Annotated in this window: 58 protein-coding genes and 1 tRNA gene (1 of these 59 running past the window's edge); 20 read left to right on the top strand and 39 right to left on the bottom strand. The window is 59.5% G+C overall.

Annotation, left to right across the window (positions count from 1 at the left end; translation table 11 throughout):
- Together I6E56_RS00870 and I6E56_RS00875 are read right to left on the bottom strand one after the other, a co-directional pair.
- Positions 1–349, bottom strand: partial view of a c-type cytochrome gene (locus I6E56_RS00870; RefSeq protein WP_197135457.1) — the beginning only. The gene continues 464 nt to the left of window position 1, outside the view; 349 of the gene's 813 nt are visible here — the first part of the coding sequence; the start codon lies at positions 347–349; the stop codon falls past the left edge of the window.
- Between the two features lie 16 nt (positions 350–365).
- Positions 366–1001, bottom strand: coding sequence for a heme-copper oxidase subunit III (locus I6E56_RS00875; protein ID WP_197135458.1), 636 nt, complete (start codon positions 999–1001; stop codon positions 366–368).
- Between the two features lie 78 nt (positions 1002–1079).
- Here I6E56_RS00875 and trpD point away from each other — a divergent pair, with 78 nt between their 5' ends.
- Positions 1080–2135, top strand: coding sequence for an anthranilate phosphoribosyltransferase (gene trpD / locus I6E56_RS00880; RefSeq protein ID WP_197135459.1), 1056 nt, complete (start codon positions 1080–1082; stop codon positions 2133–2135).
- A gap of 231 nt (positions 2136–2366) precedes the next feature.
- On the opposite strand, the gene I6E56_RS00885 is transcribed toward trpD, so the two are convergent.
- The 12 genes from I6E56_RS00885 to I6E56_RS00940 form a co-directional block, all read right to left on the bottom strand.
- On the bottom strand, positions 2367–2738 hold the full coding sequence (locus I6E56_RS00885; RefSeq protein WP_197135460.1) for a YchJ family protein: 372 nt from the start codon (positions 2736–2738) through the stop codon (positions 2367–2369).
- A gap of 130 nt (positions 2739–2868) precedes the next feature.
- On the bottom strand, positions 2869–3315 hold the full coding sequence (locus tag I6E56_RS00890) for a pyridoxamine 5'-phosphate oxidase family protein (RefSeq protein WP_197135461.1): 447 nt from the start codon (positions 3313–3315) through the stop codon (positions 2869–2871).
- Positions 3305–4378 carry a 2,3-butanediol dehydrogenase gene (locus tag I6E56_RS00895; RefSeq protein ID WP_197135462.1) on the bottom strand — a complete coding sequence of 358 codons (1074 nt, stop codon included), beginning with the start codon at positions 4376–4378 and terminating at the stop codon, positions 3305–3307. Before I6E56_RS00895 ends, I6E56_RS00890 begins: the two co-directional genes overlap by 11 nt.
- Positions 4379–4436: 58 nt before the next feature.
- Positions 4437–5021: a DoxX family protein gene (locus I6E56_RS00900; RefSeq protein ID WP_197135463.1), complete on the bottom strand. Its 585-nt coding sequence runs from the start codon at positions 5019–5021 to the stop codon at positions 4437–4439.
- Between the two features lie 54 nt (positions 5022–5075).
- Positions 5076–6497, bottom strand: coding sequence for an NAD(P)(+) transhydrogenase (Re/Si-specific) subunit beta (locus I6E56_RS00905; protein ID WP_197135464.1), 1422 nt, complete (start codon positions 6495–6497; stop codon positions 5076–5078).
- Positions 6494–6817 carry an NAD(P) transhydrogenase subunit alpha gene (locus I6E56_RS00910; protein ID WP_231595187.1) on the bottom strand — a complete coding sequence of 108 codons (324 nt, stop codon included), beginning with the start codon at positions 6815–6817 and terminating at the stop codon, positions 6494–6496. The genes I6E56_RS00905 and I6E56_RS00910 overlap by 4 nt, the downstream gene beginning before the upstream one ends.
- The gene (locus I6E56_RS00915) at positions 6817–8013 is read right to left on the bottom strand and encodes an NAD(P)(+) transhydrogenase (Re/Si-specific) subunit alpha (RefSeq protein WP_197135465.1); all 1197 of its coding nucleotides are present in this window, start codon (positions 8011–8013) and stop codon (positions 6817–6819) included. Before I6E56_RS00915 ends, I6E56_RS00910 begins: the two co-directional genes overlap by 1 nt.
- A gap of 107 nt (positions 8014–8120) precedes the next feature.
- Positions 8121–8861 (bottom strand): GAF and ANTAR domain-containing protein, encoded by a 741-nt coding sequence (locus I6E56_RS00920; protein ID WP_197135466.1) that lies wholly within the window; start codon positions 8859–8861, stop codon positions 8121–8123.
- A 29-nt stretch (positions 8862–8890) separates the two neighbouring features.
- Positions 8891–9598 (bottom strand): GAF and ANTAR domain-containing protein, encoded by a 708-nt coding sequence (locus tag I6E56_RS00925; protein ID WP_197135467.1) that lies wholly within the window; start codon positions 9596–9598, stop codon positions 8891–8893.
- 88 nt (positions 9599–9686) lie between these two features.
- A complete protein-coding gene (locus I6E56_RS00930; protein ID WP_197135468.1) occupies positions 9687–10322 on the bottom strand; it encodes a DUF305 domain-containing protein in 636 nt (211 codons plus the stop codon).
- Positions 10319–11227, bottom strand: coding sequence for a YHYH protein (locus I6E56_RS00935; protein ID WP_197135469.1), 909 nt, complete (start codon positions 11225–11227; stop codon positions 10319–10321). Before I6E56_RS00935 ends, I6E56_RS00930 begins: the two co-directional genes overlap by 4 nt.
- 74 nt (positions 11228–11301) lie before the next feature.
- A complete protein-coding gene (locus I6E56_RS00940) occupies positions 11302–11703 on the bottom strand; it encodes a DUF805 domain-containing protein (RefSeq protein ID WP_197135470.1) in 402 nt (133 codons plus the stop codon).
- Between the two features lie 224 nt (positions 11704–11927).
- Here I6E56_RS00940 and I6E56_RS00945 point away from each other — a divergent pair, with 224 nt between their 5' ends.
- Positions 11928–12332: a VOC family protein gene (locus tag I6E56_RS00945; protein WP_197135471.1), complete on the top strand. Its 405-nt coding sequence runs from the start codon at positions 11928–11930 to the stop codon at positions 12330–12332.
- Between the two features lie 37 nt (positions 12333–12369).
- On the opposite strand, the gene I6E56_RS00950 is transcribed toward I6E56_RS00945, so the two are convergent.
- The gene (locus I6E56_RS00950) at positions 12370–14760 is read right to left on the bottom strand and encodes an excinuclease ABC subunit UvrA (RefSeq protein ID WP_197135472.1); all 2391 of its coding nucleotides are present in this window, start codon (positions 14758–14760) and stop codon (positions 12370–12372) included.
- Between the two features lie 158 nt (positions 14761–14918).
- On the opposite strand from I6E56_RS00950, the gene I6E56_RS00955 reads away from it, so the two are divergent.
- Positions 14919–15827, top strand: a complete 909-nt coding sequence (locus tag I6E56_RS00955) for an ATP-binding cassette domain-containing protein (RefSeq protein ID WP_231606196.1) — start codon at positions 14919–14921, stop codon at positions 15825–15827.
- On the top strand, positions 15824–17575 hold the full coding sequence (locus I6E56_RS00960; protein ID WP_197135473.1) for a hypothetical protein: 1752 nt from the start codon (positions 15824–15826) through the stop codon (positions 17573–17575). Before I6E56_RS00955 ends, I6E56_RS00960 begins: the two co-directional genes overlap by 4 nt.
- Before the next feature lie 3 nt (positions 17576–17578).
- Here I6E56_RS00960 and I6E56_RS00965 read toward each other — a convergent pair whose 3' ends face one another.
- The 5 genes from I6E56_RS00965 to I6E56_RS00985 all read right to left on the bottom strand — a co-directional run bounded on the left by I6E56_RS00965 (position 17579) and on the right by I6E56_RS00985 (position 21340).
- Positions 17579–18238, bottom strand: a complete 660-nt coding sequence (locus I6E56_RS00965) for a DUF305 domain-containing protein (protein WP_197135474.1) — start codon at positions 18236–18238, stop codon at positions 17579–17581.
- A complete protein-coding gene (locus I6E56_RS00970; protein WP_197135475.1) occupies positions 18235–18924 on the bottom strand; it encodes a DUF3105 domain-containing protein in 690 nt (229 codons plus the stop codon). The genes I6E56_RS00965 and I6E56_RS00970 overlap by 4 nt, the downstream gene beginning before the upstream one ends.
- Before the next feature lie 163 nt (positions 18925–19087).
- On the bottom strand, positions 19088–19384 hold the full coding sequence (locus I6E56_RS00975) for a transcriptional regulator (RefSeq protein ID WP_197135476.1): 297 nt from the start codon (positions 19382–19384) through the stop codon (positions 19088–19090).
- A complete protein-coding gene (locus I6E56_RS00980) occupies positions 19381–20280 on the bottom strand; it encodes a hypothetical protein (protein ID WP_197135477.1) in 900 nt (299 codons plus the stop codon). The genes I6E56_RS00975 and I6E56_RS00980 overlap by 4 nt, the downstream gene beginning before the upstream one ends.
- 70 nt (positions 20281–20350) lie before the next feature.
- Complete coding sequence (locus I6E56_RS00985) at positions 20351–21340, bottom strand: YHYH protein (RefSeq protein ID WP_197135478.1); 990 nt, start codon at positions 21338–21340, stop codon at positions 20351–20353.
- Positions 21341–21564: 224 nt separating this feature from the next.
- Between I6E56_RS00985 and I6E56_RS00990 the strand changes: the two genes are divergently transcribed.
- The 6 genes from I6E56_RS00990 to I6E56_RS01015 all read left to right on the top strand — a co-directional run bounded on the left by I6E56_RS00990 (position 21565) and on the right by I6E56_RS01015 (position 28766).
- Entirely contained in the window at positions 21565–24636 is a 3072-nt protein-coding gene (locus I6E56_RS00990) for a lamin tail domain-containing protein (RefSeq protein WP_197135479.1), read from the top strand.
- Between the two features lie 188 nt (positions 24637–24824).
- Positions 24825–25040: a hypothetical protein gene (locus I6E56_RS00995; RefSeq protein ID WP_197135480.1), complete on the top strand. Its 216-nt coding sequence runs from the start codon at positions 24825–24827 to the stop codon at positions 25038–25040.
- Between the two features lie 230 nt (positions 25041–25270).
- Positions 25271–25462, top strand: a complete 192-nt coding sequence (locus tag I6E56_RS01000; protein WP_197135481.1) for a hypothetical protein — start codon at positions 25271–25273, stop codon at positions 25460–25462.
- Positions 25463–25514: 52 nt separating this feature from the next.
- On the top strand, positions 25515–26906 hold the full coding sequence (locus I6E56_RS01005) for an NAD-dependent succinate-semialdehyde dehydrogenase (protein WP_197135482.1): 1392 nt from the start codon (positions 25515–25517) through the stop codon (positions 26904–26906).
- A 116-nt stretch (positions 26907–27022) separates the two neighbouring features.
- A complete protein-coding gene (locus I6E56_RS01010) occupies positions 27023–28027 on the top strand; it encodes a zinc-dependent alcohol dehydrogenase family protein (RefSeq protein ID WP_197137958.1) in 1005 nt (334 codons plus the stop codon).
- 79 nt (positions 28028–28106) lie between these two features.
- Complete coding sequence (locus I6E56_RS01015) at positions 28107–28766, top strand: hypothetical protein (protein ID WP_197135483.1); 660 nt, start codon at positions 28107–28109, stop codon at positions 28764–28766.
- Positions 28767–28909: 143 nt separating this feature from the next.
- Here the strand turns inward: I6E56_RS01015 and I6E56_RS01020 are convergent, their stop codons facing one another.
- Both I6E56_RS01020 and I6E56_RS01025 read right to left on the bottom strand, forming a co-directional pair.
- Entirely contained in the window at positions 28910–29383 is a 474-nt protein-coding gene (locus I6E56_RS01020) for a hypothetical protein (RefSeq protein WP_197135484.1), read from the bottom strand.
- 1 nt (position 29384) lies between these two features.
- Positions 29385–29894 carry a heme-binding protein gene (locus I6E56_RS01025; protein ID WP_197135485.1) on the bottom strand — a complete coding sequence of 170 codons (510 nt, stop codon included), beginning with the start codon at positions 29892–29894 and terminating at the stop codon, positions 29385–29387.
- A gap of 263 nt (positions 29895–30157) precedes the next feature.
- On the opposite strand from I6E56_RS01025, the gene I6E56_RS01030 reads away from it, so the two are divergent.
- On the top strand, positions 30158–31150 hold the full coding sequence (locus I6E56_RS01030; RefSeq protein WP_197135486.1) for a D-glucuronyl C5-epimerase family protein: 993 nt from the start codon (positions 30158–30160) through the stop codon (positions 31148–31150).
- Between the two features lie 31 nt (positions 31151–31181).
- Here the strand turns inward: I6E56_RS01030 and I6E56_RS01035 are convergent, their stop codons facing one another.
- Both I6E56_RS01035 and I6E56_RS01040 read right to left on the bottom strand, forming a co-directional pair.
- Positions 31182–31622, bottom strand: a complete 441-nt coding sequence (locus I6E56_RS01035) for an NUDIX hydrolase (protein WP_197135487.1) — start codon at positions 31620–31622, stop codon at positions 31182–31184.
- A gap of 10 nt (positions 31623–31632) precedes the next feature.
- Positions 31633–32409 (bottom strand): SDR family oxidoreductase, encoded by a 777-nt coding sequence (locus I6E56_RS01040; protein ID WP_197135488.1) that lies wholly within the window; start codon positions 32407–32409, stop codon positions 31633–31635.
- A 102-nt stretch (positions 32410–32511) separates the two neighbouring features.
- Between I6E56_RS01040 and I6E56_RS01045 the strand changes: the two genes are divergently transcribed.
- From I6E56_RS01045 to I6E56_RS01060, 4 genes are all read left to right on the top strand, one after another.
- Positions 32512–33036: an NfeD family protein gene (locus tag I6E56_RS01045; protein ID WP_231606198.1), complete on the top strand. Its 525-nt coding sequence runs from the start codon at positions 32512–32514 to the stop codon at positions 33034–33036.
- Complete coding sequence (locus I6E56_RS01050) at positions 33033–33947, top strand: SPFH domain-containing protein (RefSeq protein ID WP_197135489.1); 915 nt, start codon at positions 33033–33035, stop codon at positions 33945–33947. Before I6E56_RS01045 ends, I6E56_RS01050 begins: the two co-directional genes overlap by 4 nt.
- Complete coding sequence (locus I6E56_RS01055; protein ID WP_197135490.1) at positions 33922–34704, top strand: glycerophosphodiester phosphodiesterase family protein; 783 nt, start codon at positions 33922–33924, stop codon at positions 34702–34704. The genes I6E56_RS01050 and I6E56_RS01055 overlap by 26 nt, the downstream gene beginning before the upstream one ends.
- A gap of 144 nt (positions 34705–34848) precedes the next feature.
- The gene (locus tag I6E56_RS01060) at positions 34849–35214 is read left to right on the top strand and encodes an RNA polymerase-binding protein RbpA (RefSeq protein ID WP_197105583.1); all 366 of its coding nucleotides are present in this window, start codon (positions 34849–34851) and stop codon (positions 35212–35214) included.
- On the opposite strand, the gene I6E56_RS01065 is transcribed toward I6E56_RS01060, so the two are convergent.
- The 12 genes from I6E56_RS01065 to I6E56_RS01120 all read right to left on the bottom strand — a co-directional run bounded on the left by I6E56_RS01065 (position 35215) and on the right by I6E56_RS01120 (position 46477).
- Complete coding sequence (locus I6E56_RS01065) at positions 35215–35940, bottom strand: polyprenol monophosphomannose synthase (RefSeq protein WP_197135491.1); 726 nt, start codon at positions 35938–35940, stop codon at positions 35215–35217.
- Positions 35933–37498: an apolipoprotein N-acyltransferase gene (gene lnt / locus I6E56_RS01070; RefSeq protein WP_197135492.1), complete on the bottom strand. Its 1566-nt coding sequence runs from the start codon at positions 37496–37498 to the stop codon at positions 35933–35935. The genes I6E56_RS01065 and lnt overlap by 8 nt, the downstream gene beginning before the upstream one ends.
- 13 nt (positions 37499–37511) lie before the next feature.
- Positions 37512–39944, bottom strand: a complete 2433-nt coding sequence (locus tag I6E56_RS01075) for an RNA helicase (RefSeq protein ID WP_197135493.1) — start codon at positions 39942–39944, stop codon at positions 37512–37514.
- A gap of 25 nt (positions 39945–39969) precedes the next feature.
- Complete coding sequence (gene tatC / locus I6E56_RS01080; RefSeq protein ID WP_197135494.1) at positions 39970–40728, bottom strand: twin-arginine translocase subunit TatC; 759 nt, start codon at positions 40726–40728, stop codon at positions 39970–39972.
- A 50-nt stretch (positions 40729–40778) separates the two neighbouring features.
- The gene (gene tatA, locus I6E56_RS01085; protein ID WP_197135495.1) at positions 40779–40997 is read right to left on the bottom strand and encodes a Sec-independent protein translocase subunit TatA; all 219 of its coding nucleotides are present in this window, start codon (positions 40995–40997) and stop codon (positions 40779–40781) included.
- 78 nt (positions 40998–41075) lie between these two features.
- Entirely contained in the window at positions 41076–41285 is a 210-nt protein-coding gene (locus tag I6E56_RS14940) for a hypothetical protein (protein ID WP_231606200.1), read from the bottom strand.
- 162 nt (positions 41286–41447) lie between these two features.
- Positions 41448–41795, bottom strand: a complete 348-nt coding sequence (locus tag I6E56_RS01095) for a hypothetical protein (RefSeq protein ID WP_197135497.1) — start codon at positions 41793–41795, stop codon at positions 41448–41450.
- Positions 41795–42787: a YafY family protein gene (locus tag I6E56_RS01100; protein ID WP_197135498.1), complete on the bottom strand. Its 993-nt coding sequence runs from the start codon at positions 42785–42787 to the stop codon at positions 41795–41797. Before I6E56_RS01100 ends, I6E56_RS01095 begins: the two co-directional genes overlap by 1 nt.
- A complete protein-coding gene (locus I6E56_RS01105) occupies positions 42780–43763 on the bottom strand; it encodes a YafY family protein (protein WP_197135499.1) in 984 nt (327 codons plus the stop codon). Before I6E56_RS01105 ends, I6E56_RS01100 begins: the two co-directional genes overlap by 8 nt.
- Before the next feature lie 47 nt (positions 43764–43810).
- The gene (locus I6E56_RS01110; RefSeq protein WP_231606201.1) at positions 43811–44800 is read right to left on the bottom strand and encodes an FKBP-type peptidyl-prolyl cis-trans isomerase; all 990 of its coding nucleotides are present in this window, start codon (positions 44798–44800) and stop codon (positions 43811–43813) included.
- Positions 44801–44822: 22 nt separating this feature from the next.
- Positions 44823–45809 (bottom strand): tRNA (adenine-N1)-methyltransferase, encoded by a 987-nt coding sequence (locus I6E56_RS01115; RefSeq protein WP_197135500.1) that lies wholly within the window; start codon positions 45807–45809, stop codon positions 44823–44825.
- Positions 45806–46477: an HAD family phosphatase gene (locus I6E56_RS01120; protein ID WP_307842712.1), complete on the bottom strand. Its 672-nt coding sequence runs from the start codon at positions 46475–46477 to the stop codon at positions 45806–45808. The genes I6E56_RS01115 and I6E56_RS01120 overlap by 4 nt, the downstream gene beginning before the upstream one ends.
- Before the next feature lie 64 nt (positions 46478–46541).
- On the opposite strand from I6E56_RS01120, the gene I6E56_RS01125 reads away from it, so the two are divergent.
- The gene (locus tag I6E56_RS01125) at positions 46542–47477 is read left to right on the top strand and encodes a proteasome assembly chaperone family protein (protein ID WP_197105594.1); all 936 of its coding nucleotides are present in this window, start codon (positions 46542–46544) and stop codon (positions 47475–47477) included.
- Between the two features lie 95 nt (positions 47478–47572).
- Here the strand turns inward: I6E56_RS01125 and I6E56_RS01130 are convergent, their stop codons facing one another.
- Together I6E56_RS01130 and I6E56_RS01135 are read right to left on the bottom strand one after the other, a co-directional pair.
- A complete protein-coding gene (locus I6E56_RS01130; RefSeq protein WP_197135501.1) occupies positions 47573–48424 on the bottom strand; it encodes an undecaprenyl-diphosphate phosphatase in 852 nt (283 codons plus the stop codon).
- 24 nt (positions 48425–48448) lie between these two features.
- Positions 48449–49780: a M20/M25/M40 family metallo-hydrolase gene (locus I6E56_RS01135; RefSeq protein WP_197135502.1), complete on the bottom strand. Its 1332-nt coding sequence runs from the start codon at positions 49778–49780 to the stop codon at positions 48449–48451.
- A gap of 152 nt (positions 49781–49932) precedes the next feature.
- On the opposite strand from I6E56_RS01135, the gene I6E56_RS01140 reads away from it, so the two are divergent.
- Positions 49933–50016, top strand: a tRNA-Leu gene (locus I6E56_RS01140).
- A 145-nt stretch (positions 50017–50161) separates the two neighbouring features.
- Here the strand turns inward: I6E56_RS01140 and I6E56_RS01145 are convergent.
- The gene (locus I6E56_RS01145) at positions 50162–51922 is read right to left on the bottom strand and encodes a pyruvate dehydrogenase (RefSeq protein ID WP_197135503.1); all 1761 of its coding nucleotides are present in this window, start codon (positions 51920–51922) and stop codon (positions 50162–50164) included.
- Positions 51923–52097: 175 nt separating this feature from the next.
- Here I6E56_RS01145 and I6E56_RS01150 point away from each other — a divergent pair, with 175 nt between their 5' ends.
- The 3 genes from I6E56_RS01150 (at position 52098) to I6E56_RS01160 (ending at position 56149) form a co-directional block, all read left to right on the top strand.
- A complete protein-coding gene (locus tag I6E56_RS01150) occupies positions 52098–52664 on the top strand; it encodes a PadR family transcriptional regulator (RefSeq protein WP_197135504.1) in 567 nt (188 codons plus the stop codon).
- A gap of 37 nt (positions 52665–52701) precedes the next feature.
- On the top strand, positions 52702–54402 hold the full coding sequence (locus tag I6E56_RS01155) for an AarF/ABC1/UbiB kinase family protein (RefSeq protein ID WP_197135505.1): 1701 nt from the start codon (positions 52702–52704) through the stop codon (positions 54400–54402).
- 283 nt (positions 54403–54685) lie between these two features.
- Entirely contained in the window at positions 54686–56149 is a 1464-nt protein-coding gene (locus tag I6E56_RS01160) for a SulP family inorganic anion transporter (protein WP_197135506.1), read from the top strand.
- The last annotated feature ends 1 nt before the right edge of the window (position 56150 follow it).

The following is a 56150-nucleotide window of genomic DNA, read 5'->3' on the forward strand; positions in this document are numbered from 1 at the left end:
GAACCGGCTTCTGCTCTGCTTGCGGGCCCGAAATGGCTAGTGGCATGCGCCCAGTACCCACTTGGAAGTCGGTCGCTGCGGCACCAACGCCGATCAGCGTCGGGGCTTGGGTGGTGCCCTCAAGGTCCAAACCGTGACACGTTGCACAGTTAGCGGCGAAAAGCTTTCCGCCTTCTTCGACAAGTGCTTCGGCGGATGCGCTGGTCTCTGCCGTTGCACTCGAGGTGAACAGCGCGTACGCGCCGCCCGTTCCCAGTAAACCAACGAGCAGGAGGGCTACAGTCGCAAGAGGATGGCGTCGACCGACAGGTTGTGACCTGCGTGACGCGCGAGCTGCCTTGGTGGCCATTACGTCTATTCCGTTCTTATTTGAGCACGTAGATGATGAGGAAGAGGCCGATCCACACTACGTCGACAAAGTGCCAGTAGTAGGAAACAACGATTGCGCTTGTTGCCTCTTTATGTCCGAAGTTCTTGACTGCGAATCCGCGACCGAGAACCAGCAAGAAAGCGATGAGGCCACCGGCGACGTGAAGTCCGTGGAACCCAGTGGTGATGTAGAACGCCGAGCCGTAGGAGTCGCTCGAAAGGCTCACGTGTTCAGAAACCAGCGTGGCGTACTCGAAGACCTGACCGGTGACGAAGACTGCGCCCATGGAGTAGGTAAGGAAGAACCATTCCGTCATGCCCCACTTGCGCAGGTCGAAGAGCTTGCCTGTGCGACGCACTTGCATGCGCTCAGCGGCGAAGACGCCAAACTGGCACGTGACCGATGAGAGCACGAGGATGATCGTGATCAGGGTCGCAAATGGCACATTGAGCTTGGCGGTCTGCTCCGCCCACAATTCGGGGGACGTCGACTTCAGAGTGAAGTAGATGGCGAAAAGGCCGGCGAAGAACATCACCTCGCTACCAAGCCAAACGATGGTACCGACCGCAACAGTGTTCGGTCGCTGGACAGACTGGGCTCCAAGAGAGCGGTTGAGGGCAGCTGTGGTCACGTATCTATTATGGCTGATAACTGGGCGTAAGTTTTTCAATCTCCGGCCTGTCGGTTCAGGATCGGTAGGATTTCACTCATGTCTGCATCCCCAACTTGGCCAGAAATCCTTACAACCCTTGTCTCCAACACCGATTTGTCGATTAGCCAAGCCGAGTGGGCAATGAAATCCGTCATGAACGGAGAAGCAACATCCGCTCAGTTAGCAGCGATGTTGATCGCCTTGCGGATCAAGGGCGAGACAGTCGACGAGATTGTTGGATTTCGGGATGCTGCGTTGGCTAGTGCGGTGCCGTTGCCCGTGGATCCCATGGCTTTGGACATCGTCGGCACGGGTGGAGACCCCTACGGCGCCGTTTTGAATATCTCGTCCGTCGCCTCGATCATTGCGGCAGCGGGGGACGTGCCCGTAATCAAGCATGGCAATCGTGCCGCGAGCAGCAAGAGCGGTGCATCCGATGTGCTGAGTGCTCTGGGGCTCAACCTCGACCTCACCCCGGAGCGGGTCGCTGAAGTGCTCAACGAAGTCGGCATTACCTTCGTCTACGCGGCGCTGTTTCACCCCGGTTTCGCGCACGCGGGGCCTACACGTCGCGAACTCGGAATCCCCACGCTGTTCAATATTCTTGGACCGCTCTGTAATCCCGCCCGTCCGCAGGCCTCGGCCGTTGGTGTCGGCAGCCGTGAACGCGTGAGTCTTCTCGTGGGCGTGTTCCAAACACGCGGTGCGACGGCGCTTGTCTACCGCGGCGACGACGGAATCGACAAACTAACGACCACCGGCCACAGCCACGTCTGGGAAGTCTCGCGGGGATTTGTGACCGAACACGATCTCGATCCACTGGAATTGGGCATCCCGCGGGCGCCGATCGAAGCGTTGTTGGGCAAGGATCCTGAGTACAACGCCCAGGTCATTCGCTCAATTTTGGCGGGGGAGAAGTCGCCGGCCCGCGACGTCGTGCTGTTGAACGCTGCGGCCGGCTTCGCCTCGTTTGAGCTGGCGAAAGATCCCGAACAAAGTCAGCGCCCATTGCTCGCACGGTTGAAAGAGCAGCTTGAGCGCGCCGAGCACGTCGTCGATTCAGGCTTGGCCGCAACGAAACTCGATGAGTGGGTCGCGGCCACTAACCGCTAGTCAGTATCGTCGTCGACCCAGTCAAGGGTCTTGGAGATGGCGTTTTCCAATTGCGGATGAGGCGCTCTCGCTCGGCGTGGTTCATCTGCAGTCCCCAGCGCTCGCCCGGCGATGTAAGGCGCGAGCCTAAGGCTGTCGTCTCTGCGACGTCGGGCCGAAGGAGGGCATGCTCAGGATGTCGGCTTGGAATTGCCTAGGCGCGGAACTGGCAACACGCAGAGACCGCGATGCCTAGACAGCGTCGACGTAGAGCCACGCACCATTTTCGCGCACGAAACTGCTGTTTTCGTGTTGCTGGTCGGCGCTGCCGTCGTTGCGATAGTGCGCACGAAATTCGACAGTGCCCTGCGAATCAAACATGCTGCCGCCGGTGCGCGCGACGATGTCGAGGCGAAACCAGCGCACATCCGCATCGAGTTCGAGCGTTGCCGGGCGAGTAGACGGATGCCACGTCTGCAGCAAATAGTCGGTCTCGCCACGGACGTAGGCGCTGTAGCGCGATCGCATCAGTCGTTCAGCGGTGGGAGCAAGTGCCTCGCCGCGGTGAAATCGGCCGCAGCAATCGTCGTAGGTTTCCAACGACTGGCAGGGGCATGCTTTCATCCCCCCAGAGTAACTAGTTATGGAGTGCCGTGCGTTTAGTCGTTCTCGTCGGTCTCACCGTCGCCGGATGTGGGAGTGGTGAGCTCACACGTGCCATTGTGGTCGACGCAAAAGAGCATTTCTGTTGCCATCAGCTCTGTCCTATCGCTAGGCGGCGCTCAAACAGGCGGCCGCGGATGGATTCTGGTTCAATCAGGATGTAGACGAAAGACTCGACGGGAACCCAATCGGGCAAAGTCTTGAGAGCCTGAGCCGTTACCTGCGAGGCGTCATCGAGTACTGTCGCCAGGCCTCGAACTACCACGCTCCACACGTCATCCGGAGTCTTCACATCAACTTCGAACGCAACATGCATGTTCTCGGTGAGTTCGTGAAGTTTTGAGCCCGATGCGGTGCGAAACAGAATTGTTTTCTTGTCGCAGTAGTAGTTGACCGGGAAGATGTCTGGGCGCCCCTCATTGCTGAGAGCGAGATGACCAAAGCTCTTGCTGGCAAGCAGATCGAGGCTTGCCTGATCAGATAACTCGACGACGGGTCCCTGCGGGGACCAGCCGGCTTCACTCATGTCATGAGACATTGCTGACCTCCGGTCGAACAATGATCTTGACGGCTGTTTCTTTGTGATCAATCAGCGTCATGAAACCTTCGTCGATGAGTTTGTCGAGGTGGATCCGACCCGTGATGAACGGCGCCAGATTGACCTTGCCTTCTTGAACGAGCTTGATGGTTGCAGGGTGGTCGTGGGCGTAGGCAATGGTTCCGCGCAGATCGATTTCCTTGAGCACTAGTTTTTGCATATCGAGCTGCGCCGGGTGGCCCCAGATAGAAACGTTGACGATCACGCCAGTCGGCTTCACCGCATCAAAAAGCTGGTCGAGCACGGCGTTGATGCTCGAGCATTCGAATGCGACGTCGGCGCCGACTCCGTTGGTTAATTCCATGACCTTGGCTACGGCATCCTCAACGCTGGGGTCGATCACGTGATCGGCGACCCCTGTCGAAAGCGCCATTTCGCGGCGCGCTGTGCCTGGCTCAGACATGATGACGGTGATTCCCTCGGCGGAGAGTACGGCTGCGAGCAGAAGACCGATAGGGCCACCGCCACCGATGAACGCGACATCTCCGGCTTTCGCACCACTGCGCACGAACGCGTGATGGCCGACAGCAAGCGGTTCAATGAGAGCGGCCTGATCGAGGGGGATGTCGCCGATGGGGTGGACCCAGCGACGTTCGACGACGATCTTTTCACTCAAACCGCCGCCTCCACCAGCCAGCCCGATGAAGCCCATTTTGGTGCAGAGGTTGTAGTTGCCGGCGCGACACGGGGCGCACTCGCCGCACACAAAGTACGGCTCCACGACTACGTTCTCGCCGACCGTGAGATCGGTGACTCCTTCACCAAGTGCAGTGATTGTTCCTGAGAATTCGTGACCCATAGTCACGGGAACTTCTTCGTGAGTCAGCGCGTGCGGATGCCCCGCTGCGGGGATGAAGATTGGGCCTTCGAGATATTCGTGAAGGTCTGTGCCGCAGATGCCGCACCACGCGACATCAATAGCGACTGCGCCGGGGCGAAGCTCTGGTTCCGGAATGTCATCGATGCGGATGTCTTTGCGTCCGTGGAAACGTGCTGCCTTCATGGTTTTCTTCTTTCTTCTGAGCGATTAAGGGTTGGTTGTCAGTTGCAAGGTCGAATTGCTAAACGAGCCATGGCATTTTCTGCACAATGCTGAGACGCTTCCATGCCCGGCCAACGCCCCAGGTATCCCCGGCTGACAGAAAGGCGATGGTGATGAGCGCGAGGGCGTAGATGATGTGGTAATCCACCAGCGGATTAGTGGAGCCGGCGTTCGCGGCGAACGGCCACTCCGCCAGATACATCAGGAGCATCATGATGGTTCCGGCGACGGCACTGATGCGTAGGCCGATGCCCAGCATCACTGCGACACCGATTCCGATCATCCCGAGCATGAAAAGGATGTCGGAGGCGGGGCTCGCGATGGCGGCAAACGCTGGCTTGAGGGGGCCGACGACCCCGTCACCGGTCAAGAAACCCTGACTCGGGCCGCCGCCGTTGATCCATGCTCGCTCGACCGGGGTAGAAAAGCCGAGCCCGAAGGTCTTATCCAAAAATGCCCACAGGAAGAGGAATCCTGTGGCAAGGCGCAACACTGCCAGAACACGACGACCGGTGGAAGTGACGACGAGATCGCTCTCTGCGGTCACCGCCTTCGGGGTCTCGTCGAGCGAGGTGGGCGGGGCGGTGGCTGTGCGTGTAGTCATCGTCGTGCTCCTTCAGGGGTGGGTGATAGCGAAGCCGGGCGGCTCCTGCTCGGTTTAGGCCGAGACATATTCTTTGACAGCGACGGTGATGTCCTTGAGCGCCTTTTTAGCGTCCGCAAAGAGCATTCCCGTCTTGGGATCGGTGAACAGCGGGTTCGTGATGCCCGCATAGCCAGGCCGCATTGACCGCTTGATAACGACAACGGCTTTGGCATGGTCGGCGTCGAGAATGGGCATCCCGGAAACGGCATTTCCGGGCTTTCGAGCATCCGGGTTGCAGACGTCGTTGGCGCCGATTACGAGAGCAACATCGCAGTTATCGAATGCTGCATTTGCCTCGTCGAGCTGGAGCATTTGTTCGTAGGGCACGTTGGCTTCGGCCAGCAGCACATTCATGTGGCCTGGCATACGGCCGGCAACCGGGTGAATCGCGTACTTGACGTCGATGTTGTGGGCCATGAGCAACGCGGCGAGTTCCGCGACTTCGTGTTGGGCTTGGGCTGCGGCGAGTCCGTAGCCGGGCACGATCAGCACGTGTTGCGCATAGGCGAGTTGAATGGCGACATCATCGGAGGTGAGGCTCCGCACATTGGTGAGATCCTCATCCGCGGGTCCTGCTGTCGCCGTAGTCTCGCCAGTGCCGAAGCCGCCGACGATGATCGAGAGCACGGAGCGATTCATCGCTTGCGCCATTTGCAGCGTCAGGATGGTGCCCGCTGCGCCGACCAAAGCACCCGCGATGATGAGCGCCTGATTGTCGATCGCAAAGCCAGCCATGGCCACGGCGAGGCCGGTCAGGGCGTTGAGGAGTGAAACGACGACGGGAGCATCGGCGCCACCAATCGCCAACACCATGAGAATGCCGAGGATGAGCGCGGTCACGAGCACCACCAAGAGCAACAGCGTGTTGTGGGGAAGCATCACTGCCGCAACACTCGCACCGAGCGCGATCGCTGCAACTAGCGCGTTGAGCAGGCGGGAGCCGGGAAACGTGACGGGATTGCCGGGGATGATGCCCTGCAGCTTTCCTGCCGCGATGAGCGAGCCGGAGAAGGTAATTGAGCCGATGAGGACATCGAGCACGACGGGGATAGAGACCGTCAATTCAAGGGGATCAGCACTCGTCGCAAGAATGAACGCGGCAAAGGCAATTGCGGCAGCCGCGCTGCCTCCGACGGCGTTGAACACGCTCACAAGCTGAGGGACATCGGTCATTTTCACGGTGCGCGCACGATAGACGCCGAACACTGCACCGAGGAGCACACCTGCAGCGAGGGCAACCCACGCAATCCATTCGCCGCCATCGACAACGAGGGCAAGCACGATCGTCGCGAGGACCGCAATAACCATGCCGACAGCGGAAATGCGGTTACCGTTTCGGGCAGTCGCGGGTGCCCGCATCATGTGGAGCCCCACGACGAAGAGCGATGCCGACAATAGATAGAGAATTCCGACGAGGAACTGGAAACCGGTCATGATGCGTCCTCCGTTGTGGTGGTGTCGACTGTTTTAGGAGGTGTGGGCCGCGTGAACATTTTCAGAATCCGGTCAGTGACGACATAGCCTCCGAATACGTTCGCGGCAGCAAAGGCACCCGCAATGAAGGTCAGGATGTAGCCGGTAGGGGAGTCAGCGAGTGATGCCGTGACAACGGCACCAGCGATTACGACCCCGTGGATGGCGTTAGATCCCGACATCATCGGGGTGTGCAGCGTCGAGGGAATCTTGCCGATCACTTCGACGCCCACGAGAAGCGCGAGAACGAAGATCGCGAGGTTGCTGTACAAGGTTTCCATCAGTTGGCCTGAGCTTTCACAGTGTCGGTGGGGTCGAGGGGATCGAGGGTCAGGGCTGTGCGTACCGCCGCATTTGTCACATCTCCCGCATGACAAACGACGATGGCTTTGTGTACCTCGTCGGCCGGATCAATCACGATGGCGCCAGCGGGGGCGAGCGCTTCGACGACCGCGGTGATGTTGCGGCCGTACATTAGCGAGGACGAGGCAGGGAGATCAGCGGCGAGATTACCGCCGCCGACCACGACGACACCGTTCGCCGTCGTGAAAGTCTCACCATCGACTGAGCCGAATACATTTCCACCCTTGTCGCTCGCGCCGAGGTCGACGCAGACGGTGCCGGGCTTCAACTCGGCGAGAGTGTCGTGCGATACCAGCAGCGGGGGAGTGCGGCCCGGCACTTTCGCGGTCGTGATGATGATGTCGAAGGCGACGAGAGCATCCGCAAGTTCTTTCTGTTGGATCGCTTGCTCTTCGGCGGTCATTGCGCGGGCGTAGCCGCCCTCACCAGCACCGGCCGCAACGGACGACGTGAGGAACTTGGCGCCGAGCGATTCGACTTCGGTGTGGGAAGCTGCACGCACGTCGTAGCCGGTAACCACGGCACCGAGGCGCTTGGTCGTGGCAATGGCCTGGAGCCCAGCAACACCAGTACCAATCACGATCGCCTTCGCGGGAGTCGCGGTTCCGGATGCCGTAATCATCATGGGCAAGTAGCGGCCGAATTTTTCGGCGGCCACGATGGCCGCGCGATACCCTGCCGCGCTCGACTGGGAACTGAGCGCATCCATTGATTGGGCACGACTCAGAGTTCGGGGAAGCAATTCGAGCGCCACGAGCGTGAGCCCTTGAGCCGCCAACGTAGAGACTCGGTCGAGGTTATTGAGAGGGTCAAGAAGTCCGATGACAGCGCTGCCGGTGGAGAGGCTGTCGGTCACGTCTGGCGCGGGAAGCGAGAGGGTTGCGAGCACATCGCACGTGGCGATGATTGCAGTTCGCTTTGCGAGAGTGGCCCCAGCGGAGAGGTAGCTCTCATCGGTAAAGCTCGCGTCTGAACCGCAGCCGGCTTCAACGAGCACCGAGAACCCTGCCTGAACGAGCTGTTTGGTTGCGCTCGGATCGAGAGCGACGCGGTGCTCACGCGAGGTTTTTTCGGAGAGAACCCCGATGGTGAGGCTTAAGTCTGAGTTGGCCATTGCCATCCTTGGTCGAAACGGAACAAATTCCGTTGCCAAGGTCTGGAGCAACTCTTTAAAGCGTACACCCGGGTTCGCCGCCCGAATCTGAATAGATGCTGAGAGGGTTAGCCTCTGGTCGCCGCGGCGACAATGTGCTGCACCGTGATCTCGCGTCGGCTCACCATCTCTGACGCCGCCCGTAGCGTGATATTGCAGTCGCGCGAGTATTTGCGGAGGAGAACGAACGCGTCATCCATGCTGAGCGATAGCCCATTCGCGATTACTCCCTTGGCCTGCTCAATGGTAATTCGGCTGTTCAAAGCGTTCTGCAATTGCTCTTCGACGAGCTGCGCTTTGTGAAGGGCTCGCTCGTGAGTGATTCCGATTGTCGCAACGTCGGCAAGGGCCTGAGCCACCGCCGCGTCGCGTGAACTGACCGCTTCACTCGCCGCGCGAAAGAGGTTCATCGTGCCGATAACCCTGCCGTGAACTTTCATTGGGATCGACAACAGCGAATTGAACCCCTGATTAACGGCAGTAGTACAAAATTCGGGCCACACCACTGACGTAGAAATATCGTTTATGGCGACCGCTTCTCCCGTGTGAAAACACTCGATGCATGGGCCTGCTGCGTCAGCGAGCTGCAGACTCTCTAGCATCACCGCTGCTTCGCTCGTCGACGTCATGAGCTGGAGATCGCCAGCATCATCGACCAGCACTAGGCCGCCGGCATCCATGCGCACAATCTCTGCGCACCGTTCCACAAATGTGTGGAGGACATCCACCATGTCGTGTTCGGCGGTGAGCGTTTCTGCAACAGTAACGAACGCTGCACTGATCTGGGCCTCGCGGGTTGTGCCGTCCATCTGATACTTCTTTCCTGCGCGGTAGATGGTTATTCGGTCAGAGGATCGAACTCGAGTACCTGCGTAACTATGTCACGCGCTACATCGTCAAGGGGGCGCCCAGTAGAGAATGCATGGGCTTGCAGCCGGGCAAAGGCATCCGGAGCGGAGAGACCCAACTGCGAAATGATCATTCCCGTGGCCTGGTGAACTTCGCGCCGAAGGGCTGGCGATTGTTCAGACTCTGGCGAGCTGTGTCCTTGAGCAGCGCGAAGTGCCCATTCAACGGCAGCGAGCGCTACATCGTTCGCCATGCTTTGAGCATTCGAAACGAAATCGGCGTCGGCCACGTGAGGCGTGGTTGTGCTCAAGTTGACTGCCCCGACGACGGCGTTGCCGAGCACGAGCGGAAAACTGAAAACTCCGCGGACACCGAGCTCGCGCGCGGCATTGTGAAAAACGGGCCATCCTGTCTCGGAGGCCTGATCGAGATCAGGCCACAACACGGGGGAACGGCTAGAGAGTGCTTGCCAGGCTGGTCCCTCTCCGAGCTCAAATTGAAGAGCATCCAATCGCGCGGCAAGGTGGCCGTTGACGCAGACGGTTGATTGGTTTCCGGATTCATCGATAACTGAAATGGCGACGCCGGTGACGTTGAGCGTCGTTGCGAAAGGCGAGCAGAGGCAGTCGTCAGCTGGTGCCGGTGTTGCTGAAACTTCTGGATTCGAAAGCATGATGGCCTTCAGCGAGATGGTCACTCAACCAAAACCCAGGCAGGGTGTGGACGAGTTCGGAAAGTGCTTGCCTTGCGGGTGAGAGTTTATCACCGTGAAAGTGAACGCCCGGCTAAAGATAAGTGGTCGAGAGCAGCTGATCGATGATGCCAATTTCATACGTTTGGATGACATCCATGCGTTCAGCGGTTGCGCGCACAGTGCTCACGGCGGCGTGTTCGTTCGCATAAGCGGCCATGTGGACACCGCCGACGTGGTGGGCGCGCATGAGGTTCAGAAACAGTCGGCCCTGCGCCATTCCGGTGGTGGTAGAAAGCGAGGTCATTTGTTCGTCGGTGGCGAGCCCGGTCATATCGGCGGCCGGCATTTCCATTCCCATCCATGCCATCACTGTCTCGGGAGGAGCAGTGCTCTCGCCCCACACGGTAAGCCACGTGTGCATGACTCCTCGCTCGAACGATTGATTTTGCAGGATGTCGGCGGCCAGTGCTTGAACAGAGTCGCCATTGTCGCGGCCGATCACGCGCTGGCACATGGCAAGGGCCTGCTCATGGTGCAAAGCCATGTCTTTGAAGAACCCGATATCAGTATCATTGGGCGTTTCTTCGGCGGCGCTTGCGTCCTCAGCGGTGGTCGAGGTCGTGCAGGCGGCGAGAGCTGAGCCGGCTGCGGCGAGTATTCCGAACGCGAGAAAGCTGCGGCGGGCGGGATTTATCGCACCTGCCGCACGCTCTGTCGCCGGGATCATGCCGGGCCACCACCGGGAGCGGCGGCGTTGTTGCCGCCCAGAGCGTCATCCGCAACTTCACCGTGGTAGCAGCCGAGGAAGTAAGGGAATGTAGTAGTGGCGTAGTAACGGTACTGTCCGTCGCTGTCAACACGTCCGTTGCATTCGTCGAGGTCGCCAGAGCCTTCTACATAGCTGTGGGCGGCCCAGGTGTCGGTGGCGAATTGTGATTCGTCGGTGAGTTCCCAACTGCTCGTGAGCTGAACCGTTTCGCTGCACTCGTCATCTGAGCACACCACTCCGGACATGATGGGGTAGCCGTCAGCGGCCCAGCCCACGACGAGTGATTCACCGGTTTCTACCTCGTCGGCGTCATAGAGGCAATCGACACCATCCGCGTAGCCAAACCAGTGGATGTGGAAGTCGGTCGGGCCGCTGTGGCTGCCGCAGACCGAAAGGGCACCCTCGAGGGATTGCACATCTCCGCCAGTACCTTCTGTTGGCCCGTAGATCGGTACTCCGTCGACCGCGACGCCGAGGGCGCCGAGATACGGCACAGCGCTTGGTTCATCCGCTTCGGTGGGGGTGACCGGAATCGTCATGGTCAGTTCGGAGACTTTGGGCGATCCTGGTGTGGTCGCAATGTAGAGATAGTCGGGGATGCTGTTGCTGCTGATCGTGAGGGTGTCACCATCGCAGACCGCGGTGAGTTCGGGATCCACGAGGTCAGCGTTCGCGCTCTCGACGTCTCGGAAGGTCGCGGCCATGGCGTCGCAATCACCCGTAGACGCCGCAAAGGTGGCAGTGGAGGTGGTCTCTGTGGCTGTGGCGGTCGCTTCGGGGGTCGCTTCAGCGGTTTCGGTCGTAGTGCTTGAGGCTGTAGTGCAGCCGGCGAGCGCCATAACCAGCACGCTAGCTGTGGCCATGGTTGTGACAAGTCGATTCATGGTCTCTCCTGATCGTGAGGAAAGCCATGCTGACCCACAAACCTATGGATTCGTTATGAAGTCTCTGCGACCTGCGGGGGAACTTGCCCGGGAGCGCTCTGCTGCGTCGCGCTCGGCTGAGTCAGGAAAACGATCAGAACGATGGCGCCAGCGATAGGTACGAGGAGCCAGAAAATATTGGTCCAATTGCGGCCAGTGTCGCGGAGGCGGCGCACAGTGACGGCAAGCTGCGGAATAAGGAGAGCGAGCGACCATGCTGTGCTGAGCCCCACCGAATACCCGAAGTTGGATCCCATGTGACCAAAATCGTTACCGCTGCTCGGGTCGAGCGACGCAGCGATTCCGGAGGTAATAAAGGAGAACAGTGCGAACCACCAATACTCGGGGCGACTGGCGACCCCGGTGAAATCCGCGTATTTGCGGAAGACGGTGGCGATGGACTCAAAGAATGTCACGATCTCTCCCCGGTTAGGTGGCGTGACTCAAGGGTACGGGTTCGCTGGTCATCGTGCGGTTAAACGGTGCAGAATCTGAGCGCTACCTGAGCAAAAGGTGAAGAATCAACTCGCTTGAGCATTGTGAGCGTACCTTGAATATCGAACGAGTTATTGGCGCTTACCAACCGCCAGAGCGAATCCGTCAACCGGCGAAGCTCACGATCGTTTAGCAAGGAGCTAGCGTGCATCTCACCTCCGCTGTCACATTCGTTTCTGACCTTGATCGATCAGTCGCGTTCTATTGCGATCTATTCGGGCTCACATGCGCGATTCTTGATGAGTCGGCAGCGCTGCTGGTCGGCCCCGAAAATTGTGAGCTGTACCTTCGTGGAAAGCACGCCCAACCGAGTCGCGTTCTCGGCTCTGTGGGCATCCAGTACCTCATGTGGAGCGCAGAAAGCGCGGAAGAATTTCAGCGCTGTGAAGAAGCCCTGCGCCGCGAGTCAATTCATGTGCGTCGGGAACGTCTCGATGACTTCGAGATCCTCGAAGGCCGTGACCCGGACAACCTACCCATCATGATCGCGTTCCCTGGTCCCGACGAGTCTGAACGGCACGCCATCATGCCGAGAATCTATAGCTGGTAGCGCCTCTGCTCTTTTTGAACAGGAATAAGAGGCTTCGCTAACTTCTGGCTCCCACGTACTCCGCGAGGTATTCGCCCGTGAGCGAAGACTTCGCGGTGATGAGATCTGCCGGCGTGCCTTCGAACACGATGTTTCCGCCGTCGTGGCCGGCACCGGGACCGAGATCGATGATCCAGTCGGCATGGGCCATTACTGCCTGATGGTGTTCGACGACAATCACGGACTTTCCCGAATCGACGAGGCGGTCGAGCAGGCCGAGGAGCCGCTCGACATCGGCGAGGTGCAGGCCTGTGGTTGGTTCATCCAGAACATAAACGTCGCCCTTGTCGGCCATCTGGGTCGCGAGCTTGAGGCGCTGCCGTTCGCCGCCCGAGAGAGTGGGTAGTGGCTGGCCGAGGCGCAGGTAGCCCAGCCCGACGTCGACGAGTCGATCGAGGATGGCGTGAGCCGCGGGAGTGCGCGCGTCGCTTTCGCCGAAGAAGGCTTCGGCCTCGGCAACGGACATCCCGAGCACTTCACTGATGTCCCGTCCGCCGAGCTTGTATTCCAGCACGGAGGCCATGAAGCGTTTGCCCTCGCAGACCTCGCAGGGCGTTGAGACGGTCGCCATGACGCCGAGGTCGGTGTAAATTACGCCGGCGCCGTTGCAATTGGGGCAGGCGCCTTCGGAATTGGCGCTAAACAGGGCAGGCTTGACACCATTGGCCTTGGCGAATGCTTTGCGAATGGGCTCGAGCATCCCGGTGTACGTGGCGGGATTGCTGCGGCGAGACCCCTTGATGGCGGCCTGATCGACGGACACAACGCCGTCTCGGGGCACCACTGATCCGTGAATCAGAGAGCTCTTGCCCGAACCCGCGACTCCCGTGACCACGACGAGGGTGCCCAGTGGGATGTCGAGATCCACGTTCTTGAGATTGTGGGAGTCGGCGCCGCGAACCTCCATAATGCCCGTGGGGGAGCGCACTTCATCTTTGACCGAGACTCGGTCGTCAATGTGGTGGCCGGTGACGGTGTCGCTTTGGCGCAGCTCGTCGAAACTGCCCTCGAAGCAAATCTGGCCGCCCTCAGTTCCGGCCCCTGGCCCGAGGTCGACGATGTGGTCGGCGATCGAAATTGTTTCGGGCTTGTGCTCAACCACGAGCACGGTGTTGCCCTTGTCGCGCAGGCGGAACAGGAGCTCGTTCATCCGCTGAATATCGTGCGGGTGGAGGCCGATGGTTGGCTCGTCGAAGACGTAGGTGATGTCAGTGAGCGACGAACTGAGGTGACGGATCATTTTGGTGCGCTGCGCTTCACCGCCGGAGAGCGTGCCGGCCGGGCGATCGAGGGAGAGATAGCCGAGGCCGATCTCCACGAAAGAGTCGAGAGTCTGTTGCAGCGCTTCAAGCAGCGGGGCGACGGATGGTTCATTCAGCCCGCGCACCCACTCGGCCAGGTCGCTGATCTGCATGCCACAGGCATCCGCAATATTGATTCCCGCGATTTTGGATGCTCGGGCGCCCTCGTTGAGTCGAGTGCCGCCGCAATCGGCGCAGGCCGTGAACGTGACCGCGCGATCGACAAAAGCCCGGATGTGCGGCTGCATCGCTTCGCGGTCTTTCGACAGCATCGACTTCTGAATCTTGGGGATCAACCCCTCGTAGGTCATGTTGATCGACTGCATCTTGACTTTGATTGGCTCTTTGTAGAGAAAATCGTGCAGCTCAGTCTTCGTGTACTTCTTGATGGGCTTGTTCGGGTCGAGGAAGCCTGACTCGGTGAAGATACGCACCATCCAGCCATCAGCGGTGTAGTTCGGGATGGTGAGGGCACCCTCGGCGAGCGACTTGCTGTCATCGTAGAGCTGGGTAAGGTCGATGTCGTTGACGGTGCCACGACCTTCGCAGGTGGGGCACATCCCGCCGGTGATGCTGAACTCGCGGCGCTCTTTGGTTGTGACGCCCGCTTTCTCGAAGGTCACAGCGCCGGCGCCCGAGATGGAGGCCACATTGAACGAGAACGCTTGCGGTGATCCGACATGGGGATCGCCGAGGCGGCTAAACACGATGCGCAGCATGGCGTTGGCATCGGTGGCGGTGCCGACCGTCGAGCGGGCGTTGGAACCCATGCGCTCTTGGTCGACGATGATCGCAGTCGTGAGGCCCTCCAGCACATCGACGTCGGGGCGTGCGAGCGACGGCATAAAGCCCTGAAGGAACGCGCTGTAGGTCTCGTTGATCATCCGCTGAGACTCGGCCGCGATGGTGCCAAAGACTAAGGAGCTCTTGCCTGAGCCCGAGACTCCTGTGAATACGGTCAGGCGACGCTTCGGGATGTCGACGCTCACGTCAGCGAGATTGTTCTCGCGAGCGCCCCGTACCCGAATGATGTCGTGGCTATCGGCCGCGTGAGAACCGGGGGAGTCGGGGGTGCTCGTGCTGGCCATGGTGGGTGCCTCTTTAGCGTACGGATGTCGCAGCTCTGCGGGTTCGCGGATGCTTGTGACCATTATTGCGATAACGCAGCGAATTGTCTGCGAAATCTGGTGCTCAGCGAAAGCGCGTGGGAACCTAACATGATGATCCATCAATATATGGAGTTGACTTGATCGAGTTTCGCCACCTCTCGAAGCAGTTCGGCGACAAGCGTGCGCTTGACGACCTGAACTTCACCGCACAGCCCGGACGCGTCACGGGTTTTCTAGGGCCGAATGGCTCGGGCAAAACCACGACGATGCGCATTCTGCTTGGCCTCGAAACGGCTGATTCAGGGGAGGCGCTCGTGGGTGGCGAACCGTATCGGAAGATGAAGAATCCGCTGTTTCATGTCGGTGCTCTGTTGGATGCTCGCAACGCGCATCCGGGGCGTTCGGGCTTCGACCATCTGCGGGCGCTCGCCCTCACCCATGGGATCTCGAACGATCGGGTCGAATGTGTGCTCGAAGAAGTCGGGCTCAGCGGCGTCGCTTCTCGCCGCATTGGGGGCTATTCGCTGGGGATGCGCCAGCGACTTGGGATCGCGGCGTCAATGTTGGGTGACCCTGAAGTCTTCGTGTTCGACGAGCCCGTCAACGGCTTAGATCCCGATGGGGTGATGTGGTTTCGGGAGCTGGTGCGCGACTTTGCGGCGGAGGGGCGCACAGTGTTGCTTTCCTCGCATTTGATCAGCGAGGTCGCGCTGACCGCCGACCATGTCGTGATCGTCGGGCGCGGGAAGGTGCTCGCGGATTCTGCGCTCTCAGACCTTGCGCGCCTGCAGGGCGCTGAACGCGTGGTACTGCGGAGCGCGCGAGCGCGCGATTTGATTGAGACGCTCGCTGCATCCGGGGCGCGGGTTGTTGAGGAGCGCGACACGCTGGTAATTGAAGGTTCGACTGCCGCAGAAGTCGGCTTGCTGGCGGCTCGATTGAGCATTCCGCTGATTGAGCTGCGCACCCAGGTCGAATCCCTCGAAGAGACATATCGACAGCTCACCGATTCGAGTGTTGAATACCGGCAAGGCTCCGAGAAGTGAGTTTCACGGTCGCACGCGGAGTCCACCCTAAGAGGCTTGCTCAGGCTTGGGGTGTTGTTCGTTCGGAGTCACTCAAGCTGTGGTCTCTTCGTCCACCGCGGCTCATCATGGTGTTGATCTTTATCCTGCCGGTGGTGCTGGCTACGGTGCGAGTGCTGTTTGTGCCGCTGATTGTGGGCACTGATCTGGATACCGATGGCACCGCGATACTGTTTGAATCGATCTCAGTGAGTTCGCTTCCGCTAGCGGTACTCTCTGCAACGCTCGGGCTCATCGCCACCTCTTCGGAGTACACGGACGACTCATTGGCAGCGTCATTGGTGGCGGTGCCATCCCGAGTGCTTCTTCTTCTAACGAAGAGCCTCCCGAGCATCGGCCTTTCCGTTGTTTCCGCGGCTGCGGGGTCGGCCGCTGGGGGATGGATTGCGTCCATCACAATGACATCGCGTGGGTATACGGTGCCCGGCGTTGATCGACTGGCCGAGTTGCTGCTGAGCGTCGTGGCGGGTGCTGCATGCTTCGCGGTTCTGGGCGTTGCATTTGGTGCACTTGCAAGATCAGCAGTGTCCGCCGCAATCGTTTTCGTCGGCGTCATCCTTTTGCTGCCGAGCACGCTCTTCTATCTCGGGGGAACCTGGGTGCCTCGGTTCGCAGAGCTGCTGCCGGCCAGCGCACTCCAAGCGCTCACTACGCGAGCACCCGCAGAACCTTTTGTATTGGAAGGGACGCCAGCGTCGACGCTCGAGCCATTCACGGGATTCGTTGTGCTCGCATCTGGAACAGCGCTCCTGCTCGTCGTCGCAGCCGCGGTATTCGCCCGACGGGCAGTGCATCTCGAAGTCTCGCGCACAGGCCAGCAGCTGCGAGTTTCACAGCCGAAGATGCGAGTCGAGAGCGCCGCCCACGGATTGCACTTCATCGGAGTAGTTCGATCCGAGGCTCTGAAGGCACTCACCTTGCCGTCTTCGCCATGGCTGCTGGCGTTGAGTGCGGGGGCGATGGTTTTCTTGGCGTGGCGCTGGGCAATAGCAAGAATCCCAGCTGACATCATTGTGGCGCCAATTACGGAGTGGGACCTAACGTCGCAGACCTTTGACGAGCAGGTGACAGCTATAACTGGTGGGTTGGCTCTGAGTCAGTTCTTCATCGCAGCCTTAGGCGCGACTATCGCAACCTCAGATTTTGCGACGGGAAACATCCGTCCGACGCTAGCAGCGGTACCGCTGCGCGGTTGGGTATTGGCGGCGAAAACCGGGATTGTGGTCAGCTCAGCGATGGCTGTAGGAGCAATCGCGTTACTGCTGGCGGCGATAGTGGCGACGCCCATTCAACAGGACCACGGATTCCCCGCGCTATTGTCAGCGAGCATCGTCTGGATATCCATCGGAAAAGGCACGATTGCGTTCGGGCTAGTCGCTGCCCTCGGGTGCGGGGTGGGCATGATCGCTCGTTCACCGTCTGGTGCACTATTCGCCTTGGCGGCGATCTTCGTTGTCGTGCCGACCCTGGCGGGCCAAATGGAATCCACCACCGTCGACACGCCCTTTGTCTGGCTCACTAACCTCGGCCGGGTTTTCCCCTCGGGGCTCGACGCAGCGGAAACGCTGGGCCCGAATACCTTCCAGCCCTGGTTTCAGCTAGGCAATATTCTGCAGCTTCCCCCCGGCGCGAGCATGCTGGCGCTGTTTCTGTGGGCGGCCGGCAGCATAACGATCGCGTGGATGCTGTTTCGTCGCCGTGGAGTCTGAGTCCTATTCCTCTAGACCTGCGAGCAACTCGTTCATGTAGTTGATCTCACTCATTTGCACAGCAACCATTCCCTCGGCCAGCGACGTCACGACGTCGTTCGTCGACCGCTCGAGTAGGCCCTCGGCCATGTCGACACCGCCCGCGTGGTGGGCAATCATGAGCTCAAGAAACATAGCGTCAGCGTCGGTGGTGCTTGCTCTGAGCGCTTCCATCTGGTCGTAGGTCGCAAGGCCGGGCATTGTCATCGCGGTCGTGGAGTCGGAATCCGAGGTGCCGTGCGAGTCGTGCTCGCCGTCATCCATCATCCATGTCATCGCGGGTTCACTGGAGGCCTGTGGCAGATTCCACATAATGAGCCACGCAAACATTTGTCCCGCTTGCTGTCCCTGCGCAGTCGCGATGTCATACGCCAAAGTGCGGATGGCTTGGTTGTCGCTCTTTTCCAGAATGATCATTGACATGTCAACAGCCTGCAAGTGGTGAGTCTGCATGTCGCGCGCGAAACCGGCTTCCGCGCTCGTCGTCACTGGATCCGAGGATTCGCCAGGGAGGAGCCTTTGGCCAGCGAGTACGCCGAAGCCAACGAGCAACAGCGCGACGACAGTGATTGCGCCGATGCGGAGCCACGGTCGAGGGCGCGTGACATCGCTAGCGTCGGTCATGCGATGCGTCCGCCGCCGTCGATTCCGCCGGAGCACGAGGCGCCGATCTCCGGTGCGTCGCCGCCCTGCCAGAACTTGTCGACGAAGTCCTGCATGCGGGGATCGTCGACTCCATCAAGCTCAACCTGGTTAGCCCAGGCCGAGATCACGACGGGCGACTGAAGGCCTTCGTACGGTGACAGTACCGAATAGGTTGACGGAACAGCATCCTGCAACGCTTCCAGTTCATCTCCGGAAACTTGCGCCGGGTCGTAGGTAACCCACACGGCACCATGCTCAAGAGCATGCACGGCGTTTTCGTTGGGCACCGCCTCGGTGTACACACCGCAATTCAGCCACACGGATGCGTGCTCACCGCCCACCGGCGGGCTTTGCTCGTAATCGACGGTGCCCTCAACATGACCGGCGACCAGATTCGGATAGTTTTGTACGCCGTCAATCTCGATAGCTTCGGGGCTCGTTCGGGGAGTTCCGTTCGCCACGACCATCACGATAACAAGAGCCAAGACGCCAGCGGCAGCGACACTGCTGATGACGATACCGATCATTCGGTGGCGCTTCTCCGCAGCGTGCTTCTTCTTCATCGCGGCGACTTTCTCCGCTCGGCGCGCATCGCGCTGCTGTTTTACCGTGAGGTCTTTGGCGGAGGGCTCGGTTGGAGAAGATTGCGAATCGCGGGATGGCATGCAGGTGGTCCTGTCGTCGGGTGCGTGGGCAGGGAACAGATGTGCAATCTGAGCCTATTCGGTCGACTTTGTGAAAGCCCTCCTAGGGAGCGCACTCGCGAGTATCGGAAGCCGAGTCTTTAGTTCTTGCCGAAGAGCTGGCCGACTTCAGCGCGACTAGTCCTTAGGCCTGCTCTGTGATTGCCCGGAGTGCCAGCAGGTGTTGCTGATACGCGCGATACCCGGATGCCGTCGAGGTTACCCACGTGCGCGGACGATTACCGACCGTGCCCTTGAGGGCTTTTGCGTAGCCGGCATCCACAAGATAGCTGATCGCTTTGCTGAGAGCAGAGTCTTCGACCTCGAGGAGTTTTTTTAGCGTCGCGAAGTCGATCTCATTTCTGGGGCCGAGCGCGGCCATGAGCGATAGCCGTATCGGAGTGAGAAACGCATCATCCAGCTGATGACGGGGATGCTTCATGAACGTGCGTCTCTGGGTGCTGGCAGCGCGGATGCCACGAGCATGACGAGAAAGACGGCTATTCCGGCCGCTAGTGCTGCCGCAAGGGATGGCGACTGTGGCAGCGCAGCGAGCATCGCAAATGCAAAGAGCGTGCTCGTGGTGATGCCGAACGCAGTCCACTGCATCCAGCCCCATTCGAAGCCGACGCGGGGTAGGACCCACGAAGATTCGTTCAGCGCATACGTGAACGCGATGCCCGCGAGCGCCGCGATCATCAGCAGCGACGAGACGATCGGAATAGTGCCGAAGGAGATGAGAAGGCCTGCTACCGCTCCCATGATCACCGTGTTCCACCGCACGGGTGTACTGAGCTGTTCGGAACTGCGGCGCGCCGGAGTGCGTGAACGCGGCACTCGGATCAGTTGAGCTATGGCGGGTGCAGCCAGAGGAACGAAGACGGCGAGAGCGACCAGCGGAATGAGCCAAGGGGAGTAGGGAACGTCAAACACGGAGAGACCTGACAGAACGGTCATTGCGAAAAACGCCAGGACCAACGGGATCCAAACCACACGTGGCAGCGCTCTTCGAATCCCGAACCGTTCACGAGTGCCCGTGGTCATCGTGGTGAAAGCCAGAAGTGGCACGACAAGTAACGATGTCTGGGAGAACTTGCCGGGGTCGCTATTGCCGGCGGTGCCGATGCCCGCGGAGAATGCAAGCAGAAATACGCCGATGTAGCTCGCCGCCATGAAAGCGCTCCAGAGGCTAAACCACGCAAAGCCGCGGGACGGCCCGAGCTGATTCGCGGAATCGCGCACCTCTTGGTGCTGTTGGAGCTGGCGAGAGGCCTCCGCCCCCGTGGGCTGTGGAGCGGAATCTGGGGTGGTGGGGGAGTTCGCGGAATCACTTTCCATCTGGAAAGTGTAACGTATCTGAGTTTTCTACACTATTTCCGTAGTCGCATCGACTGGGCGACGACGGCGCTCAGTGCTCGTGTGGCGGCACCGGTGCAGGGTCGCCAACGTAGCATCCGACCGTAAACGGAAACTCCATAGTGGCGCTGTAGTGATACATCTCTTGCTCGACACCGTCGAAGAGCACCGTGCTGGTGTGGCCGTGGCATTCGTCGAGATCGGCGTTGGTCGGGAGGTTTCCCGCAGAGTCGCGCTCTACATAAATCCCGAACCCATCAAGGGCATACCCGACAAGCGTTGACCCGGCCTCGGCGGTAGCGGCGAGCAGGCACGACGGCACATCGTGGTAGTGGTAGTAGTCGCCGCCATCCGGATGCCCGTCACAGAGGTCTTGGGTCTCGTGGGCGACCGCGTCCCCGCCCGAAGCATCCACCGCGTTATAGAGGTACACGCCGTACTTCAGCACCCCGACGGCACCCATCGCGACACAGCTCGGATCGTCCGCAACGGCGGGAGCGACAGTAAGAGTGAGTTCAACAAGCTTCTCGTCAATCTCATTGGGATTGCGGTCAAACTCTTTCGCCGGATCAGCGTCTGCAATCGGGAACGTGCCCGTCATCTGCTCGGTCGGCAAGTTCGCAGTGAGGATGGTGCGAGTGTCGTGACCGACTTCCTCGTCGTAGTAGGCCTGCGGCCACGAGACTTCGCCTTCAACGGTCGCCTTCGTCGTGGAATCCCACGTGCCGGCGTCGTAGTCGATCCACGGTCCGCCGTTTACTGGCCCGCGCCCGCTGAAGTCTGTCTTGCAGGAGTACAGGTAGTCGACAGCGGGGGACGTGGAGGTGCGGTCATCGCCGAGCGGGATGGCAGTGGCATCAATGACGCCAGACCAGGCATTCGGGATGTCGATCGCAGACGCTGCGGCGCTCGGCTCGGCACTTGACGTCGAAGTAGTCGACGCCGTGGAGTTGGCGGAGCCTGAGGCGCACGCCGAGAGAAGGAGAATTCCACCCAGCGACAGAGCGAGTGCTGTGCGTGAGGTTATCGAACGAGTAATCATGGCCGCTGTCTCCCAGAAGATCGAGGCATAGCGGCAGGTGTCCGCGAGCGCCGCTGATAATAGCGCACCGTTCTATGACGCTTTCGGAGGAACGCCTTCGGCAGCGCTGCGTGAGCGCTTTCCCTTCTACTCGCGTTCACCGGTGGTTCACATCACTGCCCAAGACTGCGCACGCCTGCTCTCCCGACTGGGTATCCCCAACGCAGCCTCGAAAGGGCATCCTCATGCGCAGACGGCCCCTCGCCGCCCTCCTCACCTCCTTAGCATTGGCCGTACCGCTAGTGGTCACTTCGGCTGCTGTCGTGAGTCCCACTGCCAATGCGGCTGAACTGCCGAGCATCCTCATCAATGAAGTTGAATCGAATGGCGATGACTTCGATTGGGTTGAGCTCATCAACACCGGAACCGAAACTGTGGATGTCTCGGGCTGGGTTATTAAGGACGACAACGACTCCCGCACTCTTTCACTGCCTAGCGGCTCAACGATTGCTGCTGGCGGCTACTACGTCGTTGACGTCAATGACGTCACTGTCGCTGGCAACTTTGGATTAGGGGGCGCCGACACCGCTCGTGTCTATTTGGCAGATGGCGTGACTCTCGTTGATTCCTACGCTTGGGATGGCCATGCTGCAGTCACCTTTGGGCGTTGTGCTGACGGCATCGGTGAGTTTCGCGACACCGTAGCTTCCACCAAGGGTGCTGCGAATGCGTGCGAGATCATCGCAGCGGCCGCAGTGCGCATCAACGAGGTCGAATCAAGTGCTGACGAAGACGACTGGATCGAACTCACTAACATTTCTGACTTCGTCGTCGACGTCGCTGGTCTGGTGCTCAAAGATGATGACGACAGCCGTACCGATGCAATTCCTGCCGGTACGACGATTGAGCCTGGTGCCTTCTACGCCTTCGAGCCGACGTTCGGATTAGGTGGGGCGGATTCGGCGCGCATCTTTGAATCTGACGGTGCGACGCTGATAGACAGCTACAGCTGGTCAGCGCACGCGAGCACGAGCTACGGCCGCTGCCCGGACGGCATTGGCGAGTTCGCGACGACGAACACCACTACGAAGGGTGCTGCGAACGATTGCGTCGCAGTTGATCTCCCCGAGGTTCGTATCAACGAGATCGAATCTAACGGTGATTCGTCAGACTGGGTCGAGCTCTTCAACAGCGGCGGTAGCGCCGTCGACATCTCTGGTTGGGTTGTTCAGGACAACGACGATAGCCACGCCGCGCTGATTCCCACCGGCGCCTCAATCGCGGCCGGCGGCTACTACGTATTCGACCAGCCCGCCTTGAGCTTCGGACTTGGTACGGATGACTCTGTGCGGGTCTTTGCTGCCGATGGCTTTACCCTGATTGATTCACGAAGCTGGAGTGGTCACTCGGCCACGACGCTTGGCGTCTGCGGATCCGGTTTTGGCGACACGACTAGTTCGACCAAAGGCTTTGCTAACGATTGCAGCGCCCCGATTCGTATCAACGAAGTTGAGTCCAGCGATGAGATGGGGGACTGGATCGAGCTAAAGAACAACAGCTCCGATGCAGTGGATGTCTCGGGCTTCGTCCTCAAAGACAACGATGACTCACACGCCCTCACGATCGATTCCGGCACGACGATTGCCGCCGGTGGCTACCTCGTCATCGAGACCGAGCCCTCGTTTGGGCTCGGCGGAGCGGACTCGGCTCGCCTCTTCGTCGCTGACGGTGTGACGCTGGTTGACGGCTACGAATGGACTGCGCACGCGGCAACAACCTACGCACGGTGCCCCGATGGAACCGGTGACTTCGAGACCTCGAAGGCCTCGACCAGGAGCGCAGCAAACAGCTGTGTCGGCGAACTCGAAACCTCTCCGTGGCCCGGTGGGTCTGCGATCTCCACAGTCAACGAGATGGACGAATTTAGTGACAACATGAGTGGCCTCGCGTTTGAGGCCGCCACCACGGGTGATGTGCTGTGGGCGGCCAAGAACGGGCCCGGAGCACTCTACAAGCTCGTCTTTGACGGAGCCAATTGGGTGCCTGAGACGTCGAACACCTGGAACGACGGAAAGCTGCTGCACTATGCCAGCGGCACCGGTGATGTGGATGCCGAAGGTGTGGCGTTGACGTCGACAGGAGCATCCGGAGGGGTCTTCATCGCGAGCGAACGGGACAACTCCACCAGTGGCGTCAGTCGTCCGACGATTCTTCGCTATGACGTGTCGGGCGCGGCATCCGAATTGACGGCAAGCCAGGAGTGGAATCTCACGGCTGACCTCCCGGTCATCGCTGCGAACTCGGGGCTTGAGGGCATCGCCTGGATTCCCGACAGCTACCTCGTGGCCGAAGGCTTCGTCGATGAGAACACAGGAACCCTCTACGACCCGAGCACTTATGCGGGCCACGGCGACGGACTCTTCTTCGTCGGTCTCGAAGCTAATGGAACGATCTACGCGTACGCGCTCGATCAGAATTCCGGCTCGTTCGACCGTGTAGCGACGATCGAGAGTGGCTTCGTCAGTGTCATGGAGCTCGAGTTCGACCCCGCGCTCGGTGCACTCTGGGCCATCTGCGACGACACCTGCGATGGTCGCAGTGCGCTTCTTGAGATCGCGCAGGATGGCGCTACCGACGGGTCCTTCGACGTTGCCACCATTTTCGAGCGCCCCACTGGGATGCCGAACCTCAACAACGAGGGCTTTACTGTTGTGCCGCAATCAGAGTGTGTCTCTGGCTCGAAAGCGGTGTACTGGTCGGACGACTCGAACACTGACGGATTCTCGTTGCGAGCAGGAACTATCGACTGCACGGTGACGACAGATCCGACGGACCCGACGGACCCCACGGACCCGACAGATCCCACCGATCCCACAGATCCAGCCACGCCGACTGTTCCTGTGGCTGTTCCTGAGGCCAGTCTCACGGCGGCGAACCGCGGCTCGGTGTCTGGCCCTCCGAGCGCAAGCCCGGGGGAGACCATCACGATCAACGTGGGCACGTCGCATGCGGGCAATATCGTGAACATCTGGATCTATTCCACGCCGACTCTGTTGGGATCGCCGACTGTCAGCGCCGCCGGAACTGTCTCAGCAACCATTCCTTCGACGCTCACACCAGGCGTTCACCGCTTGGTAGTCACCGCAGCGGATGGCTCAGTGATCGGTTGGGCGAACATCACGATCACCGCACTTGAGTCAGGTTCGCTCGCGTTTACTGGTTCAGGGTCAGCGTTGCCGATTCAGCTGTCGTTGATGCTGCTCGTCGCTGGCCTCTCGATGGTTATGATTCGTCGCCGCGAGAAGCTGCTTAGCTAGCCCCATCCCGCAGGAAGGAGGTGTCGCACACAGCGGCACCTCCTTTCATCGTTATGGAACAGCTGCCGCGAGGTCGGGGCTCGCCCCAGTACCGAACCGCGCTTGTACCGGGCGCTACTGCGGCGTTGAATAGACACAGACGCGTTAGGTCATTCACGCGCAATCGCTCAACCTAGGAAGGCTGCACCATGAAGTCAGATTCCACTACATCCGGATTCGAGTACCCGGATGACGCAATTGATGCCGATGAGGTCGTTACGAACGATGCCGTCGCGGGCGAGCCAGTAGTTCCTTTTGCCGAGAGCGGTGCGCCTGAAGGTTCCGAACTCCACGAGGTGTCTCCGGTTTATGACGAACACGAACTCAATTCGGAGGACGGTCCCGAGAACCTGGACGAAGAATAGTCCGACACCTCCCAGCTATGGGTGGGGCAGCGCCCGATGAATACGAAACCCGCCGTGATCCGCAACTCAGAATTCTGGGGCGGCACGGCGGGTTTTCTCGCACCGACCGCACAATTATCAGTCTCGTGAGAGCCCGACACTTGCACATCTCTCAGACATAAGGAGTAACGTTTATGTTGTTGCTCTAGTCCTCGGCAGCGAATATATTTCGCTCTCGTCTGAGGATTATCATGACCGCAACATTCACTCTTAAAGCCGCAGCGCTTCGCATCGTTACTCTCATCGAGTCTGCGAAGGCATCTTATGGACTGCTTCCCGTCGCGGCAGCGGCCACACTCGTGTTGCCAGCGCCAATCGGCCTTGTCGTGCTGAGTGACTCTTCCTCGCGCGCCCGGCCCGCCCTAGTTTCCGCGGCGCCGTAAACCGCAGTTCTCCCTCCCCGAAAAATATCAACCAACGAAAGGATCTCCCAGAATGGCCTACCAAACGATCAACCCGTATACGAATGAAGTGGTCGCAACGTTCCCCGATGCGACTGTGCAAGAGGTCGACGAGGCAATCGCTGCGGCCCACGAAACGTTTTTGTCCTGGCGTGAAACGGCGTACTCGACTCGGATGGAAGTGCTCGCCAAAGCAGCGAAACTGCTGCGCGCGGATAAGCGTCGCTACGCAGAACTGCTCACCCTAGAGATGGGAAAGGTGATCGCCGAGGCCGAAGCTGAGGTGGATCTTTCGGCAGACATCCTCGAGTACTACGCCGAGCGCGGGGGAGCGCTGCTCGAGACTGAAAAGGTTCCCGTGGAATACGCCGCCGAGGGCGAAGTTGAGATCGTCAACCAACCGCTCGGCGTTCTGCTCACGATCGAACCGTGGAACTTCCCTTACTACCAAGTCGTGCGGGTTGCGGCTCCCCAGCTCGTCGCAGGCAACACCATCCTGTTGAAGCACGCGAGCAACGTGCCGCAGTCGGCGGCCGTGTTCGACGACCTGTTTGCACGCGCCGGCCTCCCCGCCGGTGGGTTCAAGAACCTGTACCTTCCCCACGAGCTCACTCAGCACGTTATCGAAGACCCGCGCGTTCGCGGCGTGGCCCTCACCGGCAGCGAGGAAGCGGGCTCCATCATTGCTGCCTACGCAGCCAAAGCGGTAAAGAAGAGCACGCTTGAGCTCGGCGGTTCTGATGCGTTCGTGGTTCTCAAGGACGCTGATATGGATAAAACTGTCGAATGGGCGGTCTTTGGTCGCCACTGGAATGCTGGCCAGGTTTGCGTCTCGGCGAAGCGAATGATCGTCGTTGATGACGTGTACGACGAGTTCCTTGAGAAGTTCCGTGCCGGCGTCTCCGCGTTGAAGGCTGGCGACCCGATGGATCCCATGACGGCCCTTGCGCCGCTTTCGTCCCAGGCCGCCGCAGACAAGCTTGCGGGTCAAGTCAAGGACGCGATCGCTGGGGGAGCTAAGGCTGAAACTCTCGGCGACCCCGTGCCGTCGACCGGAGCTTTCTACCAGCCGACGATTCTCACCGAGATCGACTCGAAGAATCCTTCGTACTACCAAGAGTTCTTCGGCCCGGTTTCGATTGTCATCCGCGTCAAGGACGAAGCCGAAGCGATCGCGGTCGCCAACGACTCGCCGTTCGGCCTCGGTGGTTCTGTGTTCACGCGAGACACCGTCAACGGTGAAAAAGTGGCCAGGAAGATCGACACGGGGATGGTCTATGTGAACCACCCGACGATGGTGAAGGCAGATATTCCGTTTGGCGGTGTTAAGCACTCTGGTTACGGCCACGAGCTGACCAACCTCGGTATTCAAGAATTCGTCAACAAAAAGGTCATCGACGTCGTGGATATTAACGCGGCGTTCTGATCCTTACCTCGGATGGCCAGCCCCGGTCCGTGGGCTGGCCATCCGGTCAAGCGAGTGGGAACTGGTGAGCACCCCTCCCACTCTGAGTCGCGAAGTGGGAGCATCCAATGGAACAGATGAAGGCGTGGATCACAGGAGAGTCACCAGGGTCAATCAGTCTTGGTACTAAGCCAAAACCCATGCCAGACGCCGATGAAGTTGTCGTGCAAGTAATTGTGTGCGGGCTCTGCCGCACTGACCTTCATGTGGTCGATCAGGAACTTGAGACCCACACACCTCACGTCACGCCGGGCCACCAGGTCGTGGGAACGGTTGTCGCCCTTGGTGATCAGGTGAAGCAATTGAGCATCGGCGACACCGTGGGAGTCGCCTGGCTTCGACGTACGTGCGGCGTCTGCGAGTGGTGCCGGAGTGGGCGCGAGAACCTCTGCCCAAACTCCGAATACACCGGGTGGGATGCTGATGGTGGTTTCGCCGAATACGCCACTGTTCCCGAAGCGTTCGCCTATCTCCTTCCTGCCGATGTCAACGCGGTAGAGGTCGCACCCCTGCTCTGTGCGGGAATCATTGGTTACCGGGCGCTTTCCCGGGCGGCATTGCCGGATGGCGGAAAGCTCGGAATCTATGGCTATGGTTCCAGCGGCCATATCACCGCCCAGATCGCCCAGGCGGCCGGAGCGACGATCTACGCGATGACCCGTGGCGGCGCAAACCAAGACTTGGCGCGAAGTATCGGCTCGGCGTTTGTGGGCGACGAGACCGAAGAACCGCCAGAGAAACTGGATGCGGCAATTGTGTTTGCCCCGGTGGGGGAGTTCGTGCCGGTTGCGCTAGCCGCGACGAAACGCGGTGGAACGGTGGTGCTGGCGGGCATCCATATGACGGATATTCCCGCCATGAACTACCAAGCTGACCTCTTCAATGAACGAGATCTGCGCACTGTCACCGCCAATACCCGTGCCGACGGCGCAACCTTCCTTACGCTCGCGCACAACTTAGCGATTCGTCCGACGGTGACGACGTATCCCTTTGACGAGGTCGACGTCGCGATCTCAGATCTCCGCAGCGGCAATGCCTCGGGCTCCATCGTCATCACAATGCCTAACCCCTCGTCGGATTGAATAAAATACCCTAGGGGGTATATTGTGGAAGGAAGCCCAGCGAGCGTCGGGCGGACCGCGAGTGAAGAGAGGCAACCAAGTGTCGACTGGCGAGAGTTTTTCGACCACTAACGAGTCGCAGAAGCAGGCGCGGCCTTTTGACGTGTGGTCAATGCGCGCGAATCGACGTTTCTCTCTGCGTGATATTTACCAGATCACTCACGATGCCACTCTGACGTCTCGGTACTTCCGCAACTTTCGAAAGACTGTGGGGGAGAAGCGCACCTCCCGAATTATGCTCGCGGTAACCGAAGTCAACGGCTGCGCCATTTGTGCTTACGGACACGCCAAGTTTGCACTGGATGCCGGAATCGATTCGAACGAGGTTCGCAATCTTCTCGGTGGCGTCACGCAAGGAGCGCCTGACCGGGAGCTCGCGGGGATCGGGTTCGCTCAACACTATGCGGATACCGAGGGGCATCCTGATGAGGATGCCTGGGATCAGCTGGTGCAACTCTACGGCCGCGAGGAGGCGCTCGGCGTTCTCGGCGCTACCCGAATGATGATGTGGGGGAATGCCGTCGGAATCCCTCTGAGTTCCTTGCGTGCGCGCCTGAAAGGCAGTCCACATCCTGGAAGTAGCGTGGCGTACGAGATGGGGACAATTCTCGGAGCGTGGGTCGTCGTGCCCGTTGCGGTCATTCGTGCGCTGTTCTCGCTAGCGAGACATCAGCCGCCCATTACCTTTCACCGCGGCTAGAGGTCTGGCTGGGGCGACGCCGGCGGGGCGTCGTGGCGAGAGGGAGCCGCTCAAGCGTGCTGCTGCTCCGAATTCAGGCAAGCTGACATAATGTGCATTATCGGATACGGAATATGGATTCGAGAGGGGCCGCGTCGTGGGCGCTACTGCGGCAGCACGCTCACGACCGTAACCGTCCACAGCTGTTCGGCGTCGGTGTTTACGCTGATGGAATAGCTGCCGTTGGGGTCAATGTCCATCTCGTCGCGGTGTGCTGTCTTGTCTGAGCCCTGACGACACTCGTGTGTCGACTGTGCAACGTTGCTGATTGCGATTGTCATACTGCCGGTGCCGACGCAGTCTGAGTACACGGCGATACGCGCCGTCGTTGGCGTGAAAGGTGATGCGTCAATAAATTCGGCTGCATTCGTGGTGGTGGCCAGAATGTCTTCGTCTCGGGTGTCAAATTCCAACAGATCAGGTATTTCTGACATAACGGAGTCGTTTTCAGTCTGCACTGGCGTAGCTGCGCGCGACTCTCCAACAATGCTCGTCTGGGGGCTGCTGGTGCATCCGCTCAGAGCGATCAGCGTTGCAGCCGCCACGGCCAAGCTCGATCCACCGTGAATAATACTCATTTCACTCCCCTGGCGATCGCGTGTGGCCCGGGGCAGCTTCGCGGCCCCTGCTGAATCGCGCTAGAGCCTCGGCGGCGGCTTCATGGTCGAGAGCATCCGGCTCCCCCGACATCGTGATGGTGCCAACGACATCGTCACCGACGCGCAGTGGGATTGACCCGCCGTGCGCCTTGAACTTTCCGTGGTCGATATCTGCCCGGTTTTCAAACGGAGAGCCAGCTTCTAGGTGCCGCAGTTTGACGAGGAGCGAGGGCTCTTTGAAGCGCACCGCGACCGCGGATTTACCTGTTAACCAGAGATCGTTGTCCCGATTCGTATCCTTGAGCTTGGCTTTGAACAGCACGTCGTCGTTCACGACGATTTCGACCGCCAAATTGAGCTTCCACTCTTGGATAACCTCGATCGCGCAGAGGCCTAAGGCAACGGCATCATCGTTCGTGATGTTTGAGAATGTGACGGTATTCAAATACTCAAGGTCTGCTGCGGTGTAGCGAGGCAGGGAGCGCGTCATTGATCAATCTCTTCTCGTCAGGTGCGGACCAAGCGAGCGGGCCCAGAAAGAGCGCTGTGCAATCGACCGCCACTCCCCCATGCGCGCGCCTACCCCCAGTGTATGAGCGTATAAAGCCGTTCGCAAAGCAATAATGAAAAAAAATCAGACAGCATTGCAAGGTACGAAATCGGGCTTGCGCTGCATGACTCGAGTGCTGAGGTGGCGTGGCGCGAGTGCGCCCCAGGGCGAGTGGATTGTGAGGAATACTGTACTATTGAAGCATGATTCGTCGTCGAGCAACTCGAGCTCTTCTTGGTATTTCGCTCGCTCTCGTACTGAGTGTCGTGGCCGGTTGTTCGCCGCCCTCGACACCGGCCGTTCCATCGATACCGGCGCCGCCGACGGTCGACGAATGGTCGTGGACGACGACGGGATTCTCGCTATCGACGGATGCTGATGCCCCATATTCTGACAGGGCGCCCGCCGACGTTCATGGCCGCGATCTCGATGACACCGGGCTGGCTATCTACTACGAACGCAACTCCGCTGACGTACGGGCAGATCACCCGGTTGTGTACGCGCAGTACGGCATATCGGCGTTAATGGAGTACGAGAGCTCGGGAGATCCGCTGTGGCTCGACCGCGCTGCAAGGCAAGCCGAACAACTCGTCGCGATGCGAATGGAGCGAGGAGAGGGCTGGTGGTACCCCTACTCATTCGACTGGACCTACGAAGACAGGACACTCACGGCCCCGTGGTGGTCTGGAATGGCTCAGGGGCAAGCTCTGAGTTTGTTCACTCGTCTCGCACAAACGACGGGCGAGGAGCAGTGGGCAACCGCGGCCGACCACACGTGGGCAAGTTTTCAGCAAGAGCCGTCAGCCACCGAGCCCTGGTCGACGTTCATCGATGACGACCATCTCTGGTTCGAAGAGTACGCCGGCGACCAACATCCGCTCATGGTTCTCAACGGCCAAATCTTCGCCATCTTTGGCCTCTACGACTACTGGAATTTCACTCAAGATCAAGAGGTCGCCCGCTACATCGACGGTGGCGCAACAACGGTGCTCAACATCATGCAACAGATTCGCAAACCAGGAGAGATTTCGTATTACTGCGTGCAAGACGATTTCTGTGCGCGCGAACGGTGGCAAGACAAGAAGTATCACGTCATCCATTCGTGGCAGCTCAATACGCTCGCGCGCCTCACGGGCGATGCGGCGTTTGGCGAGTGGGCAGATCAGCTCGAAGCTGACTGGAAGCCCTCCGAGTAGTGCACCGGTTCTTTGTGCTGCTGCGCCGCGGCTAGCGCTGCGACCGGACGAGCTGTTCAAGCTCGGCCGGTTCATAGCGATCCGATGTCGCCATCAGCTCTTCGAGAGTCCACCAGCGGTGTTCGAGCACGTCAACGCGTTCGTCATCTGTCCAGAATTCTTGAGACGGCACGAAGGTGTCAACCACCACCCGATAGAAAACGGCGTGCCCGGTGTCGTGATCAGCGTCATCCCACTCCACGACGAAGTCGTGCGACCACACAGGCGCACCGAGATCTTCGATAACAAGCCCGGTTTCTTCTTCGAGCTCGCGCACGGCAGCCTCATGATGAGACTCCCCCGGGTCCACGCCGCCACCCGGCGTCAGCCAGCGCGCGACACCGCTGGTATCCGGCGCCTTCGTCAGAAAGAGCAAGAAGCGCTGTTCGCGGTCGAACAGCAGCACGCGACTGGTAGCTCGGTTCACCGGCATCCGCGGGTCGCTACTTGTTGAGAAAGTCTGAAACGTCGCCGACGTAGCGGGTGTTGTTTTCGGGAACTGGTTCTACTGCTGCAGAGGCAACCTCGGCGGCGAACTCGCTCACGTTGTACAACCGGCCAGCGGCCTCTTTGCGAGCTTCGATCGCTCCAGGGTTGGCGCGCTGTAGCAGCGTTGCCGTGATGGTTCCCTCGATCATGTCGCCGGAGACAACGACGAAGCCAATGCCCTTGGCTTCAAGCTCAGGAATCAATTCGCGAAGCGCATCTTCGCCGGCACGCTTGCTGAGAGCAACCGGAACATACTCGGGCATCGTCTCAACGGTGCGGATGAAGTGCGCCTGGTGGCTTGTCACGAAAACGACGCGTGATCCTTCGTGCAACAGCGGCATCATGGTCTTCAAGAAATTGACTTGAGCGTCGCGGTTGAGCTTCATGGCGTAGTCCTCAGCCATGCCGCCTTCCATGCCTCCGGATGCGTTGAGCACCAGAATCTCAAGGCCACCGAACTCGGCCTTCACCGTCTCGAACAGGGCAGAAACAGTCTCGGGGTCAGTGAGGTCGGCACCAATGGCGATAGCCGAACCGTCTGTCTCATTGAGCTGAGCGACGAGCTTGAGGGCGCGAGCCTCTTTATTGCGGTAGTTCACGGCGACACGGGCGCCGGCTTCGGCGAAATAGGCGGCGGTGTCGGCGCCAATCCCCCGCGAAGAACCAGTAATGAGCGCGCGAGCGCCATCGAGCGAGTGGGCTGCCAGAGGATTCGAAGTATCGCTATTCACCCTACGACTTTAGCGGTCAATGCCGTGCTGTGCAGTGAGGTAAGTGCTAGCGTCGACACTGAAGATTTGTCGAACTGCGCAACGATGAAGGGCGCCGGAACAATGCTTATTGATCTGACCCAGTACCTCTGGATTCTCTGGCTTGCCCTGGTCGTGTTGTTCATAGTGATCGAAGTCATGACTCTCGAATTCACGTTCCTCATGATCTCCGCGGGCTCCCTCATTGGTGGGCTCGGCTCCAATCTTCTGGGCTGGCCGTGGTACATCCAGATCGCTCTCGCTGCAGCGATCTCGGGTCTTCTTATTTTCACCATTAGGCCTGTTTTGCTGATGAATCTCGAAAAGGGAGCCGACCCTGCAAAGAGCAACGTCGACGCTCTCTTCGATCTCGGCGGACGCGTCACAGGTCCGTTCGCCAACGGCATCGGTGAGGTCAAGCTCGACAACGGTGAAACGTGGACTGCCCGCATCGGCGACAGTTCGCCACCCTCGGCGGTTCCCGTCGGCAAACGTGTTGCGGTCACCGACATTGAAGGTGCCATTGCCGTCGTAGTTCTTGAATCTGCCAAACTCGGCTCCACTCAACCTCGAGCGATCAAAAAATCGCCGAGAAAGGAAGAAAAGTGACTGATCCTGCTGGCTTCGTAGGCCAGATCTTTGTGATTATTCTGCTCGTCGTTCTTGCGATCTTCGTGATTGTCACGTTGTTCCGTGCGATCCGCATTGTTCCGCAGGCGCGTGCCGGAGTTGTTGAACGCCTAGGCAAGTACCGCAAGACCTTGCTGCCCGGCCTCAACATTCTCGTTCCCTTTATCGACCGGATGCTGCCCCTTATCGATTTGCGCGAACAGGTTGTCTCGTTCCCCCCGCAGCCGGTCATCACCGAAGACAACCTTGTCGTCTCTATCGACACCGTCGTCTTCTTCCAAGTGACGGATGCCCGTGCAGCCACCTACGAGATCGGCAACTATCTCGGGGCCGTCGAACAGCTGACGACCACGACGCTGCGAAACGTCGTGGGTGGCCTCAACCTTGAACAGGCGCTTACGAGCCGCGACAACATTAACTCGCAACTGCGCGTTGTTCTCGACGAAGCAACAGGCAAGTGGGGCATTCGCGTGGGTCGCGTTGAGCTGAAGGCTATTGACCCGCCCCTCTCGATCCAAGATTCGATGGAAAAGCAGATGCGTGCCGAGCGTGACCGCCGTGCGCAGATCTTGACCGCCGAGGGAACCAAGCAGGCCGCGATTCTCGAAGCGGAGGGTTCGCGCCAGGCAGCGATCCTTGAGGCTGAAGGTGAAGCTAAAGCTGCCGTGCTGCGTGCTGATGGTGAAGCTGCGGCTATCAAGACTGTGTTCGCTGCGATTCACGAGGGCGACCCTGACCCGAAGCTGCTGGCGTACGAGTACCTTCAGACGCTACCTAAGATTGCAGAAGGTGATTCCAACAAGATGTGGATTATCCCGTCTGAACTGACGGAAGCGCTCAAGGGCATTGGTGAAGGATTCTTTAGTGGCAAAGGACCAGTCGCGCGTTAGCGCCAACTCGTCGTTCCTCTCCCCCGCACGCCCCCGTGTGCTTGCGCACCGGGGGCTTGCGGTGGAAGCACCCGAGAACACGCTTCTCGCGTTCGCGAAAGCAGTCGCGGCGGGTGCGCAATACATCGAAACGGATGTTCATGTCAGTCTCGACGGTGTATCTGTCGTAGCTCACGACCCGAGTCTCACTCGCGTCGCTGGCCGCAAAATCATGGTCGACCAGCTCACCATGGCAGAGTTGCGACGGATCGATTTGGGCGAAGGCCAAGGGTTTTGCGCTTTGAGTGAGGCCCTCGACGCTTTCCCTGAGACGCGCTTCAATATTGACGTCAAGAACAAGGGTGCGGTGCTTCCGACCGCGCGCGCGATTCGCGATCTCAACGCGATCGATCGGGTTCTCGTGACGTCCTTTGACGAAGCGCGCCGCGCCGCGACCGTCGAACAATTGCCCGGCGTAGCGAGTTCAGCATCCGCTCGGCGCTTCATTCTGGCTCTGCTGAGTGCTAAGACGGGGATTTCGCCGGCCGTGCGCCGCGCCCTCAGTGGATTAGTTGCCATCCAAGTACCCGAGAAGGCACTAGGGTTGCGTGTGACCACTCAGCGGATGATCGACCGCGTGCACACTCTCGGACTCGAGATGCACGTCTGGACTATCAATGAACCGCAGCGAATGCGTCACCTGCTCGACCTCGGTGTGGATGGAATCGTCACCGATCGAGCAGACCTAGCCCTCGAAGTTGTGAAATCGCGCGCCTGATCCAGGCGGCGCACACTCCACTTTGGGGCAGCGAATATGTTGGCAAATGCTGACAAGTCGCTGTGAACAGTGCGCCCTTGGAAGCATACGTTCAGCAAGAGGGTTTATTACTTGTAGAAACCGCGAATTGAAGGAGGCCACACGATGGCAGATCGCAGCTTGCGCGGCATGAGACTTGGTACCCAGAGCTTACAGAGCGAAGAGGGTGTCGAGTTTTCCCCGCGGAAAAAGAGCGTATACAAGGCGGCGGACGGCACCACGTTTGAAGTGATGTTTTCGTCTGACGCCGAAGTTCCCCAGCAGTGGCTTGACGCCAAGACGGGTCACGAAGGAACACTCCTTGATGACAACGGCGAGCTGGTAGAGCTTGATGAGGTCGACGTGAAGGTTCCCCGTAGCCACTGGGACATGCTTCTCGAACGTCGCACCCGCCCCGAATTGGAAGAACTTCTCCAAGAGCGTCTCGACTTCTTGCGTGCCCGTCGCGGCCAGCAGAAGATCGGCGCCTAACTAACGATGTACTGTCTTCAGGGTCGCCGCTATCCCCCAGCCGGTGACCCTGAACAGTGCCTCTGCAACAATTCCTGCATGCATTTTTGATCGGCCTGTTGAGCGCTCAACGAATGTGATCGGATGCTCCGCCACTCGGTAGCCCGCACGTTCCAAGTTCCAGGCCATTTCTACTTGAAAGCAGTAGCCCTGCGACGAGACGCCGTCGAGACCTAGTTCTCTGAGCGCGCTCGCACGGAACACGCGGAATCCCGCTGTAATGTCCCGGATGTCGGAGTGCAGCACCATGCGAGCGTAGGAGTTGCCCATTCGCGAGATGCTGTGCCGGAACCATGGCCAGTTCTTAACGGAACCACCCGGAACCCAGCGTGACCCGATGACAAGATCGTTGCCTGCCTTGGCGAGAGCAATCATCGCGGGAAGCTCCGACGGGTCATGCGAACCATCGGCATCAATTTCTGCAATGTAGTCGTAGCCCCGCTCAAGCGCCAGCGCGAAGCCAGCGAGATAGGCCTTGCCTAGTCCCTCTTTCTGGTCGCGATGGAGCACCATGATGCCCGGATCGGCTGCAGCTAGCTCTTCAGCGCGCTCCCCGGTGCCATCGGGACTCGAATCATCCACCACGAGAACGTGCGCACGGGGCACCGCTTGCCTGAGCCGGCCGACTATCGAGGAAATGTTCTCAATCTCGTTATAGGTCGGCACGACCACGACGACGTTAGGCATTCTTTCTCCGACCGGCCACTGCTGCGACGATGAGTGCGCCGAGTCCAATTCCTGATACAAGCCACTCAAGCTCGCGGCCCCACCATACGGCGGGTGTGATGCTGGTGGAGAGCGGTACGTCCTCGACCATGGTGGCTGCGGTGTACCACGGCACTTCTGCAATCGTGGTGCCGTCGGGGGCGATGATCGCGCTCAACCCCACGGTTGAAATGTTCACAACGCTGCGCCCGAGCTCAAGAGCGCGAATGCGGGCCATCGCTAACTGTTGAGCACTCTCGTCGGTGAGTCCGAAATCGGCGTTGTTGGATGACGCGATGATGAGTTGTGCGCCCTGCTCGACGGATTCAGTAAGGATCTGATCGTCGACGATATCGAAACAAATGTTGACGCCGAGAGTGACACCGTTCACATCGAAGACCATATCGGTGGTGCCGATCGAATAGTCACGACCGATGAGACCGATGAGGTCGGGAGCAAACTGTTCCCAGATTTCACGGTTGGGCACATATTCGCCAAAGGGAACGGGATGGCGCTTGTCGTAGATATCGACGACGCCCTCCCCGGGCATCCACAGCAGTTGACTGTTGTAAATGTTGCCGTCGCGTTCGGTGATGTCACCCGAAATCAGCGGTGCGTTGGCGTTATCGACGACGTAATCGAAGGCTGCTGCCGCGTAACTATTGCTCAGCGGCGAGAGATCGGTGCCGCCCTCAGGCCACACCACGAGATCGAGGTCTTGGCCGTAGAGAGGCTCGGTGGCGGTGAGTTGCGCCTGAAGTAGGTCGCCGGTCTCACGCTCGTCGAAATAGGCGGCTTTTCCGTTGCCTTGGACGGCCCCGACGCGGAGTGTGCCATCGAGGGTCGCGTGCCACGAGGGCACGTTCACGAGGATCGCGAAAACAGCGACCGGCACGAAAGCAGTGCGCAGCGCTCGCGAGACATGCTGAGCGCGTGCATCCAAGGGAAGTTCGCGGTGGTGACGCCAGGTGTATTCGGCGGCGGCAAGCGAAAGCGCGACGACAAGAACCAGCACGAAGCTGACGCCCGAGACTCCGAGCCACGGGAAGAGGGCTGCCAGTGGGCTCTCCGACTGGGAAAGAGCAACGCGGCCCCACGAGAAGCCGCCATAGGGCCACACACTCATCCACGCTTCGCGCGCCGTCCAGAGGCCCGAAACGACGACGGCGAGGCCGAGCGTCGCGCCCCAGCCCGCTCCAAAGGCGCGCGGCAACCAGCGATAGGCCAGCGTGATTGCGAGCCCGCCGAGCGCGACGAACAGCGACTCGAGAAACGAGAGTGCCAGCATCGGCACAGGGCCCAGAAAGAGAGATGCCCAGGAAATGTGCGTCAGATAGAACGCGAAACCGCCGAGAAAGCCGACGAGAAACGCCCCACGGGAGCTCCGGCCGCGAAGGGCGATGAGCACGAGCGCGATGCCGACAAAGGTCATCGGCCAGACGCTCTTGTCTGGGAACCCGGCATCCAAAATAGGGCCGGATGCCACGGCCACCACAATCGCAGCCCAGAATGGCAGCACAACAACGGGTTTATCGGGCATCACGTGTTCGAGCCTAAGCGACAGAACTGTAGGCGACGATTCCGCGCCGGATAGCGTCGAGTGCCTTACGCGCGGTCGGGCCGACGTTGCCGTCAGCCACAACCGACAGCTGATCGAGAAGGTCGATGGTCTGCTTGGTGACGCGCACAAAGTCGCCAGCCGCCATATCCGCAAGGTCGAGCACGGAGTCAAGGTTGGCTCCATTCGCCCAGCGGTACATAGCGAGCGCGAGGCCGGCCGCGAGCGGTTGGCTGCCCGGGAGACGGTTGTCACGCTCGAGATCATCGAGTTCTGCCCAGAGCGTGGTCGTCTTGTCGAAGGCCTCACGGAAGGCACCGCGCGGCAGGTAGCGATCGCTGAGGTCACCTTCGTCACGACGGGGTTCGTACACCAACGTCGTGGCCATTGCGGCCAAGGAAGGAGCGTCGAGGTCGTTCCAGAACCCGTGTCGAAGAGATTCGGCGACGAGGAGATCGCGTTCTCCGTAGATGCGTCGCAGTGTTCGGCCGTAGGAGTTGATCGTCATCTCGCCGTTGGCCCCCGGCTCGATGTAGCCGAGCTTGGTCAACACATCGGTGACGCGGTCGAAGATCTTGGCGACCGCTCCCGTGCGGTTCTGTATTTGCTTTGTCAGCTGATCGGTCTCGCGCTTAAGTCGCCACCAACGTTCGGCCCAGCGTGCGTGAGATTCGCGCTCAGGACACGCATGACACTCGTGTTTGCGCATCTGGCGACGCAAGTCCGCGAGCTTGCGTTGGCGACGTTCACGCTCAGCGCGGTGCCCTGCATCGTTCTTGGGCTGCGACTTCTTTTCAAGATCGTTGAGTTCGCGACGGATGCGGGAGTACTCGCCAAAGTCGCCCAAGTGACATTCCATCGACTTGGCATAGCCCTCAAGGGATGTCTTCTGCGAACGAACCTTGCGGGCCAAATCAACAACAGCGCGGTCGGCTTGGAATTGCGCGAAACTCGATTCTAGAATCTCGCGGGTGTGCTCGCGACCGAACAGCTCGATGAGGTTCACGGCCATGTTGTAGGTCGGCTTGAAGCTCGAGTTCAAGGGGTAGGTGCGACGCGAGGCTAGCGATGCCACCGCCTGCGGGTCGAGCCCATCCACCCACTGGATGACCGAATGTCCCTCGATGTCGATGCCACGACGGCCAGCACGCCCCGTGAGTTGGGTGTACTCCCCCGGTGTAATGGGAACGCGTGCTTCACCGTTGAACTTTTCAAGTTTTTCGAGCACGACAGTGCGTGCGGGCATGTTGATGCCGAGAGCAAGAGTCTCTGTCGCAAAAACAGCCTTAACAAGCTTCTTCTGAAACAGCTCTTCGACAACCTCTTTGAAAGCAGGAAGGAGACCAGCGTGATGGGCTGCGACTCCCCGCTCGAGGCCACTGAGCCAATCCCAGTAGCCGAGAACGGCCAAGTCTTCATCGAGAAGGGTGCGGCACCGGGCCTCCACGATTTCGCGGATCTCGTCACGTTCCTCGGCCGTCGTCAGGCGAACGCCAGCGCGCAAGACCTGATTCACCGCCTGATCGCAGCCCATGCGACTGAAAATGAAGAAAATGGCTGGCACAAGGTTCTTCGACGACAGCATCGCGACGACATCCGCGCGATCCATGCGGGAACGTGCCGGGCGACTGCCGTAAGAGTTCTGGCGGCCGCTCTTTCGGCGGTTGCCGACAGACTGGCTGCGACCTCCGAAGCGGGCCATCTGTGCGAGCTCGGGGTTCACCCGGTTTGTAGCGGCTAGCCCAGAGGAGTCGAAAAGATCGATGAGCTTCGTGCCCACGAGCACGTGCTGCTCCAGAGGCACTGGACGCTCTTCTGAGACGATTACTTCGGTATCGCCCCGAACGGCCTGCAGCCAGTCACCAAACTCCTCAGCGTTCGACACAGTGGCGCTGAGCGAGACCATGCGAACATCCTCAGGCAAATGGATGATCACCTCTTCCCACACGGCGCCGCGGAAGCGATCGCCTAAGAAGTGCACCTCGTCCATTACGACAGTGCTGAGGTTCTTGAGCAAGTCTGATTTGGCGTACAGCATATTGCGGAGCACTTCGGTGGTCATGACCACGATGCGCGCGCTGGCGTTGACGTTCGTGTCACCCGTGAGCAGTCCCACATTCTCGGGACCGTATTCGGCGACGAGTTCTTGAAACTTCTGGTTGCTCAGCGCTTTCATGGGCGCGGTGTAAAACACCTTCGGGCCATCGAGCTGCATGGCCCGGTAGATAGCGAACTCAGCGATGATCGTCTTGCCGGCACCGGTGGGTGCCGCGACGAGGACGCTCTTGTCGTCTTCAACAACCTGGCAGGCAGAAATCTGGAACTCATCGAGATCAAAGCGCTGGCCGGCGCGAAAAGCTTCGAGCACCGGGTAGCCTCGGCGCTTCTTTGCCGCGGCGTACCGTTCGGCGGGAGACAGTTCAGTCATTGACTACAGCCTAAACGGTGATTGCTTAGCCTTCTGCTCGCAACTCGGCGTCAATCGCGGCAGCTTTCTTGGCTGCACGCCGGTCATGAAGCCAAGCGATCAACGCTGCTATGAAGTAGAGAATGATCATCGGGATCGCCAGCAGGAACATAGAGATCACGTCTGCAGCGGGGGTTGCTATGGCGGTGAAGACGCAGATAGTCAGGATGGCGACGCGCCAGCCCTTGAGAATCGCACTCGCCGACAGCACCCCCACCAAGTTGAGCAGCACCACGAAAACGGGAAGAACGAAAGCGATGCCGACGGAAAGCAAGAGCTTCACAATGAAGTCGTAGTAGTACTTCGCGTTCAGATTCGAGAGATCTTGATCGCCGGCGAAGCCCAACATGAGCGTGATGATGTTGGGCATGACATACCAACCGGCGGCACAGCCTGCGAGAAATAGCGGAATGGCCGTTGCCAAGAAGCCGATTGCATACTGCTTCTCTTTGCGCACGAGGCCGGGAACCAAAAATGCCCAGACTTGGTACAGCCAGACTGGGCTCGCGGCGACGATCGCCACGGTGAAGGCGATCTGCATGCGGATATCGAATGCTTGCGTGACGGCGTCGTAGTTCAGCGCAGCGCCACGCCCGGTTGCATCAGCGATATTGGTGATCGGGGCGCGCAACGCGTCAATAAAGAAGTTCGCAAAGATAAAGCCGGCAATGGCGGTCACAATGATCGCGATTGCGGAAATGAATAACCGCTTCTTGAGCTCTATGAGGTGCGCGCCGAGTGACATCCGTTCTTCACTCTTGGAACGCCACCTCTCGGCGCGAACTGCCATAGGGGCTAGGGCTTAGGAGGAGTGTCGCTGTTCGAGTCCGCCGAAGTGTCGGCAGGAGCGTCAGAGCTGTTCTCGTCCTTCATGGTCTTGACCTCGCTGCGGAAGATACGCATCGACTGGCCGAGACTGCGCGCAAGACCGGGAAGTTTCGGTGCACCGAAAAGCAAGAGGATGACAACCAAGAGAATAACGAGGTGCCAACCGCTGAGAGCGTTACCGAACATGAAAAACTTCCTTAAAGGTCAAAGGCTGTGTTGAGCAATCATACCTAGATTCGACTCTGTGCACCGAACGGCGAAGAGCTAGCTTGTGGAGGAATCTCGGCGGGCAAATTCGACAGGAAACCATCGCTGTGGTTGCTGCCCAAAACCGAGGAGCACATAGTCAGAGCGGCTGCGGTACTTCGGGTGATACAAGACAACCGCCGGCTTGGCGAGCAATTGGGCATCACCCGCGCTCACTAACGATTTCACGGCAACGCGTTCGATTCCGGCGTTGTCTGTGTAGCGCACCGCGATCCTGGGAGCGCGACGTGCGCGTCGATACTCGCTACTGATACCTGTTGTTTGGGAGCCGGCAGTGAGCAGATACGCGCGAATAGTTCTGCGGCGTAACCACGTCGCGAACCAGAGTAAAGAAATCAGAATCAGGCCCGCTGCAAAAACCCACCCCACCTACGACCACTCCTTGGGCCATTGCATTGCGGACGCGTCGCGAGTGGTGATCGACTTGGCGCGAGTGATGCGGCGTTCGTGTCGAGCGAGTTTCAGGTCAGCTCGATGGCGCTTTTGGGCTTCGTGGCGATCGCGAATCTCGGCCATGTCGGTGAGAATCGCGATTTGGGGTTTGCTGAGTTTCTCTGACTCGACATCCAGCATCGACGTCTTATCAACGACATCCGAAAGATCTTTCATGAGAACCATTGCCTTGCGGAACAGAACCCACGCAATTACGCCAAGCATGACGATCAAGATGAGCACGAGTCCTACCCAAATGAGCAGCCAACCCCACCATGCAATCATCACGACACCTGTCGCGGTTCTGCATAGAGGTCTGCCCCGGCCTGAGCCCAGCAGGCAACGGCACGGCGTGCTTCGTCGGGAGCCACGACCGTCACAACGCCGGGAAGGCCAGCGATGAGCCGCTTGAGGCCGTGAAAATGGGGAACACGAACCACCGTCTGCACGCGATTGCCCGCCGGTACGAGAACCGCATCTTCGCTGACGTAGTCACCAAGAAGGCCGATGGCGCTACGAGCCACCTCGACGGTGACTTCAATGTCTTCGGCGGAGGTATCAAAGAGTGTTTCTGGCAGGTTCACGTCACCGGCGGTGTGCGTAATGGCTTCGGTCGTCATTGCCGGATTCGAGATGCGGTCTAAGCGGAAGGTGCGCACATCTTCACGTGAGTGACACCAGCCGCGGACGTACCAGTCCGCGTCCACTGATTCGACCCGCAGCGGATCAATACGGCGTCGCTCAGATTCGCCGCGCGAGTTGCGGTAATCGAACTCGATCTGGGTTCCCGCCGCAACAGACTCGCGGATGAGGGCGAGCGTCTCATCGAGAGCATTCGACTCCACTGCGACAGCCGTTGGCTGCGCAGACGCGCCCCGTGACAGCTTCGAGGTGAGAGTCGCGATAGCTGCGCGATCGGCGTGCTCAGGCAGGCTAGAGAGGTATTGCAAGCCCGCGATGAGGGCAGAAGCTTCGCGCGCAGAAAAACGCGGTGTGTCATCGATAGCGACGAGATGGGTCAACACGATTTGATCGTTGTCTTCGAAGTCATCCCACGCGATATCGAAAAGATCGCCCGCCTGATACGTGGCGGTATCTCCAGGGATGCCCGAGACGGCGATGAGCCGCACAGCGTCGCGAATCTGTTGCTCGGGCACGCCAAAGTGATGGGCGGTCTCGGCGACGCTGACGCGGTCACGGTCCATGAGAAATGGCACGAGAGCGAGCAAGAAGACCAGCTTGTCTTGGGCGCGCAGCGGCGGAATTTTCTTAACCATGGTCTGCCACCGTTCTCGTGAGTCGCTCAATAACTGCGGATCGCAGAGTCGGCGGAGATAGCGCAACGACCTCGGGGCCGAAGCTGGCGAGTTCATCAGCCATGATGTTGATATCAGTGAAGTTGACTTCGAGCACGCAATCGGGATGCATAACTGCTCCACGTCGCTTACCCAGACGCGTTGCAGCGTCGGTGCCAGGTTCCACCCGCAACATGGCGACATTGGACTGCCAGACTTGCTCGAGCCCTGACAGCGCCTGAGCGGCAGCATCATCCGTGACGTAGTCAAACGTTTTCTTGCTGCGCTGGATATCGCTCACGATGCGCCGTAAGAGGAATGTTTTGAACTGATCCGTTTCAGGGTCTTTCGCGTAGAGATGCCAGCGGCCCTGATGCTGCACGAGCGCAAGCGGCGCTACCAATCGAGTGGTCGAGGACTGCTCCCCCGGCTTCAGGTATTCGAAGCTGACCAGCACCCGACGATCCATTGCCTCGCGCAGCGGCTCAAACGATTCGTCACGCACCCGCAATTGAGGTGCATAGCTCAAGACGGGTTCAGCGGTCTCAATGCCCAACGAACGCAGTTTCACCATGGCACGGCGCGAACCCTCTGACAGCGAGCCCTCTCGCCACACCATTGCTGCGAGGCCGAGAAGAGTGGATTCCTCCGCCGAAAACTTGATGTCCTCAGGAAGTTCGTAATCGACACGAGGGATGCGATACCGAAGATTTTGATTATTGCCCGCCTGTTCGGGAGGCTCAATCGTTTCTAGCGGAACACCGAGCTCACGAATATCGTCCTTATCGCGCTCAAACTGGCGTTCTAGGTTCGCGTTATCCCCCGAGTGCACGAAGCGTTGGCGATAACCCTGCACCGTCGACAAGATCTCACTCTTCGTGAGTCCATTTTCAGTAGAGAGCAACGCCAGAACGAGGCTAAAGAGCCGTTCTTCGTTGGGAACTTTTGGTGCTGGCACGAGTCAAATCCTATGTCTCTGACACCCGGCCGTGTCGTGGGTTGCGGTTACTGCTCTTGGATTCCGAGAATGTCGAAGACGAAGACGAGGGTGGCACCGCTCGTAACGCCCGTCGGTAGAGCATCGGCAGCGAAGCCGACATCCGCCGGCAGGACTATGAGCACCTGCGAGCCAACAGTTTGACCGATGAGCGCTTCTGTGAGTCCAGGCGGAAGTCCGGTATCGGAAGTTTCCGTGCTCTCGATGAGGAAGGTTCCGGGAACGCCCGAATCTTCCCAACTGTTAGTGAAAGTAGAGTCAGCACCCCACTCGATTCCGCTGACATGCATCACTGCGGCGTCGCCTTCGGCAAGAGTCTCGCCTGAACCGACCTTCAGCGCCGTCACCATGAGTTCAGTCGGAGCCTCGCTAGTGGAGAACGTGAAGCCAGGCTGACCGTTCGGGGCCAGTACTACAGACGGGAATCCGGCAGGTGCGAGCTTGCTCGCTCCATCAGCCTTGCCCGCGTAACGGCTTTCGACGTCGCTTACCATCACGATGGTGTCGTCATCAGCTAGCGGGAGCTGGTTCTGTTCAATATTCTCGGTGCCCAGAATGTCGCCTGCCGTGCCCGTGGTGATGATGCGCGAACCGACGGTGGAACACTGGGCAATGTCGCCGAAGTGCGGTGCACCCTCGGTGACGGACACGCGCAGCCCGGAGCTGTCGTGCCCGGTGGAGATGAGCTGTTCGCCGGTTTCGCCGCTGTAAATCGTGATCTGGAGGGTCGTGATGTCTCCCGCGCCGACCGTGTCGCCATCGCCCTCGATGAGGAGCTCATTTTCGACGTCAGTCGAGATGAGAGGAGTGGGGAACTCTGCTTCCGGGTCGGCGCTGAGATCGCCAGAAGCGGTCACCAACGCGGAATTGGAGCCAGAAGAATAGGCGGGAGTGCAGGCATCGATAATCGACGGACCATTGGCACAGCCGGCCAACGAGACAACAACTCCGGCGCTGAGGGCCACCACTGCAAACTTGCGCACAAACACTCTTTTCATCGTCACAGACATCGCCAACACTCTACCGGTCAGAAGACCCGGCCTGAGCCGCGGCCTTCGCTTCGCGTGCCGTCTTGCGGAGACGTTTAGCACTGGCGCTACGTTCACCGAGCGCTCCAGGAGTCCAGACTTCGACATCCTCGTCTTTGAAGTCCGTCTTCGACGCGCGGCGCTTGAGCTCGGGCAACACGGATCCCGGCGCAAGGCGGCGGGCCGTCATGAGGAAACCCGTGTGAGCGACCATGCGGTGATCAGGGCGAACGGCAAGCCCCTCGACGTGCCAGCCGCGCACCATTGTTTCGTTGGAATCTGGCTCCGTGAAGAGGCCTGTCGCGCGGATCGCCTCAGCCACACGAGAAAGCTGAGTGACCGTCGCTATGTAGCAGAGCAACACTCCGCCGGGAGTGAGGGCGTCGGCGCACTCTTCGATGCACTCCCACGGTGCGAGCATGTCAAGTACAACGCGGTCAACGGAACCAGCTTCAACGGATGCCGGCAATTGCTCCTGCAGGTCGCCAACTGTGACCGTCCAGTTTGTGGGTTTCGCACCCAAGAACGTCTCAACGTTCGATTGAGCGATCTCAGAGAACTCTTCACGGCGCTCGAAGGAGTTCAACTGCCCACTCGCGCCGATAGCGCGCAGCAACCACAGGGAGAGCGCACCGGAGCCGACACCGGCTTCTACAACGTGAGCGCCAGGGAAGATATCGGCTTGACCGATGATTTGGGCGGCGTCCTTGGGGTAAATAATTGCGGCACCGCGCGGCATCGACATAACGAAATCGGTGAGCAGTGGGCGCATCGCCAAATACTCGATGTCATTGGTGCTGACGACAACGCTGGCATCCGGCTGACCGATGATCACGTCGTGGCTGAGCACGCCACGGTGAGTGTGGAACGCTCCCCCGACTTCGAGCGTCACAGTGTTGAGACGGCCCTTGGGGCCCGTGAGTTGTACACGATCCCCTTCACGGAAGGGGCCGCTCTGTCGTCGGAATACGTCGCTCATCGCGTGGTCACCTTTGTGTGCAGTTCGGAGAGATGGTTCAGGGTGCGGCCGTCGAGTGTCGGCCAGAGTGCGTGGGTCTTGTCTTCGGGGATGTCGACCATAAACGGAACACCAATGACGGTAGCGCCGGATGCAAACGCCGAGGTGGCGCCGGGAGGTGAATCCTCGATAGCAACACAGTCGGTGATCGCAACGCCAAGTGCTGCCGCGCCCGCGAGGTAGGCCTCGGGGTGGGGTTTAGGATTCTCGACATCGTCACCAGAAATGACGGCATCAAAGCCGTGGAAACCCAGGTTCTCGACGACGTGATGCGCCATCCGCCCAATCGACATCGTGACGATCGCAGTGGGCACACCAGCCGTGCGTAGCTCGCGAAGAAGTTCGCGAGCTCCGGGGCGCCACGGAATTCCCGACTCCTTGAGTTGAGCCATCACGCTGTCAGTGAGACGGTCGACGATCGTGGCAGCATCGAGAGTTACGCCTCTGCTTTGCATCACGCGGGCGGACTCGAAAAGTCCATTGCCAACGCACTCCATCGCATCGTCATGCGTCCACGAACCGCCAAACGATTCGATAAGGATGGTTTCCGCAGAAATCCAGTACGGTTCGGAGTTGATGAGGGTGCCGTCCATGTCCCACAGGACGGCCGCCGGAGTGGAGTGAGTCACAACGCACCATCGTAGTTCTATCCTTGGGTGAAGAACATTCCTGCCACGCACCACAAGGAGACCAGTGACTAACACCCCATTTGCGAACGGACGACTCCTCGTCGTCGCCTTCGAGGGGTGGAACGACGCCGGTGAAGCAGCGAGCGGCGCAGTGCGATCGCTCAAAGAGCAGCTCGACGTGTATCCCATCTCAGAAGTCGATCCCGAAGAATACTTCGACTACCAGTTCAACCGTCCAGTGCTCTCACACGACGACGACGGCAACCGCGTCATGACGTGGCCATCAGTAACGATGTACGGCCCGTCTCGCCCCAACGCCGAGCGCCCCGAAAGCATCGCCGCTGATGCCGAACTGCAGTTGAGCGCCAACAATCAGTCGAATATCTACCTCTTGCTCGGCACAGAACCATCCCGCTCCTGGAAAGCATTCACCCGCGACATTCTGGAGACGGTGGTCGACAACGGCATCTCCTCGATCGTGTTCCTCGGAGCGATGTTGGCCGATGTGCCCCACACTCGCCCCATTTCGGTCTTCACGTCGAGCGAAAATTCTGCCGTTCGCACCGCACTAGACATCGAGCGCAGCAGCTACGAGGGCCCAGTGGGCATCCTGTCGGTACTCGGTCAGGCAGCGGAAGCTAGCGGGATCACGACAATGTCGATCTGGGCATCCGTTCCGCACTATGTGCACAACGCGCCATCGCCGAAAGCGACCCTCGCTCTCATCGACAAGCTCGAAGAAATCGTGGATGTTGTGATCCCCCGCGGCGATCTCGTGACTGAGGCAACCGACTGGGAGACCGGTATTGACGCTCTCGCCGGCGAAGATGACGACATGTCGTCGTACATCGAGCAGCTCGAACGAGCGCGAGACACGGTCGATTCTCCATCGGCCAGCGGTGAAGCAATCGCTCAAGAGTTCGAAAAGTACTTGCGGAGCGGCGACGACAAACCGGATCCGGGTGCCGCGGGCGACGAGCCTTGGCGTGGCAAGGACTAAGCACGCCACTGCTGGCGTGATCGCGATGTCGCTTTAGCAAGCGCGAACGTGTTAGCTAGCGCGAACGCTTGAAGCGTCTAAAACGCCAGAGACGGCTAGACCGGCTGAATCACGTCGAGCGACAGCAGAACGTAGAGCGTCACGCCCAGAACCACCCGGTAGATCACAAACGGCAGGAACGAACGCTTTTCGATGTAGCGCATGAGCGCTGCGATCACGACATAGCCGACGAAAAACGCAATCACTGTGGCGACAGCCGTCTCTGCGTACGTGAAGACCTGCTCGGGTTCGCCGAAACTGTGCACGAGCTCGTAGAGTCCGCTGCCGAAAACGGCAGGGATTGCCAGCAGAAAGCCAAATCGTGCCGCAGCAGGGCGCGTGTATCCGAGCGCAAGGCCGGCTGTCATTGTCGACCCCGACCGTGAGACGCCAGGTACCAAAGCGAGCATTTGGGCGAGACCGATCGTGATGCCGTGGCCGTAGCTCATGTCTTCGAGAGCGCGCGTGCGCTTGCCGAGGTAGTCAGCGATCCCCAAGATGATGCCGAACACGATCAAGACGGTTGCCACCAACCACAGCGAACGGAACGTCGAACGGATGTACTCCTGCGCGAAATAGCCCACGAGCACAATGGGGATCGTGCCGATGATAACGAGCCACCCGAGCCGGACATCCGGATGATTCCGATCGATCTTTTCGCCGTGGGAGCCATGAGGCTTGCGAAACTGCTGAAACCAACGCGTCAGAATGCGAGCGATATCTTTGCGGAAAAAGAGGATTACGGCGAGCTCGGTACCCAACTGGGTGATTGCCGTGAATGTGGCGCCCGGGTCGCTGGCAGAGGGCAAAAACTCGCCCATAATGCGCAAATGGGCACTCGAGGAGATCGGAAGAAACTCCGTGAGACCCTGAACAAGCCCGAGAATTATGGCCTCGATGAACCCCATGGAACGCTCCCGTTTAGGTAAGAACTAGTACTTGAGAAGCAGGTCTCCCAAGACCTGCCTGCCAAAGACTAGTGCGTCCAACGGCACCCGTTCGTCAACGCCGTGGAACATTCCCGGGAAGTCGATCTCGGGCGGCAATTGCAGCGGGGCGAAACCATAGCCGGTGATGTCGAGAAGCTTGAGGGCTTTGTTGTCGGTGCCGCCCGACATCAGGTACGGCAGAACAGGTGCCCCCGGATCGAAGACACCGAGGCTTTCGACCATCGCATCGACCAACGGGCCATCGAAACTCGTTTCGAGGCCGATGTCGCGGTGCATCATCTCGATCTCGATCTCATCGGGCAGAAGTGCACGCACTTGCGCGAGCACCGCATCCTCTTCACCGGGAAGAGTGCGGATGTCGACAAGTGCTTCAGCGACGTCAGGAATAACGTTGTGCTTGTAGCCGGCCTTCAGCAGCGTCGGGTTGCTCGTCGTACGCAACGTCGCCTGCAGGAACCCGGATGCGGTACCGGTAGCCAGGATCAACTGATCGGGACCGACCTCTTCTGGATCGATCTTGAGAATGCGAGAGAGCTCAGAGATGAGCAGCTTCGTGGTGTCGGTGAGATGCACTGGCCACTCTTGGCGGCCAAGGATCGCGATAGCTTCAGCGAGCTTCGTGACAGCGTTGTCGCTGATAACCCGTGAGCCGTGGGCGGCCATGCCGCGCGCGGTGAGCTTGATCCACATAAGAGCCTTTTCGCCCGTCTGCAGCAGGTAAGCGCGTTGGCCCTGGAGGTCCACCGAGTAGCCACCGACCTCACTGATGGCTTCGGTTGCTCCCGCAAAAATTTCGGGGTGCTTCTTGACCATGAAGTGCGAACCGTATTCGCCGCCATTTTCTTCGTCAGCGAAGAAGGCGATCGTGAGGTCGCGAGCGGGACGCTTGCCGGCCCCCAGAATGTCGCCGAGTGCCGTGATGATCATGGCATCCATGTTTTTCATGTCGACGGCTCCGCGGCCCCAGAGCAGGCCGTCGCGGATGATGCCTCCGAACGGATCTACTGACCAGTTCTTGGGATCAGCAGGCACGACATCCGTGTGGCCATGCAAAATCAGTGCGGGGCGCTCTTTCGCGTGCGGCGCAGAAGACGCGGTGTCGTAGCTGCCTTCCACCTTGGCAATGACTGTCGTGCGGCCGGTGGCAGCATCGAAGTATTGAGTGGTCAGGCCCATCTCTTCAAGCAACGCACCCAAATATTCGGCTGCATCAGTCTCGCCGTTCGATCGACCCTCCCCGTAGTTGGAAGTGTCGAAACGGATGAGATCTTGCGCAATGCGGGCTGTGCGCTCGAGTTCTGGCTCAGAAGTCATAACTCCACGCTAGCCGTCTCCCCAGTAAATATCTGCACGCCACGGCATACCCGAAACGGGACTCGCGCTGGTGGTTGTTCAGGGCGTCATTTGGTGCTCAAAAAGGATGCTATTCTCTTATCTCGGCGGTGCTCTTGTAGCGCCGCAGATGCGCGCGGATGGCGGAATTGGTAGACGCGCTAGCTTGAGGTGCTAGTGCCCGAAAGGGCGTGGGGGTTCAAGTCCCCCTTCGCGCACAGCGAGGTGTCGTAAGACATCGAAATAGCTCGGATCCATGTTTATGGGTCCGAGCTATTTTTTTGCCCTCGGCCGATTGAACGGCGAGAACGCTCGCCTGCAGGAGTCCCTGTGAACTCCGGCAGGCGTCGCTTGGGCTGGGTGCTACAGGGCGCCCGGGAGTAACCGAATGTTGCTTTTTGCGAGTTTTACAGCCTCGCCCGCTCCCCCGTTCATGACCACTTTCGACATCGCGAGTGCGAAACCGCGGGCCATTTCTCCGGTGATGGTTGGCGGTAGTGACAGCGCAAGCGGATCAGTGACGAGGTCGACAAGTGCTGGCCCATCGTGGGCGAGCGCCGCTTCAAGTGCCGAGTGGATGTCGGTGGGCTTTTCTACCCGTTGCCCAAAGATTCCGAGCGCGTTCGCTACCGCCGCGAAGTCAACCGAGGGAACGTCCACCCCGAAGTCGGGAAATCCGTCAACAAGCATCTCAACCTTGACCATGCCCAGGGTTGAGTTGTTGAAGACGATGATTTTTACGGGGAGCTTGTTCGCGGCGACGGTAATCAATTCGCCCATCAACATCGACAGTCCACCGTCACCGCACATGGCGATCACCTGCCGGTCAGGATGACTCGTTTGGGCGCCAACGGCCTGTGGGAGTGCGTTAGCCATTGAGCCATGTAGAAACGAGCCAATGAGGCGGCGCTGGCCATTGGGGTTGATGTAGCGGGCCTGCCACACGTTGCACATACCCGTGTCAGCCGTGAAGATCGCGTTTTCACTAGCGAGATCGTCAAGCAGCGATGCGGCGAATTCAGGATGAATCGGAATCTTCTTCTCGACGTTCTTGGCATAGGCGTCAACCACGCTATTCAGCAGGCGGTGATGACGTTTGAGAGTCTTCTCCAGAAAGCTCCTGTTGGTGCGGTTCGTGATCAACGGTGTCACTGCGGCGATGGTGGCTGCCACGTCGCCGTGAACAGGGATCTCAACGTTGGTGCGTCGCCCTAAGTGCTCTGCCTTCGTGTCGATTTGGGCAATTCGTTCGTGTGAGCCGTCTGGCAAGAATTGTTCGTAGGGGAAGTCGGTGCCGAGCAAGATGAGGAGATCGGCATCGTGGATGCCATCGTGTGCGGCGCCGTAGCCCAACATCCCCGTCATCCCGACGTCGAACGGGTTGTCGTACTGAATCCACTCTTTGCCGCGGAGGGTGTGGCCGATCGGAGCGGCTAGTAGATCGGCGAAGGCTACGACCTCGTCGTGGGCGCCTGCGACACCTGCTCCGGCGAAGATAGCGACTCGCTCGGAGGAGTTGATGGCCTCAGCGAGGGCTGCCACATCGGTAGCAGCAGGAGCCAAGACCGGAATGCCCGGGCGAGCCAACTGTGGAGCGCTGCCCACAGAGTCGAGCCCGGCGATGTCTCCGGGAAGCGTGATGACGGAAACTCCACCCAAGCTAATCGAGTGGCGAAGAGCGGAGTTCACTACCCTAGGCGCTTGTGCTGCGGTGGAAATGAGTTCGCGATAATTCGAACACTCAACGAAAAGGCGATCGGGGTGGGTTTCTTGGAAGTATTCGCTGCCGATTTCAGCCGAGGGAATCTGGCTTGCGATGGCCAGCACCGGGGCACCGCTGCGGTGCGCATCAAAAAGCCCATTGATGAGGTGAAGGTTGCCTGGTCCGCAGCTGCCAGCGCAGACTGCAAGTTCACCGGTCAATTGTGCTTCGGCGCTGGCGGCGAACGCGGCGGCCTCTTCGTTGCGTACGTGAATCCAGTCGATGCCGCCTTTGGCGGACCCTCCGGTGCGTCTCACGGCGTCAACAATAGGGTTGAGGCTGTCGCCCGCAATCCCGTAAATGCGCCTGACGCCTGCGTGTTGTAGTTGGCCGATGAGTTGGTCTGAGACGGTAGCTGCCATGACCCCAGTTAACTCCCCCAGTCTGCACGAACACAGCGAACTGGTTCCATCGTCGTTGCGCGGTGATGTGGTTGCTGCGGGTTAGCTGAAATTCCTGACGACAAGATTTTAACGATGTATCGTTGAGTATCGGCGAGGCCGCTCGTGCCCCGCATCCACCGACTGGAGGATCAGCATGAATAACTCATTCGGAACAAGTGGCCGAGATTCTCGCCGCCCGTTCGCAGACGCTTTCGACCACGCAGGCAAAGGGCTCTGGGATGCACTCGATAACGTGCGCTCAGAATTCGAACGTCGCGTAGTTCCCCGTATGGGCCGCGGAGACGTTCGGGTCGCCATACTTTCCCTCCTCGCTGAGGAATCGATGCACGGCTACCAAATCATCCGAGAAATCGACAAGCGCAGTAACGGCGCCTGGAAGCCGAGCCCCGGCTCCGTCTACCCCACCCTTCAGCTGCTCGCCGACGAAGGGCTCATCGAAGCTCACGAAGCCGATGGCAAGAAGACCTACACGCTCACTGAAAAGGGACACGACGAAGCCCAAGCTGGTCGCCCTGCACCGTGGGAGAATTCCGAAGCAAAAGACTCGTCACGCCCGACCGCGCTCCCCCACGCTGCCGCAAAATTGGCGGAAGCAGTCGTGCCGCTAATGCGTACCGGAAACCCGGAACAGGTAGAGGAAGCCATCAGCGTCATCGACGATGCGCGTCGTAAGCTTTACGCCATCCTCGCCCAAGACTGAGCGGACAAGCCGGCCACATCGGCACTAGGGAGATTTGATGACCGACACTCGACAGCTGCGCGCCCGCTACCGTCGGATCCTGCGTTTTGCTGCCCGGTACATGGTCCTCGAATGGTGGTTCGAACTTGTTCTGCCCCGCTTCGGGCTCGAACGCGTTGCTGCTCGACGTCGGCTCGTGCGAGCAGCCCGCATCGCTCGTAGTTTTCACGGTCTTGCTGTAGATCTTGGCGGGCTCATGATCAAGGTCGGGCAATTTATGTCGTCCCGCCTCGATGTGCTGCCGAGCGAAATCACTCGAGAACTTGAAGGACTTCAGGATGAGGTTCCCGCAGTTGACTTCGCCCTCATTCGCGAAAGCGTTGAGAGAGAACTCGGCATGCCCCTTGAGCGTGCGTATGAGTACTTCGACCCAACTCCCGTTGCCGCGGCATCCTTCGGTCAGGTCCACCGAGCGCGGCTGACAGTCAGCGACGCGGTGGATGTTGGATTCTCCGCTGTCGTTGTGAAGGTTCAGCGGCCAGGCATCGCCGACATCATCACCGTCGACCTCGCAGCTCTGCGCCGCGTCGCAAGTTGGCTTAACCGGGTTCGCTTCATCTCCCGACGCGTCGACTTGCCGGCACTTCTCGAAGAATTCGCGATCATTAGCCTGCGCGAGATCGACTACCTCAACGAGGGAAGCAACGCGGAACGCTTCGCTGAAAACTTCGCTGATGACCCCCGCATAGACGCTCCTGAGGTCGTCTGGGAGCGCTCAACGCGCCGCATTCTGACTCTGGCCGACGCGACCGCTATCAAGATCAACGACCACGCGAAGCTGGTCGCGGCCGGAATCGACCCCGCAGAAGTCGCCGACGAGTTGTCGCGCGCGATGTTTGAGCAGCTCTTCATGCACCGGTTCTTTCACGCCGACCCGCATCCGGGAAACATCTTCGTGACGCCGGCGGATCCTGATCGCGCCGACCAATCCACGCGGGAGTGGACACTGACCTTTATTGACTTCGGGATGATGGGCGACGTTCCCGAAAACCTCAGCCGCGGTCTTCAGCGCCTCATCATCGCCGCAGCGGCGAGGGATGCCCCCGGCCTTGTCGCGAGCGTGCGGGATATGGGCATCCTGCTCCGGAGCGCCGAAAGCGCGCCTCTTGAACGTGCCTTGGGGGAACTGTTCGATCGCTTCGGCGGTATGGGCTTCAGCGAACTCCAACAGGTAGACCCCCAGGAGTTTCGCGCCTTTGGCAATGAGTTCAGCGAAGTCGTGCGCACGATGCCGTTTCAACTGCCCGAAAACTTTTTGCTGATCATCCGCGCCGTCTCGGTAACCTCCGGAGTCGCCAGCGACTTGAATTCCAGTTACAACGTCTGGACTGCCATCGAGCCGTTCGCCGCGAGACTAGCCCGCGACGAAGGCGGTGGAACCGTGAAGGAGCTCGCGAAACAAGCTCTGTCATCCGCCGGCCTGATTCTGCGGCTTCCGCAGCAACTTGAGAGCGTTGCAACTCTCATGCAACGCGGTCAGCTCGCAGTCGAAACGCCCGGTGCAGATAAGCGTCTTCGCGTGATTGAACTTTTGGTGCGCCGCCTGATCTCCGCGGTGCTCTTTACGGCCCTGCTTATCGGGGGAATTCTGGTGCGGGACACGGATCCGACCATCGGCCTCGTGCTTATCATCGGATCGGCACTCCCCCTGGCGCACGTGTTGTTTGCGGGCGTTGTAAACCGTAACCGACTGTTCTAACGGAGCCGCGACAGAGCCGCACAGGCTGAGAGTCGCCCATGAATCTGCATGATCGGCTATCGTGGACGAGGACTCAGACACACCTACTGTCGTCCGTTCTCGTTTGACCAGATCATCTCTGGTCTATTGCCAGCACTGTCGCAGGCAATGAGCCGTGCACACATGCACTTAGGCTCCTCACTCTTTTCACCGCCACGCGGCCGCGTGGCACAGTCCGCAGGAGAATCTCATCGCCATTGCCCAAGCCCCCAAATCAAACCGGTACCGCGCAGAACCGTCAGTAATGACGGCGCTTCGCACGCCGCGAATCCTCACCAGAGAGGTCTTGGCCGGCTTGGTCGTTGCTCTCGCACTGATCCCCGAAGCAATCTCGTTCTCGATCATTGCCGGAGTCGATCCGCGAGTCGGGCTCTTCTCATCATTCGTGATGGCAGTCTCAATCGCCTTCCTCGGCGGGCGCCCCGCGATGATCACGGCGGCTACCGGAGCGATTGCACTCGTCATCGCCCCCGTTGCCCGCGAATACGGCATGGACTACCTCATTGCGACCGTAATCCTTGGCGGGCTACTGCAAGTGTTCCTCGGCGTGATTGGCGTGGCCAAGCTCATGCGCTTTATTCCGCGCAGCGTGATGCTCGGCTTCGTGAACTCGCTGGCGATCTTAATTTTCATGGCGCAACTCGAGCACCTCTTCGACGTGCCGTGGATGGTGTATCCACTGGTAGGTGCTGGGCTGCTCATTATGGTGCTGATGCCCCGATTCACGAAGGTAATTCCCGCTCCGCTCGTCGCTATCGTGCTCCTGACAATCATCACGGTCACGATGGCGATTGCTGTGCCCACTGTTGGCGACCAGGGCGAACTCCCCCGCAGTCTCCCCGAGCTCTTCATCCCGAACGTTCCGCTGACACTAGAGACTCTCCAAATCATTGGCCCGTTCGCGATTGCCATGGCTCTCGTAGGGCTTCTCGAGTCGCTTCTCACAGCCAAGCTCGTCGATGACATCACAGACACCCACTCGCGCAAGACGCGCGAAGCGTGGGGTCAGGGTGTTGCGAACGTCCTTTCCGGGCTGTTCGGCGGAATGGGTGGCTGCGCGATGATCGGCCAGACAATGATCAACGTGAAGGCATCGGGAGCTCGCACCCGCATCTCGACCTTCCTCGCGGGTATCTTCCTGCTCATCCTTGTCGTCGTTTTGGGTGACGTGGTGGCCATTATTCCGATGGCCGCGCTCGTGGCAGTCATGGTTATCGTCGCAATCTCGACATTCAACTGGCACAGCATCCGCTGGTCGACGCTCAAGCGCATGCCCAAGAGCGAGACGACCGTCATGGTGACAACCGTTGCTGTGGTCGTGGCAACGGAGAACCTCGCAATTGGCGTGCTAGTCGGCGTCATTGTTGCGATGGTTGCTTTTGCCCGCCGTGTTGCGCATTTCGCGACGGTCGAGCGCACGTTGCCAGAAGACGAGGCAGTGCCCACCGCCTACTACCGGGTCAACGGAGAACTGTTCTTTGCATCGAGCAACGACCTGACCACGCAGTTCGAGTACACCGACGATCCCGACCGCATCATCATCGATATGTCGAACTCCCACATTTGGGATGCATCGACGGTAGCGGCCCTGGATGCCATTACGACGAAGTACGAGCGTCTAGACAAGCGCGTTGTTCTTATCGGTATGAATGAGGCCAGCCAGTACATGCACGAGCGTCTGGCCGGAAACCTCGGCGAAGAAGGCTAAC

This window comes from Salinibacterium sp. NK8237, assembly GCF_015864955.1.
In the GTDB taxonomy this organism is placed as follows: domain Bacteria; phylum Actinomycetota; class Actinomycetes; order Actinomycetales; family Microbacteriaceae; genus Rhodoglobus.

What these genes read in the sequence shown, in the direction of transcription:
- I6E56_RS00885 (WP_197135460.1), bottom strand. Translation starts at nt 2,738, where the DNA reads ATGAAAGCATGCCCCTGCCAGTCGTTGGAAACCTACGACGATTGCTGC.
- I6E56_RS01060 (WP_197105583.1), top strand. Translation starts at nt 34,849, where the DNA reads ATGGCAGATCGCAGCTTGCGCGGCATGAGACTTGGTACCCAGAGCTTA.
- I6E56_RS00980 (WP_197135477.1), bottom strand. Translation starts at nt 20,280, where the DNA reads ATGGAAAGTGATTCCGCGAACTCCCCCACCACCCCAGATTCCGCTCCA.
- I6E56_RS01010 (WP_197137958.1), top strand. Translation starts at nt 27,023, where the DNA reads ATGAAGGCGTGGATCACAGGAGAGTCACCAGGGTCAATCAGTCTTGGT.
- I6E56_RS01030 (WP_197135486.1), top strand. Translation starts at nt 30,158, where the DNA reads ATGATTCGTCGTCGAGCAACTCGAGCTCTTCTTGGTATTTCGCTCGCT.
- I6E56_RS01135 (WP_197135502.1), bottom strand. Translation starts at nt 49,780, where the DNA reads ATGACTTCTGAGCCAGAACTCGAGCGCACAGCCCGCATTGCGCAAGAT.
- I6E56_RS01025 (WP_197135485.1), bottom strand. Translation starts at nt 29,894, where the DNA reads ATGACGCGCTCCCTGCCTCGCTACACCGCAGCAGACCTTGAGTATTTG.
- I6E56_RS01045 (WP_231606198.1), top strand. Translation starts at nt 32,512, where the DNA reads ATGCTTATTGATCTGACCCAGTACCTCTGGATTCTCTGGCTTGCCCTG.
- I6E56_RS01100 (WP_197135498.1), bottom strand. Translation starts at nt 42,787, where the DNA reads ATGGTTAAGAAAATTCCGCCGCTGCGCGCCCAAGACAAGCTGGTCTTC.
- I6E56_RS00915 (WP_197135465.1), bottom strand. Translation starts at nt 8,013, where the DNA reads ATGGCCAACTCAGACTTAAGCCTCACCATCGGGGTTCTCTCCGAAAAA.
- I6E56_RS01160 (WP_197135506.1), top strand. Translation starts at nt 54,686, where the DNA reads ATGACGGCGCTTCGCACGCCGCGAATCCTCACCAGAGAGGTCTTGGCC.
- lnt (WP_197135492.1), bottom strand. Translation starts at nt 37,498, where the DNA reads ATGCCCGATAAACCCGTTGTTGTGCTGCCATTCTGGGCTGCGATTGTG.
- I6E56_RS01150 (WP_197135504.1), top strand. Translation starts at nt 52,098, where the DNA reads ATGAATAACTCATTCGGAACAAGTGGCCGAGATTCTCGCCGCCCGTTC.
- tatC (WP_197135494.1), bottom strand. Translation starts at nt 40,728, where the DNA reads ATGTCACTCGGCGCGCACCTCATAGAGCTCAAGAAGCGGTTATTCATT.
- trpD (WP_197135459.1), top strand. Translation starts at nt 1,080, where the DNA reads ATGTCTGCATCCCCAACTTGGCCAGAAATCCTTACAACCCTTGTCTCC.
- I6E56_RS00935 (WP_197135469.1), bottom strand. Translation starts at nt 11,227, where the DNA reads ATGGCCACAGCTAGCGTGCTGGTTATGGCGCTCGCCGGCTGCACTACA.
- I6E56_RS01020 (WP_197135484.1), bottom strand. Translation starts at nt 29,383, where the DNA reads ATGAGTATTATTCACGGTGGATCGAGCTTGGCCGTGGCGGCTGCAACG.
- I6E56_RS00920 (WP_197135466.1), bottom strand. Translation starts at nt 8,861, where the DNA reads ATGGACGGCACAACCCGCGAGGCCCAGATCAGTGCAGCGTTCGTTACT.
- I6E56_RS01075 (WP_197135493.1), bottom strand. Translation starts at nt 39,944, where the DNA reads ATGACTGAACTGTCTCCCGCCGAACGGTACGCCGCGGCAAAGAAGCGC.
- I6E56_RS01155 (WP_197135505.1), top strand. Translation starts at nt 52,702, where the DNA reads ATGACCGACACTCGACAGCTGCGCGCCCGCTACCGTCGGATCCTGCGT.
- I6E56_RS00895 (WP_197135462.1), bottom strand. Translation starts at nt 4,378, where the DNA reads ATGAAGGCAGCACGTTTCCACGGACGCAAAGACATCCGCATCGATGAC.
- I6E56_RS01035 (WP_197135487.1), bottom strand. Translation starts at nt 31,622, where the DNA reads ATGCCGGTGAACCGAGCTACCAGTCGCGTGCTGCTGTTCGACCGCGAA.
- I6E56_RS00995 (WP_197135480.1), top strand. Translation starts at nt 24,825, where the DNA reads ATGAAGTCAGATTCCACTACATCCGGATTCGAGTACCCGGATGACGCA.
- I6E56_RS01095 (WP_197135497.1), bottom strand. Translation starts at nt 41,795, where the DNA reads ATGATTGCATGGTGGGGTTGGCTGCTCATTTGGGTAGGACTCGTGCTC.
- I6E56_RS01000 (WP_197135481.1), top strand. Translation starts at nt 25,271, where the DNA reads ATGACCGCAACATTCACTCTTAAAGCCGCAGCGCTTCGCATCGTTACT.
- I6E56_RS01110 (WP_231606201.1), bottom strand. Translation starts at nt 44,800, where the DNA reads ATGAAAAGAGTGTTTGTGCGCAAGTTTGCAGTGGTGGCCCTCAGCGCC.
- I6E56_RS01065 (WP_197135491.1), bottom strand. Translation starts at nt 35,940, where the DNA reads ATGCCTAACGTCGTCGTGGTCGTGCCGACCTATAACGAGATTGAGAAC.
- I6E56_RS01115 (WP_197135500.1), bottom strand. Translation starts at nt 45,809, where the DNA reads ATGAGCGACGTATTCCGACGACAGAGCGGCCCCTTCCGTGAAGGGGAT.
- I6E56_RS00930 (WP_197135468.1), bottom strand. Translation starts at nt 10,322, where the DNA reads ATGATCCCGGCGACAGAGCGTGCGGCAGGTGCGATAAATCCCGCCCGC.
- I6E56_RS01130 (WP_197135501.1), bottom strand. Translation starts at nt 48,424, where the DNA reads ATGGGGTTCATCGAGGCCATAATTCTCGGGCTTGTTCAGGGTCTCACG.
- I6E56_RS00965 (WP_197135474.1), bottom strand. Translation starts at nt 18,238, where the DNA reads ATGACCGACGCTAGCGATGTCACGCGCCCTCGACCGTGGCTCCGCATC.
- I6E56_RS00900 (WP_197135463.1), bottom strand. Translation starts at nt 5,021, where the DNA reads ATGACTACACGCACAGCCACCGCCCCGCCCACCTCGCTCGACGAGACC.
- I6E56_RS00970 (WP_197135475.1), bottom strand. Translation starts at nt 18,924, where the DNA reads ATGCCATCCCGCGATTCGCAATCTTCTCCAACCGAGCCCTCCGCCAAA.
- I6E56_RS00910 (WP_231595187.1), bottom strand. Translation starts at nt 6,817, where the DNA reads ATGGAAACCTTGTACAGCAACCTCGCGATCTTCGTTCTCGCGCTTCTC.
- I6E56_RS00950 (WP_197135472.1), bottom strand. Translation starts at nt 14,760, where the DNA reads ATGGCCAGCACGAGCACCCCCGACTCCCCCGGTTCTCACGCGGCCGAT.
- I6E56_RS01145 (WP_197135503.1), bottom strand. Translation starts at nt 51,922, where the DNA reads ATGGCAGCTACCGTCTCAGACCAACTCATCGGCCAACTACAACACGCA.
- I6E56_RS01005 (WP_197135482.1), top strand. Translation starts at nt 25,515, where the DNA reads ATGGCCTACCAAACGATCAACCCGTATACGAATGAAGTGGTCGCAACG.
- I6E56_RS00975 (WP_197135476.1), bottom strand. Translation starts at nt 19,384, where the DNA reads ATGAAGCATCCCCGTCATCAGCTGGATGATGCGTTTCTCACTCCGATA.
- I6E56_RS00985 (WP_197135478.1), bottom strand. Translation starts at nt 21,340, where the DNA reads ATGATTACTCGTTCGATAACCTCACGCACAGCACTCGCTCTGTCGCTG.
- I6E56_RS00890 (WP_197135461.1), bottom strand. Translation starts at nt 3,315, where the DNA reads ATGTCTCATGACATGAGTGAAGCCGGCTGGTCCCCGCAGGGACCCGTC.
- tatA (WP_197135495.1), bottom strand. Translation starts at nt 40,997, where the DNA reads ATGTTCGGTAACGCTCTCAGCGGTTGGCACCTCGTTATTCTCTTGGTT.
- I6E56_RS00905 (WP_197135464.1), bottom strand. Translation starts at nt 6,497, where the DNA reads ATGACCGGTTTCCAGTTCCTCGTCGGAATTCTCTATCTATTGTCGGCA.
- I6E56_RS00990 (WP_197135479.1), top strand. Translation starts at nt 21,565, where the DNA reads ATGCGCAGACGGCCCCTCGCCGCCCTCCTCACCTCCTTAGCATTGGCC.